The 57671-nt window shown below is 58.5% G+C and carries 53 protein-coding genes and 2 tRNA genes (1 of these 55 only partly in view); 25 read left to right on the top strand and 30 right to left on the bottom strand.

From position 1 onward, the window contains the following. From NOM06_RS01900 to NOM06_RS01885, 4 genes are all read right to left on the bottom strand, one after another. A protein-coding gene (locus NOM06_RS01900) for an endonuclease/exonuclease/phosphatase family protein (protein ID WP_255909420.1) crosses the window boundary here: on the bottom strand, positions 1-254 show its beginning. It extends 1108 nt beyond the left edge of the window; the window shows 254 of its 1362 coding nt (coding positions 1-254); it begins with the start codon at positions 252-254; the stop codon falls past the left edge of the window. Between the two features lie 230 nt (positions 255-484). Beyond that, positions 485-1297, bottom strand: coding sequence for a heme ABC transporter ATP-binding protein (locus NOM06_RS01895; RefSeq protein ID WP_088868605.1), 813 nt, complete (start codon positions 1295-1297; stop codon positions 485-487). Between the two features lie 11 nt (positions 1298-1308). Continuing rightward, positions 1309-2340: an iron ABC transporter permease gene (locus tag NOM06_RS01890; RefSeq protein ID WP_005335261.1), complete on the bottom strand. Its 1032-nt coding sequence runs from the start codon at positions 2338-2340 to the stop codon at positions 1309-1311. After that, a complete protein-coding gene (locus tag NOM06_RS01885) occupies positions 2337-3188 on the bottom strand; it encodes a hemin ABC transporter substrate-binding protein (protein ID WP_064339545.1) in 852 nt (283 codons plus the stop codon). Before NOM06_RS01885 ends, NOM06_RS01890 begins: the two co-directional genes overlap by 4 nt. Positions 3189-3358: 170 nt before the next feature. Here NOM06_RS01885 and hutX point away from each other — a divergent pair, with 170 nt between their 5' ends. Beyond that, entirely contained in the window at positions 3359-3871 is a 513-nt protein-coding gene (gene hutX / locus NOM06_RS01880; RefSeq protein ID WP_005362516.1) for a heme utilization cystosolic carrier protein HutX, read from the top strand. Continuing rightward, positions 3868-4425, top strand: coding sequence for a heme utilization protein HutZ (gene hutZ / locus NOM06_RS01875; protein WP_005335257.1), 558 nt, complete (start codon positions 3868-3870; stop codon positions 4423-4425). Before hutX ends, hutZ begins: the two co-directional genes overlap by 4 nt. A gap of 87 nt (positions 4426-4512) precedes the next feature. Here hutZ and NOM06_RS01870 read toward each other — a convergent pair whose 3' ends face one another. The 3 genes from NOM06_RS01870 to NOM06_RS01860 are packed head-to-tail and all read right to left on the bottom strand — an operon-like array spanning position 4513 to position 6485. Next, on the bottom strand, positions 4513-4896 hold the full coding sequence (locus NOM06_RS01870; RefSeq protein ID WP_005335256.1) for a hypothetical protein: 384 nt from the start codon (positions 4894-4896) through the stop codon (positions 4513-4515). A 37-nt stretch (positions 4897-4933) separates the two neighbouring features. Then, on the bottom strand, positions 4934-5488 hold the full coding sequence (locus tag NOM06_RS01865; RefSeq protein WP_255909418.1) for a cysteine hydrolase family protein: 555 nt from the start codon (positions 5486-5488) through the stop codon (positions 4934-4936). Positions 5489-5513: 25 nt separating this feature from the next. Then, positions 5514-6485 (bottom strand): ChaN family lipoprotein, encoded by a 972-nt coding sequence (locus tag NOM06_RS01860; protein ID WP_255909416.1) that lies wholly within the window; start codon positions 6483-6485, stop codon positions 5514-5516. A gap of 193 nt (positions 6486-6678) precedes the next feature. Here NOM06_RS01860 and NOM06_RS01855 point away from each other — a divergent pair, with 193 nt between their 5' ends. Further along, positions 6679-8784: a TonB-dependent hemoglobin/transferrin/lactoferrin family receptor gene (locus NOM06_RS01855; protein ID WP_064340770.1), complete on the top strand. Its 2106-nt coding sequence runs from the start codon at positions 6679-6681 to the stop codon at positions 8782-8784. Between the two features lie 346 nt (positions 8785-9130). Here the strand turns inward: NOM06_RS01855 and sppA are convergent, their stop codons facing one another. Then, positions 9131-10975, bottom strand: coding sequence for a signal peptide peptidase SppA (gene sppA, locus NOM06_RS01850; RefSeq protein WP_255909414.1), 1845 nt, complete (start codon positions 10973-10975; stop codon positions 9131-9133). 318 nt (positions 10976-11293) lie between these two features. On the opposite strand from sppA, the gene NOM06_RS01845 reads away from it, so the two are divergent. Further along, complete coding sequence (locus NOM06_RS01845) at positions 11294-13333, top strand: NADPH-dependent 2,4-dienoyl-CoA reductase (RefSeq protein ID WP_255909412.1); 2040 nt, start codon at positions 11294-11296, stop codon at positions 13331-13333. Between the two features lie 114 nt (positions 13334-13447). After that, positions 13448-13996: an NAD(P)H nitroreductase gene (locus NOM06_RS01840; RefSeq protein ID WP_005338924.1), complete on the top strand. Its 549-nt coding sequence runs from the start codon at positions 13448-13450 to the stop codon at positions 13994-13996. 382 nt (positions 13997-14378) lie between these two features. Here the strand turns inward: NOM06_RS01840 and NOM06_RS01835 are convergent, their stop codons facing one another. The 3 genes from NOM06_RS01835 to NOM06_RS01825 form a co-directional block, all read right to left on the bottom strand. Continuing rightward, on the bottom strand, positions 14379-14933 hold the full coding sequence (locus tag NOM06_RS01835; protein WP_255909409.1) for a sugar O-acetyltransferase: 555 nt from the start codon (positions 14931-14933) through the stop codon (positions 14379-14381). 164 nt (positions 14934-15097) lie between these two features. Further along, complete coding sequence (prmA, locus tag NOM06_RS01830; RefSeq protein WP_005338919.1) at positions 15098-15976, bottom strand: 50S ribosomal protein L11 methyltransferase; 879 nt, start codon at positions 15974-15976, stop codon at positions 15098-15100. Positions 15977-16513: 537 nt separating this feature from the next. Beyond that, positions 16514-17530: a zinc-binding alcohol dehydrogenase family protein gene (locus tag NOM06_RS01825; RefSeq protein WP_184234341.1), complete on the bottom strand. Its 1017-nt coding sequence runs from the start codon at positions 17528-17530 to the stop codon at positions 16514-16516. Positions 17531-17630: 100 nt separating this feature from the next. Between NOM06_RS01825 and NOM06_RS01820 the strand changes: the two genes are divergently transcribed. Beyond that, positions 17631-18503, top strand: a complete 873-nt coding sequence (locus NOM06_RS01820; RefSeq protein WP_184234344.1) for a LysR family transcriptional regulator — start codon at positions 17631-17633, stop codon at positions 18501-18503. A 1-nt stretch (position 18504) separates the two neighbouring features. Here the strand turns inward: NOM06_RS01820 and NOM06_RS01815 are convergent, their stop codons facing one another. The 6 genes from NOM06_RS01815 to xseB all read right to left on the bottom strand — a co-directional run bounded on the left by NOM06_RS01815 (position 18505) and on the right by xseB (position 25040). Further along, on the bottom strand, positions 18505-19932 hold the full coding sequence (locus NOM06_RS01815) for a PTS transporter subunit EIIC (RefSeq protein ID WP_255909407.1): 1428 nt from the start codon (positions 19930-19932) through the stop codon (positions 18505-18507). A gap of 89 nt (positions 19933-20021) precedes the next feature. After that, on the bottom strand, positions 20022-21479 hold the full coding sequence (gene panF, locus NOM06_RS01810; protein WP_255909404.1) for a sodium/pantothenate symporter: 1458 nt from the start codon (positions 21477-21479) through the stop codon (positions 20022-20024). After that, entirely contained in the window at positions 21469-21732 is a 264-nt protein-coding gene (locus tag NOM06_RS01805) for a DUF997 family protein (protein WP_255909402.1), read from the bottom strand. Before NOM06_RS01805 ends, panF begins: the two co-directional genes overlap by 11 nt. 275 nt (positions 21733-22007) lie before the next feature. Next, the gene (gene dxs / locus NOM06_RS01800) at positions 22008-23876 is read right to left on the bottom strand and encodes a 1-deoxy-D-xylulose-5-phosphate synthase (protein ID WP_255909400.1); all 1869 of its coding nucleotides are present in this window, start codon (positions 23874-23876) and stop codon (positions 22008-22010) included. A gap of 21 nt (positions 23877-23897) precedes the next feature. Next, a complete protein-coding gene (ispA, locus tag NOM06_RS01795) occupies positions 23898-24788 on the bottom strand; it encodes a (2E,6E)-farnesyl diphosphate synthase (RefSeq protein WP_255909398.1) in 891 nt (296 codons plus the stop codon). Beyond that, the gene (gene xseB, locus NOM06_RS01790; protein WP_005338838.1) at positions 24789-25040 is read right to left on the bottom strand and encodes an exodeoxyribonuclease VII small subunit; all 252 of its coding nucleotides are present in this window, start codon (positions 25038-25040) and stop codon (positions 24789-24791) included. It abuts the gene before it with no gap. Positions 25041-25251: 211 nt separating this feature from the next. On the opposite strand from xseB, the gene pomA reads away from it, so the two are divergent. The 3 genes from pomA to greA all read left to right on the top strand — a co-directional run bounded on the left by pomA (position 25252) and on the right by greA (position 27545). Beyond that, entirely contained in the window at positions 25252-26010 is a 759-nt protein-coding gene (gene pomA, locus NOM06_RS01785) for a flagellar motor protein PomA (RefSeq protein WP_005349525.1), read from the top strand. 8 nt (positions 26011-26018) lie between these two features. Continuing rightward, on the top strand, positions 26019-26912 hold the full coding sequence (locus tag NOM06_RS01780; protein ID WP_005349528.1) for a flagellar motor protein MotB: 894 nt from the start codon (positions 26019-26021) through the stop codon (positions 26910-26912). A gap of 156 nt (positions 26913-27068) precedes the next feature. Further along, positions 27069-27545: a transcription elongation factor GreA gene (greA, locus tag NOM06_RS01775; protein ID WP_005343528.1), complete on the top strand. Its 477-nt coding sequence runs from the start codon at positions 27069-27071 to the stop codon at positions 27543-27545. 76 nt (positions 27546-27621) lie between these two features. Here greA and NOM06_RS01770 read toward each other — a convergent pair whose 3' ends face one another. Both NOM06_RS01770 and yhbY read right to left on the bottom strand, forming a co-directional pair. Next, positions 27622-28203, bottom strand: a complete 582-nt coding sequence (locus NOM06_RS01770) for a PilZ domain-containing protein (protein ID WP_255909396.1) — start codon at positions 28201-28203, stop codon at positions 27622-27624. A 103-nt stretch (positions 28204-28306) separates the two neighbouring features. Continuing rightward, positions 28307-28603, bottom strand: a complete 297-nt coding sequence (gene yhbY / locus NOM06_RS01765; protein ID WP_005338829.1) for a ribosome assembly RNA-binding protein YhbY — start codon at positions 28601-28603, stop codon at positions 28307-28309. A gap of 97 nt (positions 28604-28700) precedes the next feature. On the opposite strand from yhbY, the gene rlmE reads away from it, so the two are divergent. The 15 genes from rlmE to pnp all read left to right on the top strand — a co-directional run bounded on the left by rlmE (position 28701) and on the right by pnp (position 44091). After that, positions 28701-29330 carry a 23S rRNA (uridine(2552)-2'-O)-methyltransferase RlmE gene (gene rlmE, locus NOM06_RS01760; RefSeq protein WP_005338828.1) on the top strand — a complete coding sequence of 210 codons (630 nt, stop codon included), beginning with the start codon at positions 28701-28703 and terminating at the stop codon, positions 29328-29330. Positions 29331-29375: 45 nt separating this feature from the next. After that, positions 29376-31322 carry an ATP-dependent zinc metalloprotease FtsH gene (gene ftsH, locus NOM06_RS01755; RefSeq protein ID WP_005343537.1) on the top strand — a complete coding sequence of 649 codons (1947 nt, stop codon included), beginning with the start codon at positions 29376-29378 and terminating at the stop codon, positions 31320-31322. Positions 31323-31381: 59 nt separating this feature from the next. Then, positions 31382-32227, top strand: a complete 846-nt coding sequence (folP, locus tag NOM06_RS01750; protein ID WP_255909394.1) for a dihydropteroate synthase — start codon at positions 31382-31384, stop codon at positions 32225-32227. A gap of 15 nt (positions 32228-32242) precedes the next feature. Beyond that, complete coding sequence (glmM, locus tag NOM06_RS01745; RefSeq protein ID WP_005338823.1) at positions 32243-33577, top strand: phosphoglucosamine mutase; 1335 nt, start codon at positions 32243-32245, stop codon at positions 33575-33577. A 131-nt stretch (positions 33578-33708) separates the two neighbouring features. After that, the gene (gene tpiA / locus NOM06_RS01740; protein WP_255909388.1) at positions 33709-34473 is read left to right on the top strand and encodes a triose-phosphate isomerase; all 765 of its coding nucleotides are present in this window, start codon (positions 33709-33711) and stop codon (positions 34471-34473) included. Beyond that, positions 34474-34800: a preprotein translocase subunit SecG gene (gene secG / locus NOM06_RS01735; protein WP_005338811.1), complete on the top strand. Its 327-nt coding sequence runs from the start codon at positions 34474-34476 to the stop codon at positions 34798-34800. A 7-nt stretch (positions 34801-34807) separates the two neighbouring features. Then, positions 34808-34892, top strand: a tRNA-Leu gene (locus tag NOM06_RS01730). 92 nt (positions 34893-34984) lie between these two features. Continuing rightward, positions 34985-35061 (top strand) — tRNA-Met (locus tag NOM06_RS01725). A 166-nt stretch (positions 35062-35227) separates the two neighbouring features. Next, positions 35228-35686, top strand: coding sequence for a ribosome maturation factor RimP (gene rimP, locus NOM06_RS01720; RefSeq protein ID WP_005338809.1), 459 nt, complete (start codon positions 35228-35230; stop codon positions 35684-35686). A 14-nt stretch (positions 35687-35700) separates the two neighbouring features. Beyond that, entirely contained in the window at positions 35701-37203 is a 1503-nt protein-coding gene (gene nusA / locus NOM06_RS01715) for a transcription termination factor NusA (RefSeq protein WP_005338808.1), read from the top strand. A gap of 20 nt (positions 37204-37223) precedes the next feature. After that, the gene (infB, locus tag NOM06_RS01710) at positions 37224-39917 is read left to right on the top strand and encodes a translation initiation factor IF-2 (protein ID WP_255909387.1); all 2694 of its coding nucleotides are present in this window, start codon (positions 37224-37226) and stop codon (positions 39915-39917) included. 55 nt (positions 39918-39972) lie between these two features. Further along, positions 39973-40410 (top strand): 30S ribosome-binding factor RbfA, encoded by a 438-nt coding sequence (gene rbfA / locus NOM06_RS01705; RefSeq protein ID WP_005338799.1) that lies wholly within the window; start codon positions 39973-39975, stop codon positions 40408-40410. Between the two features lies 1 nt (position 40411). Next, positions 40412-41362, top strand: a complete 951-nt coding sequence (gene truB / locus NOM06_RS01700; RefSeq protein ID WP_005338798.1) for a tRNA pseudouridine(55) synthase TruB — start codon at positions 40412-40414, stop codon at positions 41360-41362. Positions 41363-41506: 144 nt separating this feature from the next. Further along, the gene (gene rpsO, locus NOM06_RS01695) at positions 41507-41776 is read left to right on the top strand and encodes a 30S ribosomal protein S15 (RefSeq protein WP_005338797.1); all 270 of its coding nucleotides are present in this window, start codon (positions 41507-41509) and stop codon (positions 41774-41776) included. A gap of 167 nt (positions 41777-41943) precedes the next feature. After that, positions 41944-44091 carry a polyribonucleotide nucleotidyltransferase gene (pnp, locus tag NOM06_RS01690; protein ID WP_005338796.1) on the top strand — a complete coding sequence of 716 codons (2148 nt, stop codon included), beginning with the start codon at positions 41944-41946 and terminating at the stop codon, positions 44089-44091. A 98-nt stretch (positions 44092-44189) separates the two neighbouring features. Here pnp and NOM06_RS01685 read toward each other — a convergent pair whose 3' ends face one another. From NOM06_RS01685 to NOM06_RS01635, 11 genes are all read right to left on the bottom strand, one after another. Further along, positions 44190-45248, bottom strand: coding sequence for a chemotaxis response regulator protein-glutamate methylesterase (locus NOM06_RS01685; RefSeq protein WP_005338795.1), 1059 nt, complete (start codon positions 45246-45248; stop codon positions 44190-44192). Further along, positions 45245-45736 carry a chemoreceptor glutamine deamidase CheD gene (gene cheD / locus NOM06_RS01680; protein ID WP_005349556.1) on the bottom strand — a complete coding sequence of 164 codons (492 nt, stop codon included), beginning with the start codon at positions 45734-45736 and terminating at the stop codon, positions 45245-45247. The genes NOM06_RS01685 and cheD overlap by 4 nt, the downstream gene beginning before the upstream one ends. Before the next feature lie 3 nt (positions 45737-45739). Beyond that, a complete protein-coding gene (locus NOM06_RS01675; RefSeq protein ID WP_181223307.1) occupies positions 45740-46543 on the bottom strand; it encodes a protein-glutamate O-methyltransferase CheR in 804 nt (267 codons plus the stop codon). Positions 46544-46600: 57 nt separating this feature from the next. After that, a complete protein-coding gene (locus NOM06_RS01670; RefSeq protein WP_255909386.1) occupies positions 46601-48355 on the bottom strand; it encodes a methyl-accepting chemotaxis protein in 1755 nt (584 codons plus the stop codon). A 43-nt stretch (positions 48356-48398) separates the two neighbouring features. Then, complete coding sequence (locus tag NOM06_RS01665; protein ID WP_255909384.1) at positions 48399-48968, bottom strand: chemotaxis protein CheW; 570 nt, start codon at positions 48966-48968, stop codon at positions 48399-48401. A gap of 12 nt (positions 48969-48980) precedes the next feature. Continuing rightward, positions 48981-50906 carry a methyl-accepting chemotaxis protein gene (locus tag NOM06_RS01660; protein WP_255909383.1) on the bottom strand — a complete coding sequence of 642 codons (1926 nt, stop codon included), beginning with the start codon at positions 50904-50906 and terminating at the stop codon, positions 48981-48983. A 10-nt stretch (positions 50907-50916) separates the two neighbouring features. Beyond that, positions 50917-53127: a chemotaxis protein CheA gene (locus NOM06_RS01655; protein ID WP_255909382.1), complete on the bottom strand. Its 2211-nt coding sequence runs from the start codon at positions 53125-53127 to the stop codon at positions 50917-50919. Between the two features lie 22 nt (positions 53128-53149). Continuing rightward, complete coding sequence (locus NOM06_RS01650; protein ID WP_005349569.1) at positions 53150-53476, bottom strand: STAS domain-containing protein; 327 nt, start codon at positions 53474-53476, stop codon at positions 53150-53152. A gap of 13 nt (positions 53477-53489) precedes the next feature. Continuing rightward, positions 53490-53858 (bottom strand): response regulator, encoded by a 369-nt coding sequence (locus NOM06_RS01645; RefSeq protein WP_005338778.1) that lies wholly within the window; start codon positions 53856-53858, stop codon positions 53490-53492. 9 nt (positions 53859-53867) lie between these two features. Further along, the gene (locus NOM06_RS20910) at positions 53868-55082 is read right to left on the bottom strand and encodes a methyl-accepting chemotaxis protein (protein ID WP_370688886.1); all 1215 of its coding nucleotides are present in this window, start codon (positions 55080-55082) and stop codon (positions 53868-53870) included. Positions 55083-55335: 253 nt separating this feature from the next. Next, positions 55336-56424, bottom strand: coding sequence for a ketoacyl-ACP synthase III (locus tag NOM06_RS01635; protein WP_255909381.1), 1089 nt, complete (start codon positions 56422-56424; stop codon positions 55336-55338). A 227-nt stretch (positions 56425-56651) separates the two neighbouring features. Here NOM06_RS01635 and NOM06_RS01630 point away from each other — a divergent pair, with 227 nt between their 5' ends. Further along, on the top strand, positions 56652-57593 hold the full coding sequence (locus tag NOM06_RS01630) for a LysR family transcriptional regulator (RefSeq protein WP_255909379.1): 942 nt from the start codon (positions 56652-56654) through the stop codon (positions 57591-57593). Positions 57594-57671: the final 78 nt, after the last annotated feature.

Here is a 57671-nt window from a genome sequence, read left to right as displayed (position 1 = left end):
ACGTTCTTGGCTTTGGTTTCAGTGGCGCCGCTCAGGCTCCCTTCGGCGAGGCGGGCCAGCAGGGCATCCTGCTCGGTGCGGGTCAGCGCCAGCTCGCCAGTCAGCATACCGGCGGCAGTGCGGTCAAAAGAGAGGTTGAAGGTGGCAAAACGAACCATGGGATCAGCTGCCTTTGAGTCGTTGTCGCTGTTGCAGCCTGCCAGCATCCCGAGGGAAATGGCGGCAGCCAGTAGGGTCTTGTTGATATTCTTCATTGTAATTATTCCGTAGCATCAATGAGTTATGCCTTCTGTGAGGCGGCGCCATTATAAGTAGACGGAGATGCTGCGGGGATTTTGCCTGAGCAAAGTGTGAGGATATTCACACCACATATCTGGCGATGATGAATGTTAGCAGGGCGATATGGGGTGTGAAAAACCGGTTTATACGCTGCAGTTTCCGGGATGAATGGCGCGCTTCCAGCCGTTACCGCACTCTGAATTTGTCACACCACCATCGGCAGGCCGCTCTCGGGGTGGTGGATCACCTGTGCCGGATAGTCATAGAGACGGGCGATGAGCTCAGGGGTGAGCACTTCGGCAGGCGTGCCATCTGCCATCAGTTTGCCCCGCTCCAGCATCACCAGCCGATCGGCATAGCGCGCCGCCAGATTGAGGTCGTGCAGCACTACCAGCACAGCTGTATTGCGGCTGGCGAGGGCGCGCGCCATGGTGAGCAGCTGATGCTGGTATTTCAGATCCAGCGCCGAGGTGGGTTCGTCGAGCAGCAGCAGGCGGGGTTGCTCGGCTTGCTCGGTCGGGGAGGGGGCCTGCCAAATCTGCGCCAGCACCCGGGCAAACTGCACCCGCTGCCGCTCGCCGCCAGAGAGCCCCGGATAGAGCCGCTTGGCCAGATGCTCGACCCCGGCATGAGTCATGGCCGCCGCCACAATCTCGTCGCGCCGCGCCGCCGGTTCACTGTGGGGCAAGCGCCCCATGGCGACCACTTCCTCGCAGAGAAAGGGGAAGTTGAGGGAGGAGCTTTGCGGCAATACCCCGAGTCGGTGGGCCAGCTGGCTGCTGTCCCACTGCTGGCGATCTGCGCCAAACAGGGTGATGGAACCCTCATATTCCAGCTCGCCGGTCAGGCACTTGAGCAGCGAGCTCTTGCCCGCCCCGTTGGGGCCGAGCAGGGCGGTGAGGGTGCCGCTCTCGAGGTCGAGATTGAGCCCATCCAGGATCTGGCGCTGGCCACGGCGCAGGCTGAGTCGGGTGCAGCTCAACAGGGGGGAGGAGAGTGAGGATGAGAGTGGTTGCATAACAGTCCGTATCACAGGGCGCGGCGGCCTTTTACCAGCAGCCAGATGAAGAAGGGGGCGCCGAGCAGGGCGGTGATGATGCCCACCGGCAGCTCGGCCGGGGCCAGCAGGGTGCGTGCCAGCATGTCGGCCGCCAGCAGCAGGGCGGCGCCGAGCAGAGCCGAGAGCGGCAGCAACCTGACGTGGTTGGGGCCCGCCAGCAGGCGCACCAGATGGGGCACCACCAGCCCGACGAAGCCGATCATCCCCGATACCGCCACCGCCACGCCGACGCCCGCTGCGGTGAGCAGAATCAGGCGGCGCTTGAGGGATTGCACATTGACCCCAAGATGACGGGCCTCTCCTTCACCCAGCAGCAGGGCATTTAGGGGATTGGCATCGCGCATAAAGAGCCACAGCAGGGCCGCCAGGGTGAGCAGGGCCAGCGCCACATCGGCCGGTTTGCCTGCCGCCAGCGTTCCCATCTGCCACAGGCTCAGGTTGCGCAGCATCTGATCGTCCGCCAGATAGGTGAGCAGGCCGATCACCGCGCCGGAGAGCGCCGTGATGGCGACCCCGGCCAGTAGCATGACAGTGACCGAGGTGCCCCCCTCACGGGTGCCGAGCAGATAGACCAGGGTGGTGGTGAGCGCGCCGCCGAGAAAGGCGAGCAGCGGCAGCAGACCAACCCCTATGGTGGCTTGCAGCTGCTGGCCGAGGGGGGCCAGCAGCACGATGGCGAGCGCCGCGCCGAGCGCCGCACCGCCGGAGACACCTATGATGCCGGGGTCAGCCAAGGGGTTGCGAAACAGCCCCTGCATCACGGCGCCACAGAGCCCGAGAATCCCCCCTACTGCGATGCAGAGCAGGGTTCTCGGCAGGCGAATTTCCTGCACGATCAGCAGCTTGTGTGACTCAATCCCGCTCTCCTGCCCGGCAAACAGCGCCCGCAGACTCTCGCCCAGGGTGAGGGTCATGGGGCCGGTTGCCAGCGAACCGAGCAGCAACAGTGCCAGTGCGGCCGTGGTGAAGGCCAGCAGCCAGGAGAGGGGTAACCGCATCATGACCCCTGCTTGATCCACTGGGCGATCTGGTTCGCCTGTTGCAGGGAGTTGAGGCTCAGGCCCCCTTGCAGGGCGTGGCCGTCGATGGCGTGAATGGCGTTACGCTTGCCAGCTGGGGTGGCGGCCAGGGCGGGCACTTCTGCCAGCACCTTGGCCGGATCGGCATATTGCTGCCAGTCACGACCGCTGACCAGTACCAGATCGGGCTGCATTTCGATGAGTGATTCTGCGGATACCGGCTTGTAGTTGCGCAACTCGGCGACCGGATTGATGCCGCCCGCCAGCGAGATCAGCGCGCTGGCGGTGGTGTCCCCCCCGGCGATGCTGGTGGGTTGCCCCTTGTGCAGCAGCAGGAAGGCGACCTTGAGCGGTTTGTTCTGTTTGGCTTGCGCCGCCAGATGATCGGTCTGGGCCTGGATCTCTGCCTTCAGGCGATCGCCTGCGGCTTTATCGCCCAGCAGGCTGGAGAGGGTATCGATACGCTGGTTGAGGTTGGCGAGGGTCGGCGCGGTATCCAGCACCTCCACCTTGACCCCGGCACGGCGCAGCTGATCCAGGGTCGGGGCCGGCCCCATCTCGTCACTGCCCACCAGTCGGGTGGGGGAGAGGCTCAGGATCCCTTCGGCGGCCAGTGCCCGGTGATAACCCACCTTGGGCAACCCTTTTGGCAAGGGGCTGCTGACATCGGTGGCGATCAGGCTCGATTCACCGCCAAGGGCCAGAATGAGTTCTGTGGTGGCCGGGCCGATACTGACGATACGCTCTTTCTGTCCGTCAGCGGCAACGGCAGAGAAGGGGGACAGTGAACTGCAGAGCAGGGTGATGGCGAGGGCAAGACGACGGCCCATGCTAACCTCCGAAGGGGTGAATGAAACGGGTGTGCCGCCGAGAATATCAAGGCTTTGGAAAAAATGCACTGATAATGATAGCAATTATCAATTGCATTGATTCCGGTGCTTTATTAGAGTAGCCGCCATGATAAACAGCGGGACGACCTGGTCCCGCAGAGGGAGAAAACATGAGCATTGCACAACGCATTCACGCGCTGCTGGAGCAGGATCCCGGCGCTCATCCGTCCACCCTGGCGGCCCAGCTTGCCATCAGCGAATGGGAGGTGGTTCGCCATCTGCCCGCCGAGCTGGTGACCCTGCTGCCCGCCGATCGTGCGCAAGGTCTGCTGGAAGATCTGGCCGACTGGGGCCCGGTGACCACCATCGTCGAATCAGAAGGTTCCATCTTCGAGGTAAAAGCCCCCTTCCCGAAAGGCAAGGACGCACGCGGTTACTACAACCTGATGGGCCGCGACGGTGAGCTGCATGGTCACCTCAAGCTCGACAACGTGGCGGGGATTGCGCTGGTCAGCAAGCTGTTCATGGGCAAGGAGGGGCACTCCTTCCAGTTCTTCGGTCACTCCGGCCGCTGCATTTTCAAGGTCTATCTGGGTCGCGACGAGAAACGCCAGCTGCTGGCCGATCAGGTCACCCGTTTTATGGCGCTGCGCCACAACTCTCAAGAGGAAGTCAAAGCATGAGTGAACGCCAGGAGCGTCTGCAGAACCGCCTGCAACCGGAGATCCGCGAGTTTCGCGACAGCTGCCGCACCCTGCAGCTCGCCACCGTCGATGGCGAAGGCAATCCCAACGCCAGCTATGCCCCGTTCGTGCTGCAGGAAGATGGCTACTATGTGCTGATCTCCGAGATCGCCCGCCACGCCCGCAACCTGCAACAGGTGCCCCGGGTATCCCTGATGCTGATCGAGGACGAGAGCGGTGCCCGTGAGCTGTTTGCCCGCAAGCGCTTGACCTTCGATGCGGTGGCTGAAGTGGTGGCCCGTGACGACGCCCGCTGGAGCAAGGCGGTGGCGGCACTGGAAGGTCGTTTTGGCGAGATCATCAAGGGTCTCTCCAACCTCAAGGATTTCAAACTGTTCCGCCTCAAGCCGGAGCAGGGGCTGTTCGTCAAGGGCTTCGGCCAGGCGTTCGCGGTCTCCGGTGACGAGCTGGTGGATTTTGTCCATCTGGTGGAAGGGCACAAGCGCATCGACAACGGTGCCGAGCTCACCAGCCCGGCCGATGCGCCGGTCTGAGGATCCCTGTCGACCACGACAGCCGTCATAACAAAACGGGCAGCCACTGGGCTGCCCGTTTTTATTGCGTTATCTCATCCGGCCTGTTCAATCCTGCCAGGAGGCCTTGTTGGGAAAAGCGCGACGATCGGCGTCGGTGGCCGTTTCGTTGCACTCTCCCCGCACCTTCCAGGAGGTCTGGCTCAGCACTATGTAGCCCTGGCGGCAATACTGCTTGGTCGCCAGGGTCTCGGTCAGCAGGTTCTCCTGCAAGGCTTCCCGCTGTTCCAGCAGCCGCTGGCTCTGGGCCGCTGAGAGGCCGCGTGGCAAGGTGTCGTTGGGCGCGGCTTCAAAGGTGAAGCGTTTACTCCCCTCCTCGTTGATGTGGGTCAGAAACAGGGGTTCCGGCCCGTCATACTTCTGTCCCGGCAAGCTGGAGCAGGCCGACAGCAGGGGAACAATCAACAACAGGGTGGCAGACAACAGGCGCACGACAGACTCCAGTGAGAAACGAGGCGAGGCTCGCAGATTAGCACGGCTGCAGGGCGGGTGTTACTGCCAGCAGCTCGTCGGTGGTGAGCAAGGTCACACTGCGACCCTCCGGCAGGCTGAGGTGGCGCCACATCCAGTGATGGTGCTCGGTGATCTGGGCCGCGCTCAGGTGGGGGCGATCGGCGGTGGTGTGACCATCGCTCAACACCAGCACCTCGTACCCATGGGAGGCGGCACTGCGCACTGTGGTGTCGACGCAAAAATCGGTGGCACAGCCACAGAGAATCAGTCGATCGACCGGCTGCTCGGCCAGCAGGAAGGCAAGCTCGGTATCGAGAAAGCTGTCACAGGCTATCTTGCGCACCCGGCTCTCTCCCTTGGCCGGTTGCAGCGCACTGTGCAACTGCCAACCCGGGGTGCCCGGTTCCAATTCGGTACCGGGGGGTGAGTCATGCTGGATATAGATGACCCGTCCCTGTTGCTGCCTGACATGGGCCGCAGCCCGATTGATATTGGCCAGCACCTGCTCCTGGCGGTAACGGGGCTCGTTGAACAAGCCTTGCTGCACATCGATGATCAGTAACACATCCATATTTTACCCGCCGTTTCCTGGAAGATTAGGGTTGCAGCCACTGGCTGCAGTCACGACTGCGGGATTGATGCAGCGCGCCCATATCTTGCTTCATCTCGTCACTGTTTTGCCAGCGCTTAGGCAGCGGCATGATGGTTACCTGCACATCGGCTGCGGGATCTGCAACAGAGGTCTCATCTGTGCGGGGCACGACCAGCGCCACCTTGAGGGCAGGATTGCGGCTGGCGATGCGACTGGCGAGCCCAAGCCCCCCCTCGACGTGGAAATTGCCGGCGATATGCATGATCTGCTGGCCCGGGTGCTTGGCGAGATAATCCACCATGCTCTCGGCCATGGTGTCATCCCAGCTGGTCTGGGCGGCGAAGCGGCGGGCGTTGCTGTCGGCATCGCCGTGGTGCATGGAGGCCATAAATTTCTGGCGATAGGGATCATCCCCCAGCGTCAGCTGGCGGGCCAGCTGGCTGCGACGCGACGCGGGCAGTTTGTCGAGCCACTCAGCCCCCTCCTGACCGACACAGCTCACCAGCGGCTTGGGGGCGTTGGCGGCGATCACTGGCATCCGGTGAGCCTTGGCAAACTCTACCAGCGGGCGGTAGTCGCTCGGATAGTTGGGCCAGGCGTTGCCTTCGCGGATCAAGGCCGCTTCACCAATCTGGTTCGCCAGATAGGCATCCAGCGTCTTCTGATCGGCGCGGCTGAACTGTTCCATGGAGAGGGCCAATGGCCGACCGTGCTGCTGGCCAGCGGTGTAGAGCCCGCTCAGCAGGCGCGATTGCAACAGGTGCACGGCGGGATGGCTGTGCAGCTCACCCACCAGAATGATATCGGCGTCGGCAGTGCGCGCGATCGCCTGCTCCAGCGTCAGGTCTGCGTCTCCCTCGCTGCTTAGTCGGTAGTCATAGAGCGTCTGCAACTGTGATGACTGGGTCGGCTGGGTGGGGGTGGCACAGGCTGCCAGCAGCAGCGGCAGGGCGAGCAGGGGAAGTCGTCTAATCATGGGATCTCACGGCTGATATGCCCGGATGCCGGTGCATCTCGGGGGGCTAATAGAGAATAAGGGCAACACAGGGTGACAGTGTAAAACCAATTTGGTTCAAAACAAATGAGAATGATTTCGTTTCTTGTTGATCTTTGTCGAGAGCCGGGTAATATGCGGCCTGTTTGATAACAGTTCTCAATAAGGATTCGCTGTGACCCATCATAACGCACTCTCTCTGGTTGCCCTCGCCGTGGCTGCCGGTCTCTCCTCCCAGGTCTTTGCTGCCACCCAGAAGGCGGATGAAGTCGTGGTCGTCAGCGGCTCACGGATGGAGCAAAAACTGGAAGATGTCTCCGGCCCCATCTCGGTGATCACCGCCAAGCAGATTGAAGAGCAGGTCGTCACCAACGTCGCCGACCTGTTCCGCTACGAACCCGGTGTGACCGTGCTCGGCGGTCAGGGTGATGCGCAGACCTTCATCATCCGCGGCATGGGAGAAAACCGGGTCAAGGTGGTGCGCGACGGTGTGCGCCAGAACGATGCCTACAGCAAGGGCGGTGTTGGCCAGAGCTACTTCGATACCGACATGATCAAGCAGGTAGAAGTGGCAAAAGGGCCGGCGTCTGCCGCCTACGGCTCCGATGCGCTGGGTGGCGTGATTGCCATCACCACCAAGGATGCCAGCGACTTCCTCAAGGGCAAGGATAGTTATCTGGATGTGACCAGCGGTTACGCCTCCAGCAGCCACCAGAAGATGGCGGGCTTTACCGGCGCCTTGCGCACCGGCGAAGTGGAGAACCTGCTGCGCTACACCTGGCGCGATGGCGGTGTGACCCAGAATTTCGACTCCACCAAGAACGACTTCGATATCGGTACCCACGCCCTGCTGCTCAAGAGCAAGTGGAATCTCTCCGATGAACAGTTCCTCAAGCTGACCGTCGACTACCTGACCGATGGCGAGGAGCCGGATGCGGTCAAGCTCAACAAGGTCGGTACCGGCACTGCCCGTGTCTTTGATCAGCCCATTACCGACAAGCAGACCGACAACCTCTCTGTGGTGCTGGATCACGGCATCGCGCTGAACCAAGGCTGGGCCGATCGGATGGATAGCAAGGTCTACTTCGCCCGTACCAAGCAGACACTGGATCAGTACGCCTCATCCAAGTATCCGGTCAGCCCCGGCAACCCCTATGTGACCAAAAACTCGCTGGATCACAACGTGTTCGATCAGAAGAACATCGGCGCCCAGCTGCAGTTCCACAAGGCGGTCGCCAACCATCGTCTGGCCTGGGGGGCTGAATACGAGCACACCGACAACGAACGTACCCGTTACAAGGGGCCGACGACTCCCGGTGATTTTGTCGGCTACAACGAGCTGAGTTTCCCGGCTACCACCAGCGAGCGCAGCGCCCTGTGGGCCTTTGACGAGATCAAGTTTGGCGAGCGCTGGGTGCTGACCCCGGGTGCCCGTTATGACTACTACCGGATGACCCCGGACAACGATCCGGCCTACACAGGCGACAAGCTGCACAAGTTCTCGGAAGGGGAGTTGTCACCCAAGCTGGGTCTGGTGTTCAAGGCCCACGAGGCGGCTAACCTGTTCGCCCAGTACAGCCACGGTTTCAAGGCTCCCATGTATGACAGCGCCTTCTCCACCCTGAACCATCAGGCGTACGGCTATCGCATCGAGCCCAACCCGAACCTCAATCCGGAGAGCAGCGACGGCATCGATCTTGGCGTGCGTGGCAGCAGCAACGGCTTCAGCTATGAAGTAGCCAGTTTCTACAACAAGTTTGAAGACTTCATCGAGATGGTGGAAGTGGGCAAAGAGGGGCGCACCGCCGTCTACCAGTACCAGAACCTGAGCAAGGCGACCACCAAAGGGGTCGAAGCCAAGGCGGATTACTGGCTCAACGACATCGTCAATGTCTGGGGCAACCTCGCCTACATCGAAGGCAAGGATGGGGATGGCAACTACATCAACAGCCTGAGCCCGCTGAATGGCTCCGTCGGTGTGCGTCTGGAACAGTCCCAGTGGAACTTCAACACCGCGCTGCGCTTTGCTGACAACATGGACAAAGTCCGTAAAGACAGCAAAGGCAACGATTACGTGAAGAGCGCCGGTTGGGGTGTGGTTGATATGTACGCCCAGTTCAACCCGATGACCGACCTGCAGCTCAACGTCGGGGTCTTCAACCTGTTTGACAAGGAGTACACCAGCTACGAGCGCATCGCCGGTCGTGCCGAGGGCTCCGATAACAGCATGATGACCGAACCGGGCCGCAACCTGAGTGCACGGGTCAAATACGTATTCTAAAAAGACAACACACGCAGCCGGGCTGGAAGCATCTCGGCCTACCCAAGGCCCGCACCATATGGTGCGGGCTTTTTGTCATGTGGTATCTGGAAAAGTGCCGGGTATTGTTGGAGTCGATTTTTTTAATGTCTCTCTAGTTTTCATACTGGCCAATAACTCTTGCTGTATTAAGCACTTAACGCCGAGTTTTTTTGATAAATAGTCCGCAATATGGGCCCAGGAAAACAAAACCCCCGGTGCCGTGCACTGGGGGGTGAGTCGTTCAAATTAGTTGAAAAGATCTGAACCTGTCGTGGGCTCAGATTTTTCTGTTCAACCTTCTTACATTGTGATTTTCAGTTATCCGCTACAGCACGCAGACCGGGCAGAAGGCGTAGGTGCCTTGCGGATCGTTGAAGCGGGTGAGCGGGTCGAGACTGCGGTTCACTTCCACCAATGCCTTGCCAAATCCAGCCGGCAGCCAGCTTTGCAACTGGGGGGCCAGCACTTGGACACTGCTGTCAAACAGCTGGCGCAGGAACTTGTCCTTGGTGGACTCCTCCTGCTCGATGGGGGTCACCTGCCACTCTTTGAGGTTGGCCAGCTCGGCGGCGGCCTTGATGGCGTCATCCAGATTGCCGAACTCGTCCACCAGACCCAGGGCCTTGGCATCTTCGCCGGTCCAGACCCGTCCTTCGGCCGCTTTCTCGGCCTCTTCCGGGCTCAGGCCGCGGCCCTTGCTGACCAGACCGATGAAGCGCTGGTAGGTATCTTCCACGCTCAGCTGGATAGCCTGACCGACGTGATCCGGCAGGGCGCGGGTCGGGCCGACGCCAACATAATCTGTGGTGCCAACCCCGTCGGTATGTACCCCGAACTGGGCCAACGCCTTGTCGATGGTGGCGAACATGCCGAACACCCCGATGGATCCGGTGAGAGTAGTCGGGGAGGCGAAGATCTTGTCCGCATCGGCGGAGATCCAGTAGCCACCGGAGGCGGCATAGCTGCCCATGGAGACCACTACCGGCTTGCCAGCCTGTTTCAGGGCCAGCAGCTCGGCGCGGATCTGCTCGGCGGCGAAGGCGCTGCCGCCGGGGCTGTCGACCCGCAGGACCACGGCTTTAACCTTGTTATCGCGACGGGCATCGGCCAGCAGGTCGGAGAGGCTATCACCGCCTATGGTACCGGCAGGCTGTACGCCATCCATGATGGCGCCGCTGGCGACCACCAGACCCACCTCATCCTTGCCGCTCTGGGGATATTGTTCCGGAATGGCAGCCAGATACTCTTTCAGGCCGACCCCTTTCCAGCCGTGGTCGTCCGCTTCACCCACCTCTTTAATGACCGCCTGGGTCATCTCGTCGCGGGTGGCCAGCTGATCCACCAGCCCGTTGTCGAGGGCGTAGTTGGCGGCATTGCCACCGGCTTTGCGCAGCAGCTCGAGGAAGCGATCCTTGCCTGGCGCGACCGCCTCGGGTTCGATCTCCCGCTGCTCGGCTACGTCAGCCACATAGGATTGCCACAGCTGATCCAGCCAGCGCTGGTTTGCTTCTTTGCTCTCGGGGGACATCTCGTCGCGGGTATAGGGTTCGACGAAGGATTTGTAGGTACCGACCTTGAATACATGGGGGGTGATGTTGAGCTTCTCCAGCGCCGACTTGAAGTAGGTCTGGTAGACACCAAGCCCCTCGATCACCACGGCGCCGCTCTGGTTGAGCAGCACGTGATCGGCGTGGGCCGCCAGCAGGTACTGGCCTTGAGTGTAGAAGTCGGCCATGGCGATCACCGGTTTGCCGCTCTCTCGGAAGGAGTCGATGGCGCTCGCCACCTCCTGCAGTTTGGTGAAGTTGGCACCCTGCAGCCCTTGCGGCTTGATCACCAGCGCCTTGATGCGCTCGTCATCCTTGGCACTCTTGATGGCCCACAGCAGGTCGGAGAGAACGATCTCGCTCGGCTGCTCATCGCTGCTGTCCATCTGGCGCAGCAGTTGTACGGTGGGATCTGTCTGGGAGCGTTGCTCCACCAGCACGCCGTTGAGATTGAGGGTCAGCGCCCCTTCGATGGGCGCCTTGGGCGCCTCTTTCTGGCTGACGCTGAAGACGATGACCAGCACTACGATGAGAAACAGCAGATTGACCAGCATCAGCCGGGTGAAATTGAGCAGGCGCCACAGGCTGCGGAACAACCAACCCAGACCTTTGAAAATAGACATAGTCGCGTTATCGCCCTGTTAATGGGTAGAGAAGAGCCATTATTAACCAGTTGCGGGCGAAATTGCCATTTCCGACTGGCGGATCCCGTCTATCTTCGTTCAGGGCACGGCTGTTCGCTGAAAAATTGTCCAAACATTTGTTTGAAAAAGAATTTTCGATTCTTTACTCTAGCCTCAGTTTGATAACAAAAAATTAACTGGAGGCATCGTGAGCCGCTATCCGACCCTGCTGACCCCGCTCGATCTTGGTTTTACCCAGCTGCGCAACCGGGTGTTGGGCGTTGTTCCATGCACCCTGGCCTTAAAGAGGAAGGCATCATGAGTCGCTATCCCCATCTGCTGAAGCCCCTTGACCTTGGTTTTACCCAGCTGCGCAACCGTGTGTTGATGGGCTCCATGCACACCGGCCTCGAAGAGGAGAAGGGCGGTTTTGACAAGCTGGCCGCCTTTTACGCCGAGCGTGCCCGCGGTGGCGTCGGTCTTATCGTCACCGGCGGCATCGCCCCCAACCTGCGCGGGCGGCTGGTGCCTCACGGCTCCCAGCTGAGCTTTCCCTGGCAGGTGAGCAAGCACAAGAAGGTGACCAGCGCTGTGCATCAGGAGGGGGGCAAGATAGCGTTGCAGATACTCCATGCCGGTCGTTACGCCTACCATCCCTTCAGTCTGGCGCCGAGCGCCCTGAAAGCCCCCATCTCCCCGTTCAAGCCGCGCGCCATGAGCGAGCGGCAGATCCGCGGCACCATTCGCGACTTTGCTGCCACCGCTGCGTTGGCCAAGGCGGCCGGTTATGACGGTGTCGAGGTGATGGGCTCGGAAGGCTATCTCATCAACCAGTTCATCTGCGAGCGTACCAACAAACGCACCGATGGCTGGGGCGGCAGCAGCGAAAACCGGATGCGCTTCCCGGTGGAGATTGTCCGCGCCATCCGCGAGCGGGTCGGCACCGACTTCATCATTATCTTCCGCCTCTCCATGCTGGATCTGGTGGAGCAGGGCTCGACCCTGGAAGAGGTGATCGCCCTTGGCAAAGCGCTGGAAGCGGTGGGGGTGACCCTCATCAACACCGGCATCGGCTGGCATGAGGCGCGTATTCCCACCATTGCCACCAGCGTGCCGCGCGGCGCCTTCAGCTGGGTGACCGCCGAGCTGAAAAAACACCTCACCGTGCCACTTATTACCACCAACCGGATCAACACACCCGAGGTGGCCGAGCGGATTTTGGCGGGGGGCGAGGCGGATATGGTCTCCATGGCGCGCCCCTTCCTGGCTGATCCCGAATTTGTCATCAAGGCGGCCGAAAATCGGGCGGACGAGATCAACACCTGCATCGCCTGCAATCAAGCTTGCCTTGACCATGTGTTCAAGCAGAAGCGCGCCTCCTGTCTGGTCAATCCCCGCGCCTGTTTCGAGACCGAGCTGACCTTTGGCCGCGTGCCCCAGCCCAAGAAGCTGGCGGTAGTGGGGGCGGGCCCGGCCGGGCTGGCGTTCGCCTGTTACGCCGCCGAGCGCGGTCATCAGGTGAGCCTGTTCGATCAGGCCAGCGAAATCGGCGGCCAGTTCAACTTCGCCAAGCAGATCCCGGGCAAGGAGGAGTTTCACGAGACTCTGCGCTATTTCGCCAAACGGCTGGAGAAGTGTGGCGTCGAACTCTATCTGGGCCAGCGTCAGAGTGCCGAGAGCCTGCTCGGCGGTGGTTTTGACGAGGTGATCCTCGCCACCGGTATCCGCCCGCGCACCCCCAATATTCCAGGGATCGAGCATCCCAAGGTATTGAACTACCTCGATGTATTGCGGGATCACAAGCCGGTCGGTGAGAAGGTGGCGGTGATCGGCGCCGGCGGCATCGGCTTCGATGTGGCCGAATTCCTTGTGGAGAAAAGGGTCGAGAAGAAGGTGGAGACGGATGCCGATGGGCACCGTGATCACTGGCTCAAGGAGTGGGGCATCGACAAACAGCTTGGCGAGCGCGGTGGCCTCACGGTTCCTGAAATCGATGCCCCCGAGCGCCAGATCTGGCTGCTCCAGCGCAAGGAGAGCAAGGTAGGTGACGGCCTTGGCAAGACCACCGGCTGGATCCACCGTACCGTGCTCAAGAACCGCAAGGTGCAGATGCTCTCCGGAGTGCAATATCTGGGGATCGATGACGAGGGCTTGCACATTCAGGTGGGCGAGACCAAGCAGTGTCTGCCGGTGGATCAGGTGATCGTCTGCGCCGGGCAGGAGCCCCTCAAGGAGCTGCAGGCCGGGTTGCAAGCGGCAGGCAAGCCGGTGCACATCATCGGCGGAGCCGACGTGGCTGCCGAGCTGGATGCCAAGCGCGCCATCCGGCAAGGGGCCGAGCTGGCTGCGATCATCTAGCCAACTGTGCCCTCTTGTCCTTTATAGTGCGATAAACCCCTGAGCCTCAGGGGTTTTCTTCATTCGGTGCTGTGCTAAGGTAGCGCCATCATTGCCCCAGAGAAGGAATTGCCCATGGATGCCCTTACCCTGTTGCTCAATCGCCACTCTTGTGGCCGTCTCGCCGATCCCGCCCCGAGCGGTGAGGTGCTCGACAATATCCTCAAGGCGGGCCTGCGTGCGCCGGATCACGGCACCCTGACTCCCTGGCAGTTCATTCTGTTTGAAGGGGAGGGGCGCGAGCGGCTGGGCAAGTTGCTGGCCGAGGCGGCCCGTGCTCGTGGCGAAGATGAAGAGAGCATCAAGAAGTGCAGCGAAGCGCCGCTGCGGGCGCCCTTGGTCGTCGCCGTGGCAACCCGTTATCAGGATCACCCCAAGGTGCCGAAACTGGAGCAGGAGCTCTCTGCCGGTTGCGCCTTGATGGCGATGCAGATGGCGGCACAGGCGCAGGGTTTCAACGGCATCTGGCGCTCCGGCTGGTTTATCTTTGATGAGCAGATCAACAAGGGACTGGGACTGGCGGCAGAGGATCAGCTGGTGGGTTTCCTCTACCTCGGCACCCCCATGCTGGAAGCGCGTAAACTGCGCGAACTGCCGCTCGATGAGTTTGTCCGCCGTTTCTGACTTTTCGGCCATGTTGCGGTTGAGAGAAGCAAAGCCTCGAGAAATCGGGGCTTTTCTGTTTAACCGTGAATAGTAACCAGAGAAATTGGGGAAAATAAATGGCTCAAAGAGGCTTCGCGCGCCATAGCAGGTAATTATTTAAATAGTGCGATGTACCTCGCAATCCTGTGGTATTTCACTATGTAAAACGTTTGCGCATTCGCTAATATCTCCTTGCCAGTTTAGAAGGGCACTCCTTCTAATTTTTCTGCGATGAGAGTCGCAATTCCGTAGCACCTTTTAACAGCCCAACGTCTTCGTGACATTGGGCTTTATTTTTTTATGGGGTGTCGGGGCTGTTGTGAGTTGATGGCGGTATCGGCATACAACCCGGTTGGCTGCCTTATGCTCTGTTTTTGGCTGGCAGGATCCGGGCCGGATTGCCGACTACCCGAGTACCGGCCGGTACATCTTTGGTGACTACGGCACCTGCGCCGACGATCGCCTCCCGCCCTATGGTGACGCCGGGCAGCAAGATGGCGCCGCCACCAATCCAGACCTTGTCTTCAATGGTGACCGGCAGCGCCGTCTCTGTGCCCTGAATCCGTTCGTCGGCCTCCAGTGCATGGGCTGCGGTATAGATCTGCACGTTTGGCCCAATCATCACGTTGGCTCCGATGCGGATGGGGGCATTGTCCAGCAGGGTCGCTCCCATATTGATGTAGGAGTCCTTGCCCAGGTGGATGTGGCGGCCATAGGTACAGTAGAGGGGCGGGCAGATAAAGGCATTCTCAGCCAATTTGCCAATCAGCACCGCCAGTAGTGCCCGCTGCTCAGCCTCATCTTCCGTCTGATTGAAACGGCGATAGCTCCGTGCCGCTTCCCGGCGCAACAGGGCCAGCTCGGGTGCCATGCAGTTGTACGGTTGGCTGCTAATCATCTTCTGGTATTCGCTCATGGCAGGGCCTCAATGATGTGGAAGAACGATGTTAATCCCTCATTGGCCAGAGAAGCGTGAACCGTCCCCCAGAGTAGGAAAGGGGGGAGAAACAACAAGAGCACCCGTGGGTGCTCTTGTTTGATAAAGATGCTGACTTTCCGCCTTGAGAGCGGGAGCTATGTTTAGCCGTGCTTGCGGCCGGAGAGGCGGCACCACTCCTCCTTGACTGCGGTCGGGTCCATCTCGAACCACTGGCCGTAGATAGTTTCCAGCTCCGGGGCCTGGCTCTCCAGCACGCCGGAGAGGGCCATCAGGCTGCCCGCTTTGCCGTGACCGGCGATCAGCGGTGCCAGTTCGCGCAGCGGGCCGGCCAGGATGTTGGCGACCACCACGTCCGCTTCGACATCTTGCGGCTGGTCGGCCGGCAGATAGAGCTCAATCTGGTCGGCAACGCCGTTGCGCGCGGCGTTGTCACGGCTGGCCTGAATGGCCTGCGGGTCGATGTCGATGCCGATGACGCGGGCGGCACCCAGTTTCAGGGCGGCGATGCCGAGAATGCCGGAGCCGCAACCAAAATCGACCACGGTTTTACCGGTCAGATCCAGCCCGTCCAGCCACTGCAGGCAGAGGGCGGTGGTGGGGTGGGTACCGGTACCGAAGGCCAGACCCGGATCCAGCATGACGTTGACCGCATCGGGGTTCGGCACATCGCGCCAGCTCGGGCAGATCCAGAGGCGCTCGCCAAACTGCATGGGGTGGAAGTGATCCATCCACTCTCGCACCCAGTCCTTGTCTTCCAGCTGCTCGACCTTGTAGCCGACATTTTCGCCGAAGATCTGCTGGAAGAAGGCGATAGTGGGGGCCGGATCGGTTTCGGCATCGAACAGCCCCATCACTTCGGTCTCACCCCAGAGCGGAGTTTCACCGGGCATGGGTTCGTAGACGGGCACATCCTTGGCATCCATAAAGGTCACCGCCTGGGCTCCACGCCCCAGCAGCATGTTGCTCACCTTGTCTGCGGTCTTGGCAGTGGCGTTGATTCGAATTTGTATCCAGGGCATGGCGTCGACTCTTCATAAATGTGAAACCGCGAGATTCTACCATCATGGGGCAGTGCTGTCGTGGTTTGCCCATGACGTGGAGGGATTCGGGGGCTTTTGCCGGATTGGCACGGTTCCTGTATTGCTCTATGCAGGCGAAGACGACCGGTTTTCGCTGAACGCTTTGCTCAAGTTCCGTCATCTTTCACTGCCACCCTCGGGTGGCATTTTTTTATCTGCTCTTGTTTGCCTGGTAAACAGTCTGCCAGATAAAAAAAGAGCAAGGTCGGCACCTTGCTCAAGGACGGGCTGACGCCGTTTTGGCGCATTCATGCTGCTGTTGGCACGCCAGATGCAGAGACTAATATGTCCTGCATAAGGATATGTGTGTGATTGTTACCCCAATGTTCAGGTATTCAGGCCATTTCTCGCGAAATGGCCTCTTTTTTGGCTGATTGTCGGATGTTGGCCTGCCACAGGTAGTCATGAGTGTCGCTGGTTGTGCCCGTTTGGGGCATCTCCTTGGTGAACTTATCCCATCATGGTGCGTTTGAGGGCTTAGTTGGCAAAGCCGCTCATGTCGATCACCAGCTTGCCTACCATGCGGCCCGCCTCCACCTCGGCATGGGCCTGAGCCAGCGTGACCGGGGTCAGCGAAGGGATGGTTCTGGTCAGGGTGGTCTGCAGTACCCCGTCATCGACCAGTGCCGCCACCCGGCCGAGCAGGCGGTGCTGCTCGATCATGTCCGGCGTCTGGAACAGGGAGCGGGTGAACATGAACTCCTGGCTGAAGGTGACACTCTTGCTCTTGAGCAGGGAGAGATCCCACGGCTCGCTCGATTCGGCGATGGTGCAGATATGGCCAAACGGGCGGATCAGCCCTGCCATGGTGGCCCAGTGCTCGGCGGTGGCGTTGGTGCAGAAGATGGCATCGACCTGAGTAATGCCAAGAGCGGTCAGCTCCTCCTGCAACTTGTGGTGGTTCACAACCTGATGGGCGCCCATCTCGAGGCACCACTCGCGGCTCTCGGGGCGGGAGGCGGTAGCAATCACCTCCATGCCGGTGAGCTGGCGGGCCAGCTGGATGGCGATGGAGCCCACGCCACCGGCGCCGCCGATGATCAGCAGTTTGCCACGGCTCTCGCGGGTGAGGGCGAAGCGCTCGAACAGGGTCTCCCAGGCGGTGATGGCGGTGAGCGGCAGGGCGGCGGCCTCCACATCGCTCAAGGTGGTGGGGGCGATAGCGGCGATGCGCTCATCCACCAGTTGCAGGGCGCTGTTGCTGCCCGGACGGCTGATGTCGCCGGCATACCAGACCCGGTCGCCCGCCTTGAACAGGGTCACTTCGCTGCCGGTGGCAATCACTTCCCCCACCGCATCCCAGCCCAGTACCCTGGGCGAGCTTTCAATTTTGGCCTTGGGGGAGCGCACCTTGGTATCTACCGGATTGACGGAGGTGGCGGTGACCCGCACCAGCAGATCCCGCGGGCCCGGAACCGGATCGGGCAGGTTGGCGGCGATGAAGCAGTCGGGGTGGTCGCTTGGCAGATAGTGAGTCAGGGCAATGGCTTTCATGGTTTTTCCTTTCAAATCGCTGTGTTCGGGATTGCCACTCACTCTAGTCTGGTTGATTATCAAGATTAAGATGGGTAATCGGTAAAGACTGTTTGAATATATGAACAATGTCGATCTGGAGTTGATGGGACTGTTTGCCACCGTGGTGGAGCAGGGAAGCTTTACCCGGGCCGCCGAGCTGCTCGGTATGCCCAAGTCATCGGTGAGTCAGAAGATCTCGCGGCTCGAATCCCAGCTCGGGGTGCGGCTGTTGCAGCGCACCACCCGCAGGTTGAGCCTGACCCCGCAGGGGGAACTCTATGTGGAGCACTGTCAGGGGCTGCTGGCACTGGCCCGCAGTGCCAATCTGGCGATGGCACGGCTGCGCTCGGCCCCGGCGGGGCGGGTGCGGATCACCGCCCCCGAGGCGACCGGCACCCTGCTGCTTGGCAGGATCCTCGCCGAGTTTCGCGCTCTCTATCCCGAAGTGGTTCTGGAGTTGACCCTGAGTGACGAACAGCTCGATCTGGTGGGGGAGGGTTACGATCTGGCGCTGCGGGCGGCGCCGCTGAAAGACTCCAGCCTTATCTGCCGGCGTATCGGTCAGGTGGCGCGCCATCTGGTGGCGGCGCCCGCCTATCTGGCGGCCCACGGCATGCCGCAACAGCTGAGCGAGCTGGGTCGTTATGCCTGTCTGGTGCACTCGGCCATGCCGGTGTGGCCATTGCAGGACGGTGGCTGGCGGCCGCAGGGGGCCTGTGTCAGCAACAGCTTGCTGGCGCTGCGGGAGATGGCGCTTCATGACGGGGGGATTGCCCTGTTGCCACACCATGTCTGTGAAGGGGATTTGGCGGCGGGGCGGCTGCAGAAGGTGTTGCCGGATCAGCCCATTCCGGCCAACCCGTTTTACCTTATCTATCCGAGTCGGGAGCATCTGGCTCCCGCCCTGCGCACCCTGATGGATTTCGTGGCCGAGCGGTTGCCGTTTGCCTGAGTTACCAGCTGCTCTGACTGGCCGACTCCTGATTGGGTTTGAGGCCGAGGGGGACCGACTGGCGCTCCGCCAGCATGCGGATCTGCCCTTCAATCAGGCTGGCGCTGGGGCCCAGCACCAGCACCAGCTGGTGGTCGTTGAGCTGGATCCAGGAGAGGCAGCCCAGGCCCAGCAGGCGGGATTCATCCACCAGTGAAATATCGCGCACCCGCAGGCTGAGGCGGGTGATACAGACACTCATCGCCACCAGATTGTCCATCCCGCCCAGCACCTTGAGGTACTGGATCGCCAGCATCTGCGGGTCGGAGGGGGCAACGCTGGCAAGGCGCGGATGCTCCACCGCGATGGGCTTGCTCGGCATGCTGAGGGGGGCACGCTCCAGCAGTTGGTAAAAGAGCAGGGTGTAGGCGACGAAGAACAGGATACCGACCGGAATGAGCCAGAAGCTGTGCTCCCCAGCCTGATAGCTCAGCACCAGATCCAGCAGACCGGCGGAGAAGTAACTGCCCACCTTGATCCCCAGCCCGCTACAGACCGCCAGCGACAGTCCGGTCAGCAGGGCGTGGGCGAGAAACAGCCAGGGGGCGGTAAAGGCGAACAGAAACTCGATAGGCTCTGTGATCCCCACCAGTGCCGAGGTGAGCGCCAAGGTGAGCAGCAGCCCGCCTTGTGGCAGCCGCTGCATCCGCTGGCGGTACAGCCAGATGGCAAAACAGGCGCCCGGCAGGCCGAACATGATGATGGGGTAGAGGCCAGCCACATACCCTTCATGAAGGGGCTGGGCGGTGGCCAGCGCCTGCAGGTTGCTCTCGCCAAGGCCGATGACGCTGCCCAATACCTGATGGAGCCCAAGCGGGATCAGCAAGCGGTTGAGGGTGCCGTAGCAGAAGGCGCCAAACGGCGTGGTAAGCAGCTCGGAGGTGAGCAGGGTCAGCCCGCGCTCCAGTGGCGGCCACAGCAGCGAGAGGGGGATGGCGATCAGCAGGCAGGCCAAGGCCGACACCAGCAGGCTGGGAAACTCTCCCCTGGCGATTTGCAGCCAGCGGGGCAGTGTTTGCTGGTGAACCCAGGGGTAGATGATGGCAGTGGTGAGCCCCGCCAGCAGGCCGCAGATCATGTCGGCGTGCAGGTTGGGAGCCAGCGTATTGAAGGCGGTGCTGAGCAGCAGGAAGTTGACCGCACCCGCCAGCGTCTGTCCGCCCAGCTCCTGCCGACTCAGGCCAAAGGCGATCGCCACCGCATAGATAAGCGGCATCTGGCTGAAGATCGCCTGACCGGTGAGGGAGAGCACTGCCAAATCGAGCACGTCGGGTTGACCAAGCCGGTAGATCAACGCCGCCATCGGCAGGATGGAGACGGGCAGCAGCAGGGCATAACCGAGCCGCTGCAGGGCTTGAGTAACGACTTGTCGAGTGGCTTTAACGGGCATACAGCGGCTACGTTCTGTGACTTGGCGCACAGTTTAACCGGAAAACACCTATTTGGGGATAGTTTTGGAACCCCTAATTTATATTTTTATTATTTCTGCCCGAAAAGCTCGCGCACTTCCCGCGATGGCGGTGCCGTCAGCAGGCTGACCGTGACAAAGACCACCAGCGCCAGCGTGAGGCTTGGCACGATGGCGTGCAGGCCAGCCAGCTTGATCCCCCACTGACTGAGTACCCCATAGCTGACGATGCCGCTGACCATGCTGGCCAGCGCGCCCAGGCCGTTGGCCCGCGACCAGTAGAGGCCGAGCACCAGCGGCCAGAGGAACACCGCCTGCAGACCGCCAAAGGCGAGCAGGTTGAGCCAGATGATCATCTCGGGGGGCTGCAACGCCGCCAGCAGCACCAGAGTGCCGAGGATCAGGGTGCAGAGCAGGGAGAGGCGGGGGATGCGCACCTCCAGCTTCTCCTGCTTTGGACTCAGATAGTTGAGGTAGAGATCTTTCACCAGAGTGGCGGAAGCCTGGATCAGCTGGGAGTCGATGGTGGACATGATGGCCGCCATCGGCGCCGCCAGAAAGACCCCGGCCAGCCAGGGGGGCAGCACTTCCATCATCAGGGAGGGCATGATCTTGTCCGGGCTGTCCATGCCCGGCAGGATGGCGCGGCCGAGGGCGCCCGCCAGATGCATGCCAAACATCAGCAGGGCGCTGACCACGGTGCCGATCAGAATGCCGCGATGGAGCGCTTTGCTGTCGCGATAGCCAAAGCAGCGCAGCGCCGAGTGGGGCAGTCCCACCACCCCGACACAGACCAGGATCCAGAAGCTCAGCATAAAGGGCTGGGTCAGCATGTCGCCGGCCCCCTGCGGGCTCACCAGTTTGGGATCGATCTCCCTGAGCTGGTGGATAAGGTTCGGCAGCCCGTCACCGGCAATCAGAATTCCCGCAAGCAAGGCGCCGGTGCCGATCAGCATGATGATCCCCTGCAGGGCATCGGTCATCACCACGGCGCGGAAGCCGCCGATGATGGTGTAGAGCAGTACGCAGCTGGCAAACAGCATCAAGCCCTGCTGGTAGGAGAGGCCGGTGGCGGTCTCCAGCAGGCGGGCGCCGCCGATAAACTGCACCACCATAGTCGCGATAAAGGCGAGGATGATAGTAACGGAGCCGAGGATCACCACCGCCTTGCTCTGGTAGCGGGCCCACAGCATGTCGTTGATGGTCACCGCATTGACCCGGCGGGCGATGATGGCGAACTTCTTGCCAAGCACCCCCAGAGTGAGCCAGACGGTGGGCAGCTGGATCATCGCCAGCAACACCCAGCCCAGACCGATCTTGTAGGCCGCGCCCGGTCCGCCGATAAAGGAGGAGGCCGAGGTGTAGGTAGCCACTAGCGTCATCGCCAGCACCAGCCCGCCCATGCTGCGGTTGCCGATGAAGTACTCCTGCACGAAGTTGCCTTCTGCGCGATGGCGGCTGGCCCAGAAACCCACCCCCAGCACCAGCACCAGATAGATGACGAGCGGCAGCATCAACTCAAGATTCATGGGATGACTCCTTGCTGGAAGGGGAGTGGGTATCGAGGGGGATCTCCACAAACAGCCGGTTCACCATCAGGGCGCAGAGCAGAATGAACAGCAGCGGCATCACCATGCAGCTGAGCAGGAACCACAACGGCAGCCCCCACAACTCCAGCTGGAGCGGGATAAAATAGGCGGTGCCATACCAGGCAAAGAAGTAGAGCAGGGTCAGCAGCAGGCAGAAAGCTGCTTCCCGGCGGGCGAGAGCAAAACGGTTCACCTTGGCCTCCGACAAATTTGAGGGGCGCAAGGATAACAAAAAAGGGCCATGTCGCCATTAATGTTGAGCCCTTAGGAGGTCATGAACTGATTTATCTGATGTGAAAAAATCTGAAACCAATAGATTGCTTTCAGATTTTAATATTTTTCACAGGGGCGTTAAATGTGGCTCAGGTTGAGTCATCAGGGCAATTACATTGCAGTCACCCATTGTTCTGTTCAGCAAAGAAAAGGGGGCTCGGCCCCCCCCCCCAGTTAGATGCGATGGCGATCTACTCAGGTTTGCAGCCAGCTTTCGATACTGCGCTGGATGCCTGCATCGTCCAGACCGAGCAGGGCATAGATCTCCTGCTGGGTGCCCTGTTCAACGAAGCGATCCGGCAGGCCGAGGTTGAGCACCGGCTTGCACTGTTTGCTGCGCATCAGCAGCTCGTTCACCGCCGAACCGGCACCGCCCATGATGGCGTTGTCTTCCAGAGTGACAAACTGATCGTGGCTGGCTGCCAGCGACAGCACCAGTGCCTCATCCATCGGTTTGACGAAGCGCATGTCCACCAGGGTGGAATCCAGAGCTTCGGCGGCCGCTTTGGCGTGGTGCAGAAGGGTGCCAAACGCCAGAATAGCGGTGCCTTTGCCTTCTCGCAGGATACGCCCCTTGCCAAGCTCCAGCGCCTGCATCTCTGACGAGACGGGGGCATCGCTCAGGCTGCTGCCGCGTGGGTAACGCACTGCGGCAGGGCCCTGATGGAGATAGCCGGTAAAGAGCATCTGGCGGCACTCGTTCTCGTCAGATGGCGTCATCACCACCATGTTGGGCACGGTACGCAGGAAGCTGATGTCGAACGCCCCTTGATGTGTCGGGCCATCGGCGCCCACCAGACCGGCCCGGTCGATGGCGAACAGCACCGGCAGATCTTGCAGCGCCACGTCGTGGATCACCTGATCGTAGGCGCGCTGCAGGAAGCTCGAATAGATGGCCACCACCGGCTTCTTGTCGGCGATGGCGAGACCCGCAGCGAACGTGACTGCATGTTGCTCGGCAATGGCCACATCGAAGTAGCGATCCGGATATTGCTGGCTGAATTTCACCAGACCGGAGCCTTCGCGCATGGCAGGGGTGATGCCGACCAGCTTCTCGTCTTTGGCAGCCATGTCGCACAGCCACTGGCCGAAGATGGCGGAGAAAGTAGGTTTGGCACCGCTTGCCTTGGGCAGGGAGCATTCGTCCGGATTGAACTTAGGCACGGCGTGATAACCGATAGGGTCTTTCTCCGCCGGCTCGTAACCCTTGCCCTTCTTGGTTTTGACGTGCAGCAGTTGCGGGCCCTTGAGGTTGCGCATGTTGCGCAGGGTCTCGACCAGTGCCTCGATATCGTGACCGTCGATGGGGCCTATATAGTTGAAGCCGAACTCCTCGAACAGGGTGCCGGGCACCACCATCCCCTTGAGGTGCTCTTCGGCCCGCTTGGCCAGCTCCTTGACCGGTGGCAGGCCCGCCAGCACCTTCTTGCCACCTTCGCGGATGGTGGTGTAGAGCTTGCCGGACATGACCCGGGCCAGATGGTTGTTGAGCGCCCCGACATTCTCGGAGATGGACATCTCGTTGTCGTTGAGGATCACCAGCATGTCTTTATGGACATCGCCGGCGTGGTTGAGCGCTTCAAAGGCCATCCCTGCGGTAATGGCACCGTCCCCGATCACCGCAACGACCTTGCGATCCAGCCCTTCACTCTCGGCGGCAACCGCCATACCGAGTGCAGCACCGATGGAGGTGCTGGAGTGGCCGACGGAGAGCACGTCGTACTCGCTCTCACCACGCCAGGGGAAGGGGTGCAGACCGTCTTTCTGACGGATGGTGTGGATCTGATCACGGCGCCCGGTCAGGATCTTGTGGGGATAGGCCTGATGGCCCACATCCCAGATCAGCCGATCGAACGGGGTGTTGTAGACGTAGTGCAGGGCCACGGTCAGTTCGACCGTGCCGAGACCGGAGGCAAAGTGTCCGCTGGAGCGGCTGACAGAGCGCAGCAGATATTCGCGCAGCTCGTTGCACAGCACCGGCAGCCGATCTTTGGGCAAGGAACGCAGCTCGACCGGAGTGTCCGCGAGGGCCAGGTTGGGGAAATTGCTAATATCAACGCTCATATTGTTACTGTTATCCAGCGTTTAGTGGGTTCGCTCGATGATGTAATCGGCAAACGCTTCCAGAATGTCGGTATTGTAGGGCAAGGATTGCAGGGCTGTTAAGGCTTTCCCATGCAGTTCGCGAGCCAGCTCACGGGCATTTTCGAGTCCGAGCAGGGCTGGATAGGTACTTTTCTCCAGCGCCAGGTCAGAACCTTGCGGCTTGCCCAAGGTGGCGGTATCACCTGTGATGTCAAGGATGTCATCCTGCACCTGAAAGGCGAGGCCAATCGCGGCGGCATAGGTTTGCAGGGCAGCCAGCGTGGCGTCATCGACATCGGCTTTGCACAGGGCGCCGAGCGCCACGGCGCATTCAATAAGCGCACCGGTCTTGTGGCGGTGTACCTGCTCCAGTTCGGTAAGCGTGATCTGGCGCCCTTCGGCCTGCAGATCCAGCGCCTGACCACCACACATACCCAGATAGCCGGAGGCGCGGGCGAGGGTACTCAGCATTCGCACCCGGTTGGCCATCAAGGTATCGGGCATGGGGTGATCGGCCAGAATGGAGAACGCCAGGGTCTGCAGCGCATCACCGGCCAGAATGGCGGTGCCTTCGTCAAACGCCTTGTGAACGGTTGGCTGACCACGACGCAGGTCGTCGTTATCCATGGCGGGCAGGTCATCGTGCAGCAGGGAGTAAGCGTGGATGCACTCCACGGCAGCCGCGGGGCCATCCAGCAGTTCGCTCTTGACGCCCAGCATCTCGCCGACCGCGTAGACCAGAAACGGGCGAACCCGCTTGCCGCCCAGCAGCAGGCCATAACTCATGGCATCGCGCAGGCGTGGCGCCATGGCGGGCAAGGATTCAAGTTGTGCTGACAGACAGTCGTCAATACGCTGACGATGCAGACGGGAAAAATGGTCCAGCGCCACTCACTCCTCTCCTTGTTCTGGCTGGAAGGGGGCGAGCTGGTCACTGCCATCGGCTTGACTGAGCAGGATCTGGATCTTCTGTTCGGCCAGTTCCAGTTTCTGCTGACCGGCCCGAACCAGATGAACGCCCTGCTCGAACTGCTTGAGTGCCTCTTCCAGGGGTAGGGAACCTTGTTCCAGCTGATGAACGATGGTTTCCAGCTCTTCCAGAGTGGCATCAAAACTCAGACGGTCGATTTTTTTACTGGCCATGTCCATCCTCGGGGATTAAAAAAAACGGCTTATATTAACATCGACCGTCCACAGGGGGGAGGCAGAAAAGCATTGCCCCCTCAAACTCTCGCTAAACTGGCCGATAATGAGCCATCATTCTCAGTGGATGCATGCTTGCCGCATGGGTCGCAATAGCAGAAAATTCAACAGACTATAAATAGACATAAGAACCGGTGACAGGAGTAGGGACGTGGATCTAGGCAGTCTGATAGGGATAGTGCTGGGTTTCGGGGTGGTGGTGTACGGCATGCTGCTGGGTGGCCCCATGAGCATGTATGTGGATATGCCATCGGTCTACATCACTGTATTGGGCTCAATCTTCATCGCCATGATGAAGTTCAACCTTGGCCAGTTCCTGATGGCATTCAAGGTGGCGGGCAAAGCCTTTATGTACAAGGGCGACAAGCTTGAAGACCTGATTACCAAAGCCGTCGAGCTGGCTGACGCGGCTCGCAAAGGGGGCTTTTTGGCGCTGGAGGCCGCAGAGATCCCCAATGCATTTATGAAAAAAGGGATCGACATGCTGGTGGATGGTCACGATGCCGAAGTGGTGCGTGCCGTGATGGAAAAGGATATCGACCTGACAGCCGAGCGCCATGTCATTGCCATCAAGGTCTTCCGTACCCTTGGGGATCTGGGCCCAGCCATGGGGATGATAGGTACGTTGGTGGGCCTGGTGGCCATGTTGGCAAACATGAGTGACCCCAAGTCGATCGGGCCGGCGATGGCGGTGGCCTTGCTTACCACCCTGTACGGTGCGATAGAGGCCAATATGTTGGCTATCCCGATTGCCGACAAGCTGGAGCTGCGCAGCGGAGAGGAGAAGCTCAGTCGTACCCTGATCCTTGATGCCATTATGGGGATTCAGGATGGCCAGAACCCGCGGGTGATCCAGTCCATGCTGCAAAACTATCTGAACCAGTCCAAACGTAATACTGGCACCGAATAGGGGGCGCTATGTCTGATTGCAAGTGCCCGCCACCAGGGCTCCCTGGTTACATGGGAACCTTTGCCGACCTGATGTCGTTGCTGATGTGCTTCTTCGTGCTGTTGCTCTCCTTTGCCGAGATGGATGTGCAGAAGTTCAAGCAGATAGCCGGTTCCATGGACAAGGCATTCGGGGTACAGAACATCCTTGAGGTGAAAGATATTCCCAAGGGGACCTCGGTGATTGCCCAAGAGTTCAGGCCCGGTCGCCCGGAACCCACGCCAATTGATACCGTGATGCAGCAGACCATCGATCTGACCCAGACCGAACTGGAGTTTCTGCCCGGCGAGTCGGATCAGGCCGGTGGTCAGGACAAGAGTGATGGCAAACAGACAGGGGGCGATACCGCGCAGGATGCAAAGAAGGCGCAAGAACAGTCCAATACCCTGGCCAAAGCCCTCGCCGAGCAGATGAAAGATCAGATCCAGGATGGCGCCATCGAAATTGAGGCGCTGGGCCAGCAGATCATCATCCGGATCAGGGAAAAAGCGTCTTTCCCGGCCGGTTCGGCATTTCTGCAGCCACAGTTCTGGCCGGTCATTCGCAAGGTCGCGACCCTGCTCAAGGATGTGCCGGGTGAAATCACCATCTCCGGTCACACCGACAACGTGGCGACCGAAGATGAGCTGTTCCAGTCCAACTGGGAGCTGTCGTCGCAACGGGCGGTGGCGGTGGCGCACCAGATGCTGAAGGTCCCCGGTTTTGATCAGGGGCGACTGGTGGTGCAGGGGATGGCGGACTCCCAACCATTGGTGCCCAATACGACCCCGGAAAATCGTCGGATGAACCGGCGGGTGGAGATCGCCATCATGCAGGGCAAACCGACCGTTTCGGCCCCCATTTCCGTACCGGAAGGGAAGTAAGCGAAGGGAATGCCGATGACGCAAGTGGGATCTGCATCAGGGGGCTGACGTGGATTTTGTGTTGGCTTCATATTAAGATGCCTCATCCGAACCGATTGCTGCGGCCTCCTTGCAGATGGCCGCAGTTTCTATTTTCAAGCAACCCAGGTTTCGACTATGAATCATACTCCGATGACTGTTCGCGGCGCTGAGAAGCTGCGCGAAGAGCTCGATTATCTCAAGACCGAGCTTCGTCCCCAGATTATCGAAGCGATTGCCGATGCCCGTGAGCACGGCGATCTGAAGGAAAACGCCGAATACCATGCCGCTCGCGAGCAGCAGGGGTTCTGTGAAGGTCGCATTCAGGAGATTGAAGCCAAGCTCTCCAATGCCCAGGTGATCGATGTCACCAAGATGACCAACAACGGCCGCGTTATTTTTGGCGCGACGGTGACTCTGCTCAAGAGCGAGACAGAGGAAGAGGTGGTTTACCGCATCGTGGGTGACGATGAGGCTGATATCAAACAGAACCTCATCTCTGTCAACTCCCCCATTGCCCGCGCCCTGATTGGCAAGGAAGTGGACGATGTCGCAATCGTCAAGACCCCTGCTGGCGATGTGGAATACGAAGTACTGGAAGTCGCTTATATCTAAGCGAATGCTACAGACGATGAAACAGGGGGGCTGGCGCTCCCCTGTTTGTCTTTATCTATATGATTATTGATAAAAATCAGGACAGATACGCCTTGGTAAAGGCGTCCTGATGACGCTGAAACAACCAGTGGCGCAGCCGTTCTATGTTGCTCTCGCTCATTTGAAAGCTCAGCGCCCAGGTGGCATGGTCGGCATTGGCTTTGATGCGCCTTACCAGTCGTCCCTGCAGTGGAAGAGGGGCCTCTTGCTCGATGCAGAGCTCGCCGTTGATGGGGGTATCGGCGACCATGTCGGTCGGCAAATTTTCCACGATGAGGCCGTTGAGGGAGAGGCTGAGCACCTGAAACAGGCCCAGGTCGCTGCAAAGCTTGGCTTTTTGTGTGAGACGCCAGGCACGCGGTTGCGCAAATCCCAGCTCCCTGATGACCGGTGCAGATAAGCGGGGCTCGACGAAGCCATCTTCCCCTTGGGTAAAGGTCAGAGGAAAACGCAGCTGATGGCCTGCGAAGCGGGCTTCGAGTACAAGGTGTTCGGCTTTTTGCAGCAAGCCAAGCATGGGGGCATCGAGGTGACCATTCAGAACATGGGTGTCCTGATTGCTCCCCAAGTCCCGCAGCATGGCCAGCTCATCGTCGGTCAGAATAGGATGGTGAGCCATAATGCGTGTCCGGAAGTATTCATCGCAGGTTAAGGGCTTTGCGACTACTTTGGCAAGCGACTCGGGAAGAAGTGGAATAAGGAAAGAGCGATGCTCTTTCCTTTTACTTGCGGGGCAGCTGGATTTTGGGTTCGTTGGCTTGACGATAAATGGTCAGCACATGACCCATGCTTTGCACCTTGATTGAACCGGTTTCACGGACGATAGCATCCATAACCAGTTGTTTCATTTCGCGATCTTCAGAGGCAACCTTAACCTTGATCAGCTCGTGATGGTTCAGTGCCAGATCGATCTCGGCCAGTACACCTTCGGTCAGACCATGCTGACCCAGCAGGACGACGGGCTTGAGGCTATGGGCAAGGCCCTTGAGGTACTGTTTCTGTTTATTGTTGAGAATCATCGCAATTTCTTCATAAGTCAGGGTTGAAAGGGGCGTATTCTACCCCCACTTAGCCCTTAATACTAATAACCCTTGTGGTTTTTTAAAGTCGATTATCATGACCCAGAAAAAACGTTCCCCCAGTTCAACTCGCTGGTTAAAAGAACATTTCGACGATCAATACGTCAAAAAAGCCCAGAAAATGGGCCTGCGTTCTCGTGCTGTTTTCAAGATTGACGAGATCCAGGGCAAGGATCGCTTGCTGAAACATGGCATGACCGTAGTGGATTTGGGTGCAGCCCCCGGTGGTTGGTCCCAGTTCGCGGTTGAACAGGTTGGTGATTCGGGTCGCGTCATCGCATGTGACATTTTGCCGATGGATCCCATTGCCGGTGTCGATTTCCTGCAAGGGGACTTTCGAGAGGAAACTGTACTCGGCGCTTTGCTGGAACGAGTGGGTCCCGACAAGGTCGATGTCGTGATGTCTGATATGGCGCCCAACATGAGCGGTACCCAGCAGGTGGATCAGGCTCGCGCCATGTATCTGGTCGAGCTGGCTCTGGACATGTGCAATCAGGTATTGCGTAGTGACGGCAGTTTCGTAGTGAAGGTGTTTCAGGGAGAGGGTTTTGATGCCTATCTCAATGAAATTCGTAAACTTTTCTCCGCTGTCAAAATTCGTAAACCAGACTCATCCCGCGCCAGATCACGGGAAGTCTACATTGTGGCTACCGGTTTTAAACTGTAGTACCCTAACCTTCATCGTTAACTGTCAGTCTGCGAGGTTACTGATTTGAGTGACATGGCGAAAAACTTAATCCTGTGGCTGGTCATCGCCGTCGTTTTGATGTCGGTGTTCAATAGCTTCAGCCCCAGCGATACCACCAGTCGCCAGCTGGACTATTCCAGCTTCGTTAAAGAGGTGACCCAAGAGCAGATCCGTGAAGTGCGGATGGACGGTAAGGTCATTAATGGCGTCAAGCGTACTGGTGAACGATTCACCACCATCATCCCGGCGCCGGATCCCCAGCTGCTCAACGACATGCTCAATCACAATGTCAAAGTGATGGGCGAGAAGCCGGAAGAGCCGTCTCTGTTGACCTCTATCTTCATCTCCTGGTTCCCGATGCTGCTGCTGATCGGTGTCTGGGTCTTCTTCATGCGTCAGATGCAGGGCGGCGGTGGCAAAGGTGCCATGTCGTTCGGCAAGAGCAAGGCTCGCCTGATGAGCGAAGATCAGATCAAGACTACCTTTGCTGACGTTGCAGGTTGTGATGAAGCCAAGGAAGAGGTGAAGGAGCTGGTCGACTATCTGCGCGACCCGAGCAAATTCCAGAAACTGGGTGGCAAGATCCCGACCGGTGTGCTGCTGGTCGGTCCTCCTGGTACCGGTAAGACCTTGCTGGCCAAGGCTATTGCGGGCGAGGCCAAGGTGCCGTTCTTCACCATCTCAGGTTCTGATTTCGTGGAGATGTTCGTCGGTGTTGGTGCCTCCCGTGTGCGTGACATGTTCGAACAGGCCAAGAAATCTTCTCCCTGCATCATCTTCATCGATGAAATTGATGCGGTCGGTCGCCAGCGTGGCGCCGGTCTGGGTGGTGGTCACGATGAACGTGAGCAGACTCTTAACCAGATGCTGGTCGAGATGGATGGTTTTGAAGGCAATGAAGGCATCATCGTCATCGCAGCCACCAACCGTCCTGACGTACTGGATCCGGCACTGCTGCGTCCGGGCCGTTTCGACCGTCAGGTGGTGGTCGGTCTGCCGGATGTCCGTGGTCGCGAGCAGATCCTGAAAGTGCACATGCGCAAAGTTCCGCTGGCGGATGACGTCAATCCGGCACTGATTGCCCGTGGTACCCCCGGTTTCTCCGGTGCGGATTTGGCCAACCTGGTCAACGAAGCTGCCCTCTTCTCTGCCCGTGAGAGCCGCCGAGTGGTCTCTATGGCCGAGTTCGAGAAGGCGAAGGACAAGATCATGATGGGCGCAGAACGCCGCTCCATGGTGATGAAAGAGTCCGAGAAAGAGATGACTGCATATCATGAAGCCGGCCACGCCATCATTGGTCGTCTCGTTCCTGACCATGACCCGGTTTACAAGGTCTCCATCATTCCGCGTGGTCGTGCGCTGGGTGTGACCATGTATCTGCCGGAGCAGGATCGCTGGAGCCACTCCAAGCAGCATCTGGAGTCGATGATCTCCAGCCTGTATGGCGGTCGTCTGGCAGAAGAGCTGATTTACGGTGCCGAGAAGGTATCGACTGGTGCATCCAACGATATCGAGCGTGCCACCGACATCGCCCGCAAGATGGTGACCCAGTGGGGTATGTCCGAGCGTCTCGGCCCGATGCTCTACGCGGAAGAAGATGGCGAGGTGTTCCTCGGTCGCAGCATGGCCAAGGCCAAGCACATGTCCGACGATACCGCTCGCGTTATCGATGCCGAGGTCAAGCAGGTCATCGACCGCAACTACGCCCGTTCCAAGCAGATCCTGCTGGATAACATGGACGTGTTGCACAGCATGAAAGATGCGCTGATGAAGTACGAGACCATCGACGCCAAACAGATCGATGATCTGATGGCGCGTCGCGAGGTACGTGCTCCGAGCAACTGGCATGACGAGCACGGTGATACCCCGCAAGGCGGTTCCACTGTGGCTGCCGAGGCCAAGCCTGCCGATGAGGCTGCACCGGTGGCGGATGTCACTATCGACAAAGCCAACGATGCTCCGGCCAAATAATTGTGACTCTCCAAACCCCGGGCTTGCCCGGGGTTTTTCTTTATCAGATGGACGTGAAAATGCAGTTAACCAGCAAGGGGCTCAGCCTCTCCCTCGATCGTCCCCATGTGATGGGGATCCTCAATGTGACGCCCGACTCCTTCTCCGATGGCGGTAATTTCAACCAATTTGAACGGGCAATGGGCCATGCGCGCCAGATGGTCTCTGACGGTGCGACCCTCATCGACATCGGTGGCGAGTCTACCCGCCCTGGCGCACCCGATGTGAGCGAGCAGGAGGAGCTGGACAGGGTCATTCCTGTCGTGGAACAGATGGTCCGTGAGCTGGATGTGATGATCTCCCTCGATACCTCCAAAGCGGTGGTGATGCGGGAGGGTTGCAAGGCGGGTGCCCATCTGATCAACGATGTGCGGGCACTGCAAGAGCCTGGATCGCTGCAGGCCGCGGCCGAAGCGCGGGTTCCGGTCTGTCTGATGCATATGCAGGGGCAGCCGAGAACCATGCAAGTCGAGCCGCACTATGACGACCTGATCGGGGAGGTACGCGCCTTCTTTGATGAGCGTATTGCGGCTTGTCTGGCGGTCGGGATCCGTCGTGAAGAGCTGTTGCTGGATCCGGGATATGGCTTTGGCAAAACCCTTGCACACAACTATCAGCTGTTGGCGGCTCAAAAGGAACTGCTTGATTATGGCTTGCCGCTATTGGTGGGGATGTCGCGAAAGTCTATGATAGGCAACCTGCTGGGCCGTCCGGTGGATGATCGTCTGGCGGGCAGTCTGGCATGCGCCCTTATCGGCATGCAGCATGGGGCCCGCATCATCAGGGTACACGATGTTAGGGAGACCATGGACGCATTGCGCGTCGGTTGGCTGGCAATGACGGGACAAGATTTTATTTCCAGATAATAAAGAGAACAGACAATGGCAAGAAAGTATTTCGGTACCGATGGTGTGCGCGGCAAGGTTGGCGAATACCCGATCACCCCTGATTTTGTAATGAAATTAGGTTGGGCTGCCGGCAAGGTGCTCTCCAAAAAGGGCACCAAAAAGGTGCTGATTGGCAAAGATACCCGCATCTCCGGTTACATGCTGGAATCCGCGCTGGAAGCGGGGCTCTCTGCGGCAGGCCTCAAGGCCATTCTGATGGGACCGATGCCCACGCCGGCGGTTGCCTACCTGACTCGCACTTTCCGTGCCGAAGCTGGCATCGTCATCAGCGCTTCCCACAATCCCTTCTACGACAACGGCATCAAGTTCTTCTCCGCCGACGGCACCAAGCTGCCCGATGATGTCGAGCTGGCTATCGAAGCCGAGCTGGATCACGAGCTCAAGTGTGTCGAGTCGGCCGAACTTGGCAAAGCGGTGCGCATTGATGATGCCGCCGGTCGCTATATCGAATTCTGCAAGAGCACCTTCCCCTCCCACATGAATCTGGATGGGGTGAAAATGGTGGTCGACTGTGGCCACGGCGCCACTTACCACATTGCGCCGTCGGTTTTCCGCGAACTGGGTGCCGAAGTGATCACCATGGGCTGTGCCCCGGATGGTCTCAACATCAACGATGGTGTCGGTTCGACTGCACCTGACGCTCTGGTGGCCAAGGTGCTGGAGTGCAAGGCCGATCTGGGGGTTGCCTTTGATGGTGATGGTGATCGTCTGATCATGGTTGACCATACCGGCTATCTCATCGACGGTGATGAAGTGCTCTATATCATCGCGCGCGATGCCCTGCGCAATGGTCGCCTCAAAGGCGGTGTCGTCGGCACCCTGATGGCCAACATGGGTCTGGAGCTGGCGCTGCAAACCCTGGGCATTCCGTTTGCCCGTGCCAAGGTGGGTGACCGCTATGTGCTGGAGATGATGGAAGAGAAGGGCTGGCGCATCGGTGGCGAGAACTCCGGCCACATTATCTGTCTGGATCAGACCACTACGGGTGATGGCATCGTAGCCGCCTTGCAGGTGCTTACCGCCATGCGCAGTGCCGAGATGCCGCTGGCCAAGCTGCGCTCCGGCATGAGCAAGTTCCCGCAGGTGCTGGTGAATGTTCGTTTTGCCGAAGGCAAGGATCCGCTGGCCGCGGATGCTGTCATGGCTGAGGTTGCCAAGGTGGAACAGGAGCTGGCTGGTCGTGGTCGCGTACTGTTGCGTAAATCAGGTACCGAACCGCTGATCCGGGTCATGGTCGAAGGGGAGCATGAACAGCAGGTGCGTGACATGGCTCAGCGCATCGCCAAGCAGGTTGAATCGGCGTTTTAATGAACAGTCAGGGCGGCTTTTTAGCCGTCCTGGTTGTATCTTGTTCAAACGATTCAAAAATTTAAAAATAGCACTTGTCAGCTGAGCATCCTCTGGATATTATCAGCCCCGCTTTCGCAAGGGAGTTGCCGATGGGACATCGCAAGCCGTTTGTAGCAGCCAACTGGAAGTTGCACGGTAGTAGGTCGCAGTTAGAGCAGTTTACGGGTCAGTGTCTAAACGGCGTTGACGGAAAAGTAGATGTGGTTCTATGTCCTTCCCATGTGCATCTCGATTTTAGCGCTTCACTGCTCAATGAGCAGAAGGTAATAAAGTTGGGGGCTCAGAATGTGAGTCAGCACGCTGCTGGCGCTTACACTGGAGAAATCTCGTGTCAGATGCTGGTTGAGGCAGGGTGTCGTTACGTATTGGTAGGGCACTCCGAGCGCAGGCGTCTCTTTGGTGAGACCAGTTTTATCGTCGCAGAGAAGTTTGCGGCAGCCAGAGCGGCAGGCTTGATTCCCATCCTCTGTTTAGGTGAATCAGGTGCGGCGAGGCAGGCGAGAAGAGCCTTCGAGGTGATCGCTGAAGAGCTGGATATCGTCATAGAGAAAAATGGCGCGATGGCTTTCGATAATGCTATCATCGCCTACGAGCCGATTTGGGCTGTAGGTACAGGTAAATGCGCCACACCCGAGCAGGCACAAGAGGTTCATTCCTTTATACGTGGTCGCTTGGCGGAGGATACTCCGGTAATAGGTGAGAAGGTTAGAATCATCTATGGTGGGAGCGTAACGCCGAGCAACGCGAGAGATTTGTTTGCACAGCCCGACATTGATGGCGGACTGATTGGCGGAGCAAGCCTCGATAGCGATGCGTTTTTAGGAATTGTTGAAGCGGCAAAGGGTGCAAGTTAAATGTACGAGATTCTTTTAGTCGTTTATCTGCTGGTTTCACTGGCTCTGATTGGTCTGGTGATGATTCAGCAAGGTAAAGGGGCTGATATGGGCGCCTCCTTCGGCGCAGGGGCATCGAACACAGTATTCGGCTCCGGTGGTTCAGGCAGTTTCCTGACCCGAACAACAGCAATTTTGGCTACTCTGTTTTTCGTTATCAGCCTGGTGCTCGGATCTATGTCAAGCAACAAGGTCAAGCAGGGTAGTGAATGGGAAAATCTGCAACAAACCCAACAGGTTGAGCAGACCAAAGCGCCAGTGAAGAAAGATACTGACGTTCCCGAGTAAGAGTTTTGCCGTGGTGGTGGAATTGGTAGACACGCTATCTTGAGGGGGTAGTGCTCTAGGGTGTGCGGGTTCGAGTCCCGCCCACGGCACCAATTAAGCAGTGAGCTCGGGAAGCCGAGTGTATTATAGCCAGTCAGTCTTGTATCGAGAGAGTGAAGTGGCTATAATCTCGCACGATTTCGGACGCGGGGTGGAGCAGCATGGTAGCTCGTCGGGCTCATAACCCGAAGGTCGTCGGTTCAAATCCGGCCCCCGCAACCAAATTTCACGCATTTCCTACGCTCAGGAAGGCGGTCGCTGCGAGGCGACAATCAGGGTAAAGCGCCAAGCCCCGATTTGACATCGGGGCTTTTTGTTATGTGCAATTTACTCTGAATCGATATCTATCTGGGCTTTATGCCCTTTTTTTGTTTTTCGGAGGGTGACTTTGGCTACGTTGGAACAACGTTTGACCGATCTGCTCGAGGCTCCGGTCGTTGCCTTGGGTTTTGAACTTTGGGGTATTGAGTTTATCCGTGCGGGTAAACACTCCACCTTGCGTGTCTATATCGACGGCGAGCAGGGTGTGACTGTCGAGAACTGTGCTGAGGTCAGCCATCAGGTTGGCGCCATTATGGACGTCGAAGATCCCATCACCGAGGAGTATTACCTCGAGGTATCCTCCCCCGGCCTGGATCGTCCCCTGTTCAAGGTTGCCCATTTCGAAAAATACGTTGGCCAAGAGGCGGCGGTAACGCTTCGGATGGCAACAAACAACCGCCGCAAGTTCAAAGGCGTAATCAAAGCTGTGCAAGGCGACATGATCACCCTGACAGTAGATGGTAAGGACGACGTGTTGGCTTTCACCAATATCCAAAAAGCGAACATAGTGCCGAACTTTGGTTAACGAGGCTATCGGATATGAATAAAGAGATTTTGCTGGTCGTTGACGCAGTATCCAACGAGAAAGCGGTACCCCGCGAGAAGATCTTCCAGGCTCTGGAAACCGCGCTGGCGACTGCAACCAAGAAGAAATATGAAGGCGAGATTGAAGTTCGGGTCGAAATCGATCGCAAGACCGGTGACTACGACACTTATCGCCGCTGGGTAGTCATTGCGGATCAAGCCGCGATGGAGAACCCCTATGCTGAAATCACCCTGGAAGCGGCACAAATTGATCAGCCGGAAATCCAGATCGGTGAGTATGTTGAAGACCAGATCGACTCTGTGACCTTCGACCGTATCACTACCCAGACCGCCAAGCAGGTTATCGTGCAAAAAGTGCGCGAAGCCGAGCGTTCACAAGTAGTTGATCAGTTTAAAGATAAAGAAGGCACCATCATCAGTGGTGTGGTCAAGAAGAGCAACCGCGACAACGTCATCCTGGATCTGGGCAGCAATGCTGAAGCCGTGATCTTCCGTGATGACATGCTGCCGCGTGAAACCTTCCGCCCGGGCGACCGTGTCCGTGGCCTGCTCTACGCAGTACGCCCGGAAGCCCGTGGTTCCCAGCTGTTTGTCAGCCGTTCCAGCCCGGACTTCCTGAAAGAGCTGTTCCGTATCGAAGTACCGGAGATCGGTGAAGAGATGATCGAAATCATGGGCGCTGCCCGTGATCCGGGTTCCCGCGCCAAGATCGCGGTGAAGACCAACGATCGTCGTATCGACCCGATCGGTGCCTGTATCGGTATGCGTGGTGCCCGTGTGCAAGCTGTCTCCGCCGAGCTGAGCGGTGAGCGTGCCGACATCGTGCTGTACGATGACAACCCGGCCCAGTACGTGATCAATGCCATGGCACCTGCCGATGTGGCCTCCATCATCGTTGATGAAGACAACCACACCATGGATATCGCCGTGGAAGCTGCCAACCTGGCTCAGGCCATCGGTCGCAATGGTCAGAACGTGCGTCTGGCCTCCCAGCTGACCGGTTGGGAGCTGAACGTGATGACCGTTGAGGACATGCGTGCCAAGCACCAGGCCGAAAACGACCGCATCATGAACCTGTTCACCAGCACTCTGGATATCGACGACGATTTCGCCGGTCTGCTGATGGAAGAGGGCTTCTCTACCCTGGAAGAGATCGCCTTTGTACCGGTCAACGAGCTGCTGGCTATCGACGGTCTGGATGAAGACATGGTCGAAGAGCTGCGCAAGCGCGCCAAAGATGCCCTGACTACCAAGGCACTGGCCAAAGAAGAGTCTTTCGATGGCGTTGAGCCGTCCGAAGAGCTGCTCAATCTGAACGGTCTGAGCCGCGAACTGGCTTACGCTCTGGCGGGCCGTGGCGTGGGCACCCTGGAAGATTTGGCTGAGCAAGGTATCGATGACCTTGCTGATATTGAAGGGCTGACTGCCGAGAAGGCAGGTGAGCTCATTATGGCTGCTCGCAATATCTGTTGGTTCGGAGAAGAGCAGTCCGAGTAAGATCAAACGGAGGAAAATGAATGGCAGAAGTATCAGTCAAACAACTTGCCACTGACATCGACACACCGGTTGATCGTCTTCTCCAGCAGTTTGTCGATGCCGGTATCAGCAAGAGCAAGGCCGACGACATGGTCAGCGAGTCTGAGAAACAGGCTCTGCTGGCACACCTGAAGAAACAGCATGGAGGTGACGAGGTCGCCGCTCCTGCCCGCATGACCTTGCAGCGCAAGACCAAGAGCACCATCAGTGTTCAGGGGACTGGCGGCAAGAATAAGGAAGTGCAGGTAGAAGTGCGCAAGTCTCGCACCTATGTAAGACGCTCGGCGCTGGAAGATGAACAGCGTCAGGCGGAAGCCGAGGAAACAGCGCGTTTGGAAGCAGAAGAAAAAGCTCGTTGCGAGGCCGAAGAGAAGGCTCGCCTCGAAGCTGAAGAGAAGGCTCGCCGTGAGGCTGAGCAAGCTCGTCGTGAAGCTGAGGAAAAGGCGCGGATCGAGGCACAATCAAAGGCTCGACAGGCTTCACAGCCCGCCAAAGCAGCCAGTAGCACAGCTCAGCAAGAGGCAGAAAAGATGGCCAAGCGCGAAGCAGAAGAACTGAAGCGCCAACAGGAACAAACAGCTTTGAAAAAAGCTGAAGAACTCGCCGCGAAGAAAGCCGAAGAGGCTCGTCTCATGGCGGAACAGAACGCAGCCCGCTGGGCTGAAGAAGAGGCCGCTCGCGCCAAAGAGAGCAGCGACTACCATCTGACCACCAACAAGCATGCGCAAGCCGCAGAAGACGAGTTGGATCGGAAAGAAGAGACCAGCCGCCGCACTGCCGCAGCTGCCAAGGCGCCGAAGAAAGCCGGTCGTCGTGAAGATGATCGCGACTCTCGCAACCCGCGTGCCCGCAAAGGCAAGCGCGGCAAGGTCGCCATGCCAAACGCCATGAAGCACGGCTTCAACAAGCCGGCTGCCGTGGTTAACCGCGACGTCGTCATCGGCGAGACCATCACTGTGGCCGAGCTGGCCAACAAGATGGCCGTCAAGGGCGTTGAAGTCATCAAGGTGATGATGAAGATGGGTGCCATGGCCACCATCAACCAGGTGATCGACCAGGAGACCGCTCAGCTGGTCGCCGAGGAGATGGGTCACAAGGTTGTGCTGCGTCGTGAGAACGAGCTGGAAGAGGCGGTACTGTCCGATCGTGACGAGACCTCCGAAGCCAAGCCGCGCGCACCGGTCGTGACCATCATGGGTCACGTTGACCATGGTAAGACCTCGCTGCTCGACTACATTCGTAAAGCCAAGGTTGCTGCTGGCGAAGCCGGTGGTATTACCCAGCATATCGGTGCTTACCACGTCCAGACCGACAGTGGCATGATCACCTTCCTGGATACCCCGGGTCACGCGGCGTTTACCTCCATGCGTGCTCGTGGTGCCAAGGCGACCGATATCGTTGTTCTGGTTGTTGCAGCTGACGACGGCGTGATGCCGCAAACCATCGAAGCTATCCAGCACGCCAAGGCTGCTGGTGTACCGCTGGTTGTTGCGGTCAACAAGATCGACAAGCCTGAAGCGGATCCGGATCGCGTCAAGACCGAACTGGCCCGTTACAACGTCATGTCCGAAGATTGGGGTGGAGACTGCCAGTTCGTGCACGTATCCGCCAAGTCTGGCGAAGGCATCGACGACCTGCTGGAAGCCATCCTCATCCAGGCCGAAGTACTGGAGCTGAAAGCGGTGGTTGACGGCATGGCCAACGGCGTCGTGATCGAATCCTTCCTGGATAAAGGTCGTGGTCCGGTTGCTACCGTACTGGTACAAGAAGGTACTCTGCGTCAGGGCGACATCGTTCTGTGTGGTCTCGAGTACGGCCGTGTTCGCGCCATGCGTGACGAACTGGGTCGCGAGATCAAGGAAGCGGGTCCGTCCCTGCCGGTAGAGATTCTGGGTCTGTCCGGCGTACCCTCTGCCGGTGACGAAGCCACCGTTGTCCGTGACGAGAAGAAAGCCCGTGAAGTGGCGCTCTATCGTCAGGGCAAGTTCCGCGAAGTCAAGCTGGCTCGCCAGCAGAAGGCCAAGCTGGAAAACATGTTCGCCAACATGACCGAGGGCGAAGTGTCCGAAGTGAACGTGGTGATCAAGGCCGACGTACAAGGTTCTGTGGAAGCGATCTGCGATGCGCTGGTCAAACTCTCCACCGACGAAGTGAAGGTGAAGATCGTGGGTTCCGGCGTAGGTGGTATCACCGAAACCGACGCGACCCTGGCTGCTGCTTCCAGCGCCATTCTGGTTGGTTTCAACGTCCGTGCCGACGCATCTGCGCGCAAGGTCATCGAATCCGAGAGCCTGGATCTGCGTTACTACTCCGTCATCTATGACCTGATCGACGAAGTGAAGCAGGCCATGAGCGGTAAGCTGGCCCCTGAGTATCGTCAGGAAATCATCGGTCTGGCCGAAGTGCGTAGCGTCTTCAAGTCTCCGAAGTTCGGCGCAGTTGCCGGCTGTATGGTTACCGAAGGTGTGGTCAAGCGCTCCAACCGTATCCGTGTTCTGCGTGACAACGTGGTTATCTATGAAGGCGAGCTGGAATCCCTGCGCCGCTTCAAGGATGACGTCAACGAAGTTCGCAACGGCTACGAGTGTGGTATCGCGGTCAAGAACTACAACGACGTGCGCGAAGGCGACCAGATCGAAGTTTACGAGACTGTTGAAATCCAACGGACTCTGTAAGCCGAGAGTTAGACAAAATAGGGGGCCGCGGCCCCCTTTTATCGCAGGATAGAATATGGCCAGAGAATTCAGCCGGACCCGTCGGGTCGGACAGCAGATCCAGCGTGAAATTGCGCTGATCCTGCAGCGCGAGGTGAAAGACCCGCGCATCGGCATGGTGACCGTTTCCGATGTGGAAGTGTCCCGTGACCTCAACTATGCCAAGATTTACGTCACCTTCTTGCAGCTGGAAAATGATGCCGAGCGCATCAAGGAAGGCTTGCAGGGTCTGACCGAAGCAGCCGGATATATCCGTAGTCTGCTGGGCAGTGCCATGCGTCTGCGCGTGGTGCCCGAGCTGCGTTTCTACTACGACCAGACCCTGGTCGAGGGGATGCGTCTCTCCAACCTGGTGACCAACACTGTGCGTGAAGACAAGCGTCGCATGGCCGAATCCGGCCGTGACGAAGAAGCTGAATCCGCACCGGATGACACGACTGAGGATAAAGCCTGAGATGACCCGAAGACGTCGTTTCAAGGGCCGTGATGTGCACGGCATTCTGCTGCTGGACAAGCCGACCGGCCTGACCTCCAACGATGTGTTGCAGAAGGTCAAGCGCATCTACAACGCCGCCAAGGCCGGTCACACCGGCGCACTGGATCCGTTGGCGACCGGCATGCTGCCGATCTGCCTCGGTGAGGCCACCAAGTTCTCCCAGTATCTGCTGGAAGCAGACAAGCGCTATGAGGTGACCGCCAAACTGGGCGAGCGCACCAACACCAGCGACTCCGACGGTGAGGTGGTCTCCACCCGTCCGGTGAACGTGGCTGTGGGGACCCTGATCGAGGCGCTGGACCAGTTCCGCGGCCCCATCATGCAGGTGCCCTCCATGTACTCCGCGCTCAAGCACAACGGCCGTCCGCTCTACGAGTATGCCCGCGAAGGCATCGAGATCGAGCGAGAAGCCCGTCCCATCACCGTATTCGAGCTCAAACTGCTGAGCTTCGAAGGTGATGAAGTGCGCCTTGAAGTGCACTGCAGCAAAGGCACCTACATCCGCTCTCTGGTGGATGATCTGGGTGAAGTGCTGGGCTGTGGCGCCCACGTGACTCAGTTGCGCCGTACCCAGGTGGCCAGCTATCCGTACGAGCGGATGCTGACGCTGGAGCAACTCGAGTGCATCTTCGAGCAGGCCAAGGCCGAGAGCATCCCGCCGCGCGAGCAGCTGGATCCTTTGTTGCTGCCGATGGACACCGCCGTAGCAAGCTTGCCCGAGGTGAACATGCTGGCGGTTGTGGCTGCCTATGTGAATCAGGGCCAGGCCGTGCAGGTGGCGGGTGCGCCGCAAAGCGGTCAGGTTCGCATGACGGTCGGCCCGGAGCGCGAGTTCATCGGGGTTGGCGAGATTGATGATGATGGCCGCGTCGCTCCCAAGCGACTGGTGCGTTATCACGACGAGGAGTGATCCTCAGGCGGTATCAGGGCGTCTTTCCCGTTTCGCCTCTTTATCGTTGCGAAAAGGGGCGGGGACGATTATGATACCGCCCTCATTTCACGGCTGAATTAGAGATTGGCTGTGAACCTTTAAACACTCTACTGGAGTATTACCATGTCTCTAAATGCTGAGATCAAAGCTCAAATCGTTGCTGACAACGCTCGTTGCGCCAACGACACCGGTTCCCCCGAAGTGCAAGTTGCCCTGCTGACTGCCCAGATCAACCATCTGCAAGGTCACTTCAAAGAGCACTCCAAGGACCACCACGGTCGTCGCGGTCTGCTGCGCATGGTTTCCCAGCGTCGTAAGCTGCTGGACTACCTGAAGCGTAAAGATTCCGAGCGTTATGCTGCTCTGATCGCCAAGCTGGGTCTGCGTCGTTAATCGACCATCAGATTTCGCGAAAAAGGGGAACCGTCAGGTTCCCCTTTTTTATTGCTCTTCAAGCCGTTGCCTGCCTCACAGAATTCGCGTCGCCGCTTACCTTTTGCATCGAATCAAGTATACTTGTGCGCGAATTTAAAGAGCCAAATTGTAAAAAGGAAATTCACGTGAATCCTATTGTAAAGTCATTCCAGTACGGTCAACACACCGTCACTCTGGAAACCGGTGTGATGGCCCGTCAAGCCACTGCGGCCGTTATGGTCAGCATGGACGATACCTGCGTATTTGTGACCGTAGTCGGCAAGAAAGAGGCCGATCATGGCCGTGATTTCTTCCCGCTGACCGTCAACTACCAGGAGCGTACCTATGCTGCTGGTCGTATCCCGGGTGGTTTCTTCCGTCGTGAAGGCCGTCCGAGCGAAGGCGAGACCCTCATCTCCCGTCTGATCGACCGTCCTATTCGTCCGCTGTTCCCGGAAGGCTTCCTCAATGAGGTTCAGGTCGTTGCGACCGTAATGTCCGTGAATCCGGCCGTATCCCCCGACATCGTTGCCATGATTGGTGCCTCTGCTGCACTGGCCATCTCCGGTATCCCGTTTGGCGGCCCGATCGGTGCTGCTCGCGTGGGTTACATGAACGGTCAGTATGTGCTGAACCCGACCACCACCGAACTGCCGCAGAGCGATCTGGATCTGGTGGTTGCCGGTACTGCCAATGCCGTGCTGATGGTTGAGTCCGAAGCGGCCATCCTCTCCGAAGAGGTGATGCTGGGCGCCGTGGTATACGGTCACGAGCAGATGCAGACCGTGATCAATGCGATCAACGAGTTTGCCGCTGCCGTTGGCACCAAGCCGTGGGATTGGACTCCGCCTGCCGTCAACGAAGCGCTGAAAGCCAAGGTTGCCGAGCTGGCGAGCGCCGAACTGGGTGAAGCCTATCGCATCACCGAGAAGGCTGTTCGTTACGAAACCATCGCGGCCATCAAGGGTCGTGTGGTTGAGCAAGTTATCGCTTCCGGTGTGGAAGAAGATGCCAAGAAGATCGGCGAAGAGTTCCACAGCCTGGAAAGCCGCATCGTTCGTGGTCGCGTAGTACGTGGTGAGCCGCGTATCGATGGTCGCGATCCGGAAATGATCCGCGCCCTGAGTGTAGGTACCGGTATTCTGCCCCGTGCTCACGGTTCTGCCCTGTTCACCCGTGGTGAAACTCAGGCCATCGTGGTCGCCACTCTGGGTACCGAGCGTGACGCCCAGAACATCGACGAGCTGACCGGCAACCGTGCCGATCGCTTCATGCTGCACTACAACTTCCCGCCATACTGTGTCGGTGAGACCGGCATGATGGGTAGCCCGAAGCGTCGTGAAATCGGTCACGGCCGTCTGGCCAAGCGCGGCGTTGCTGCCGTGATGCCGAGCGCCGCCGAGTTCCCGTACGTGGTGCGCGTGGTCTCTGAAATCACCGAATCCAACGGCTCCTCCTCCATGGCGTCTGTCTGTGGTTCCTCTCTGGCGCTGATGGATGCCGGTGTGCCGATCAAGGCCTCCGTTGCCGGTATCGCCATGGGTCTGGTGAAGGAAGAAGAAGGTTTCGTCGTGCTGTCCGACATTCTGGGTGACGAAGATCACCTGGGCGACATGGACTTCAAAGTAGCCGGTACCACCGAAGGTGTGACCGCGCTGCAGATGGACATCAAGATCGAAGGCATCACCAAAGAGATCATGGAGATTGCTCTGAAGCAAGCTCGTGGCGCTCGTCTGCACATCCTGAAAGTGATGGACGAAGCTATCCAGGCTCCGCGTGCCCAGATCTCCGATTTTGCACCGCGTATCCACACCATCAAGATCAATCCTGAGAAGATCAAGGACGTGATCGGTAAGGGTGGTTCCGTGATCCGAGCGCTGACCGAAGAGACCGGCACCAACATCGAGCTGGATGATGACGGCACTGTACGTATCTCCGCCGTGGCCAACGAAGCCGCCATGGAAGCGATCCGTCGCATCGAGGCCATCACCGCCGAGATCGAAGTGAACCGCATCTATGAAGGTAAAGTTGTTCGTCTGGCCGATTTCGGTGCATTCGTCAACATTCTGCCGGGCAAAGATGGTCTGGTACACATCTCCCAGATCACCGACGCTCGCGTGCAGAACGTGGCTGACCACCTGACCATCGGTGACGTGGTCAAGGTGAAGGTACTGGAAGTGGACCGTCAGGGCCGCGTACGTCTCTCCATCAAGGAAGCGAACGCCCCGACCGAAGCAGCTGCACCTGCTGCTGACGCAGCTCCGGCCGCTGAAGAAGCGCCTGCTGCAGAGTAATCTGCTCGCCTGATACCGGATTGGTTCCGGTTGATGTAAAAAGTCCGGCTCCCCTTGGGGTGCCGGACTTTTTTATGGTCAAAACGCGCGATAAGGGATTACTTACCGAGGATGGCGTATTGCATCTCTTGTAAGGGGAGCACATGGCGGGCAGCTCCCAGCTTGATCGCCTCCTTGGGCATGCCGAAGACCACGCAGGAGGCCTCATCCTGGGCATAGGTGTTGGCACCCGCATCCAGCATCTCGCGCAATCCCCGGGCACCATCATCCCCCATGCCGGTCATGATGATGCCGGTGGCATTCTTGCCGGCATATTTGGCGACGGAGCGAAACAGTACATCCACCGAGGGGCGATGGCGGTTGATAAGCGGCCCGTCGACTACCTCGACGTGATAGTAGGCACCGCTGCGTTTGAGCAGCATATGCTTGCCGCCGGGGGCAATCAGCGCCAGCCCCGGGATCACCCGGTCATTGTTCCTCGCCTCCCGTACTTCTATCTGGCAGACCCCGTTCAGGCGTTCGGCAAACATGGCGGTAAATTTTTCCGGCATGTGCTGCACGATGACAATGCCGGGGCTGACCCGGGGCAAGGCAGTCAGCACGGCTTCCAGTGCCTGGGTGCCGCCGGTTGAGGTGCCGATGGCGATGAGTCGCTCTGTGGTTTGTGCCATGGCGTGCTGGTTGGGCGCCAGCATGGCATCCGCGTTGAGTTTTGTGCTGACCGGCACAGAGGAGGGCTTGCCCACGCGCTTGAGGTTGGCCTGGGCCGCAGCACGTACCGCCATCGCCAGGTCGTGGGCAGATTCTTGCAGAAAGCTTTTTATCCCCATGGTCGGCTTGGTGATGATGTCCACCGCGCCGGCAGCCATTGCCTGCAGGGTGGTCTCGGCCCCCTTTTCGGTGAGGGAGGAGCAGATCACCACCGGGGTGGGATGCTCCGCCATGATCTTGGTGAGAAAGGTTATGCCGTCCATACGGGGCATCTCCACATCAAGCACTATGACGTCAGGCCACTCTTTCTTCAGTTTTTCCTGGGCAAACAGGGGGTCTGATGCCGTGGCGATCACCCGGATATCAGGCTCCTGCTCCAGCACCGCTTGCAATACCTGTCTGACCACGGCGGAATCATCCACCAGCATGACCCGGATCTGCTTCATTCTCGCGACTCCCGTTGATGTGGCAGACGATGATGGCGGAGCCAGACACTGCCGTTGCTGAGCTCAAAGAGCAAGCTTCGGTGGCCGCTATGGCCAAGATGATGAGCCTTGATATCAAGGCCAAGGTGTCGGGTCAGCTGCCAGGCTGCCTGAATATTTTTGGCGGCGACATTGTTGTCGCTCTGTGCGTATTGAGGCTCGGTAAACATGTTGCCCCCCCCGAACAACTTGGCCTCATATTCATGGATAGGGGCGGGATAGTGACTGGCCGCTTGCAGCAGCAAGGCGAGGGCTTCATCGGCATAGCGCCCATCCAGCTTGGTAGAGGGATTGCGCCGACTTGGCAGCATGTAGTGACACATTCCTCCCTGTTTCTGCTCCGGATGCCACAAGGTGATGGCAATACAGGAGCCCAGTACGGTTCTGACCACCACATCCTCCTTGCCAAAAAAGAGCTCTCCCGGTTGCAGGATCACCTCCCGAGTCATGACTTATCTCTTCTGATAGATGGAAGGCGAGACAAGCTGCAGGCCGTGGTGCAGGCCATGCAGGCTCTCGGCGTGGCTCACCAGCAGGTAGCCACCGGGTTTGAGTCTGGGTACCAGCCGCTGCAATACTTGCCCTTTGGTCTCCTTGTTGAAGTAGATCATCACGTTTCTGATGAAGATGACGTCAAACATTCCGATGTCCGGCAGATCCTGATTGAGGTTGATCTGCATGAACTGCACCTTGTCCCGCAACTTGCGATCGATGATGAAGATGCCCTCCTGTAGGCCCACACCCTTGAGGCAATACTTCATCAAAAAGGGCAGTGGAATATTTTGCGCCCGCTCGATGGGGTAGCGCCCGCTCATCGCCTGTTCCAGCACCCGGGACGAGATATCGGAGGCCAGGATCTCCCAGTTGAAGGCGCTGCGTTTTTCCGCGAGGGTCATGGCCAGACTGTAGGGCTCCTCGCCGGATGAGCTGGCAGCGCTCCAGACCCGCAGTGGTTGCTCGGGCGGGTGTGCTGAGACTATCTCCCGCGTCAGAAACTCGAAGTGTTTGGGCTCCCTAAAAAAGTAGGTTTCGTTGGTGGTAAGGAGATCAAGCGCCAGCTGCAGTTCGCTGCTGCGATCGTTCATGATGAGCTGGAAGTAGTCGTCATAACTATCCAGCTCATAGTGGCAGAGCCGTTTCGCCAGGCGGCTGGCTACCAGCGCCTTCTTGGCTGGAGACAGCTCTATCCCCGCCGTTTGATGAAGCCAGCGTTGGAAACGGGAGAACTCATCATCATGCAGCTGGGTTTGATACAAAAAGCTGTCCCTCTACCTGTGTTGTCGGAGATGGGAGAGGCAACGCCTCTCCCGTGACTAGAACCGGACAAAATCGCCATCGCCGATGGGGCGTTGGGCTGTGGCGGCTCGTTCCCGACTGTTGGCATTGCTCTCGTTCATGAAGCGACCTCGGGTATTGGGGTGAAGATGCGAGGTGGCTGCTTTACCTTCTTTGGCGTGGGCCTCCAGAGTAAAGAACTCCATGGCCAGCTGCAGCTGTTCAGCCTGGCTGCTCATCTCTTCTGCTGTGGCAGCCAGCTCTTCGCTGCAAGAGGCGTTCTGCTGGGTAACCTGACTCAGCTGGCTCATCGCAAGGTTGATCTGGCTAACGCCGGTAGACTGCTCATTAGATGCGGCACTGATCTCCTGCACCAGATCCGAGGTCTTGTTGATGGAAGGAACCATCTGATCCAGCAAACGACCGGCTTTTTCCGCCATCTCGACACTGCTGGAGGCCAGCTCACCAATCTCCTGTGCTGCCACCTGGCTGCGTTCGGCCAGTTTGCGCACCTCCGCCGCCACTACGGCAAAGCCCTTACCGTGATCGCCAGCCCGCGCAGCTTCGATAGCTGCGTTGAGTGCCAGCAGATTGGTCTGGTAGGCGATGTCATCGATGATGCCAATCCGTCTGGCGATCTGCTTCATGGCATCCACAGTCAGTTTGACCGCTTCTCCTCCCTCTACGGCCTCTTTGGCTGCCTTGCTGGCCATGCCATCGGTGACCTGGGCATTGTCGGTATTCTGGTTGATGCTGGCGCTCATCTGCTCGATGGAGGCGCTGGTCTCCTCCATGCTGGAGGCTTGTTCACTGCTGGATTGGCTGATCGACTGGGCGGTCGCGCTTACCTGCTCGGCGGCACTTGAAAGGTTGTCAGAGGCGCCGCGCACTTCGGTGACGATGTTGGTGAGCGAAGCGATGGTCTTGTTGAGCGCATCCTTGGTGGTGCCAAACACGCCGGGATAGTCCGCCTCAATCTGCTGGGTCAGATCCCCTTTTGCCAGACATTGCACGATCCGGATGACATCGTTGAGGGTACTGTCGATCACGTCGGCAATTTGATTGATCCCTTCTCCCATCGCCTGAAAGAAGCCGCTCTTGCCAGCAAGTTCCATCCTGCGGTGCAGCTCGCCATTGATCACGGCCTGCACAATGTCGGACATCTCTTTCTCTATCATCACCTCCTTGGTTCTGTCGGCCCATTCGACCACGGACCCCAACCGTTCACCGGTATCGTTGAAGACCGGATTGGCGATCAGGGAGAAGGTGCGCCCCCCCAGCTGTATCTGGGTGCGGTAGGTGCTGTTGAGTTTGGCCAGCATGGCGCGCTGATGGCCGGGATTTTTATGAAAGCTGTCGATGTTGGCGCCCATCAGCTGATTGGCGTTGAAGCTGTAGAGCTCTTTCTTGATGTCGGTCTCAGCCTGATTGAGCATGCCGGTCACAGCCTCGTTCATATAGATAATGTCGAGGTTGGTATCGGCAATCATCACGTTGGTGCTGGCGCAGTCGAGGGCTTTGCGAACCAGCTGGTTCTCATGGAGCAACATCTGGTTCTTTTTAATGTCGTTGCGGCTCTGTTCCAGCTTGTCACTGAGCAAGGTGACCACCTCGTTGATGGCATGTCCTACTTCACGCAAGGGGCTATCCATACCGGAAAGATCGAGTGGTGCTGGAACCTGCTCTGCCAGAACTGCGTGTTGCAGCTGGCCGATTGCGTCGAGTAACTGGGTCCGCTGCCTCACTTCGGTGGCATTGTCTCCGAAGAGTTTTCCTAAGAGTGATTGGCTCATGAGCGTTTCCTTATGCTGCATGTCGTGGTGTATGGAGGCCTGTTCAGGAGGGTTGCAGGTTGCCTTGTGGCAACCTTGCCTGTGGCTGGGCCAGTTCGTTGAGTTGAGCCATCTCATCGAGTGACAACACTTTCCCGGTATCGATGAGGATGACGAATTTGCCGTTGACCTTGCCCATGCCGCTGATGAAATCGGCCCGGATGCGGGCACCAAAACTGGGGGGGGGCTCGATATCTGCTTGTGGGATACCCAGTACTTCCGATACGGAATCCACAACAACGCCAATATCCTGACCTACAGGTTCATCGCCCTGCGGGGCCATTCCCTCAATAATGACAATGCAACTGCGGCGAGTGATGACCGAAGGTGGATTGCCAAAGCGGGCATTCAGGTCGACGACCGACACTACCGCCCCTCTGAGGTTGATTACGCCACGAATAAAACCCGGCATCATCGGAACCGGAGTGATATTGCCGTATTCGATGATCTCTTTGACCCCCAGAATATTGATGGCGAACATCTCGTTGTTGATCAGAAATGTCAGGTACTGGGCATCGCCACTGCTCTCGTCAGCGGCCGCTGATGGCACCGTGATGTCGGTGGATGTATGCATGGTCGCCTCCGGTTAAAAGCGGACAAAATCCGCGTCATCAATGGAATGGGATGATGGTTGATTGGGCTGGTTGGCCCGTTGTGGGGGGGCGATGAAACTGCCTCTGGGAGGCATGCCCTTGTGGCCGATTTCATGGGGCTTGGTGTTGAGCTGGGCACTTTTTTCCAGAGCAAAAAAGGCCATGGTTTGCTGCAGTTCGCTGGCTTGCGAGCTCATCTCTTCGGCCGTGGCTGCCAACTCCTCGCTGCTGGCCGCATTCTGTTGTGTCACCTGATTAAGCTGGCTCATGGCCAGACTGATCTGGTTGGCTGCGCTGGCCTGTTCACCTGAGGCGGCATTGATCTCTTGTACCAAGTCAGAGGTTTTTCGTATGGAAGGGACGATCCTCTCCAGCAGGTTGCCAGCCCGCTCTGCCTTGCTGACGCTGTCGGAGGAGAGCTCGCCAATCTCTTGCGCCGCGATTTGGCTTCTCTCTGCCAGTTTCCTCACCTCGGCGGCAACCACCGCGAAGCCTTTGCCATGCTCTCCGGCGCGAGCCGCCTCTATGGCGGCGTTGAGGGCAAGCAGGTTGGTCTGGTAGGCAATGTCGTCGATGATGCTGACTTTCTTGGCGATTTGCTGCATGGCGGTCACCGTCTGTTGAACGGATTGCCCCCCATCTGTGGCCTCCAGCACCGAGTTGCTGGCCATGCTGTCGGTGATCTTGGCGTTCTCGGTGTTCTGATTGATGCTTGCGCTCATCTGCTCGATAGAGGCACTGGTCTCTTCAACGCTGGCTGCTTGCTCGCTGGTAGCCTGACTCAATGCCTGCGCTGTATTGCTCACTTGATTGGAGGCATTGGTCAGGTTGTCGGCGGCGTTGCGTACCTCTTCGATGATATTAGTCAGCGCTGTGATGGTCTGGTTGAGGCCATCTTTGGTCTGGCCAAAAATACCGGGGTAGGGTTCATCGATCCGCTGGGTCAGATCCCCCTTGGAGAGTGCGGTGGCGATGCGCATCACATCTTCCAGGCTGGTATCTGTCACATGGGAGAGGCGATTCAGCAGCTCGGATACCCGCTTGATATATCCCTGACGATCCTCCAGTGCAATCTTGTGGCTGAAGTCGCCCTGCTCGACGGCGGCAGTGACCAGCGTCTCGATATCCGTGATCAAGGCCCCCAGTTTCTTGACCATGTTATCCATCGCCATCAAGAGCTGACCCGCTTCATCGTTGGACTCTATCTGGATCGATACATCCAGATTGCCATCGGCCAGACTATTGGCCACGCGCAGAGCTTGTTCGATGGGGGTGATGATGCTTTTGATCAGCAGGGTGCCAAACCAGGCTGCGAGTGCAATGCCGACCGCGATAACTACCGCCATGGTTATCAGCATCACGTCATACCAGGATTGCGCTGCGGTATATTCCGACTTGGCCACATTGAGCTGCAGGTTCACCAGCTCGGTGATTTTGTTGCCTATCGGGTCGATGGAGCCATAGAGAGAACCATCAAAATTGTTCAGCATGCCAGTAATCATGCCGTGCTGGGTGGCGAGGTATTTCTCCAGCTTGCCAATATCGGTATCGGCCGCGTTGAACAGGGTTGTCGCCTCGGCTGACAAACGCTGTTCATCCGCAGTGAGAGTGGTGGACTGGTAGTGATGCCACTCGTTTTTGATTGTCTGCTGGGCCTGTTGTATCTGCTTCAAAGCCTCTTCTGCCGGGATCAGCCCCGCATTGGCCTTGTTGAGGTTGTCGATGATCGAGACGGCATAGCTGTCGGAGATGGTCTTCAGCTGCTTGAGGGGAACCACCCTGTCGTTGTAAACGCGCTGCAACCCTGTATTGCTGCTCTGCATGTTGTATAACCCGAGGCTGCCAACGGCCAGCAGCAGCAGGCAGAGCATGCAGAGCAGTACGATAAGACGCAATTTGATGGTGGAATTCTTTAACATGATGGTCCCCTCAGTTGATGCTGGATTGAGGCAGGTTGCGCGACACTGTCAACCTGTTGAGCTGACAGGATTCCTGAGTGATTGCGTGCTGGATCAGCGAAGGAATGTCGAGGATCAGGGCTACCTCTCCCCCCCCCAGAATGGTTGAGCCACTGATGCCCTGCAGGCGCTGGAACAATTTTCCCAACGGTTTGATGACGGTCTGGAATTCTCCCAGCAGCTCATCCACCACCAGTCCGGATTTTTTGCCTGCGTGGCTGACCACGACAATGTTCTCGCGCCGCCCCTTGCTGCCATTGGTATCGAAGTAGTGTTGCAGGCGGATAAAGGGCAGCACCTCGCCACGCAAATTGATGTAATTGCGACCCTGGGTGTCGGACAGTGCACTCTGGGTCAATTCAACGCACTCGATCACCATATCGAGGGGAATGACGTAGTGGGTGTCGCAGACTCGCACCAGGAAGCCGTCGATGATGGCAAGGGTGAGCGGCAGGCGGATCTGCACACGGGTTCCTTTTCCCGGGATGCTGTCCAGATCGACCGTGCCGCGCAGGGCAGTGATGTTGCGTTTGACGACATCCATGCCAACCCCGCGACCGGAGAGGTTGGTTATCGCCTCGGCGGTAGAGAACCCCGGCTCGAAGATCAGGTTGTATATCTCCTGATCCGTCAGCGTGGTGGTTGGGCTGATCAGGCCGCGCTCGATGGCTTTTTGCTGGATCCTGGCTTTGTTGAGACCTGCGCCATCATCCCGAATTTCGATGACGATACTGTTGGAGTCGTGATAGGCATTGAGATTCAGGGTGCCACGGGGGGGTTTGCCTGCCAGCAGCCGTTGCTCTGCCGATTCGATGCCATGATCCATCGAGTTTCTGACCAGATGCATCAGCGGATCGCCGATCTTCTCTACCACCGACTTGTCCAGTTCGGTCTCGGCTCCGGAGATCACCAGAGTGATATCCTTGTTCAGTTCCTGACTGACATCGCGCACCACCCGCTGGAAGCGGTTGAAGGTATCGCCGATAGGCACCATGCGCAGGCGCAGTGCACTGTCGCGGATCTCTTCCACCAGCATGGCAATGACCGAGGTGGCTTCCTGCAGCTGGCTTTCGCGGGTGCGTTGGGCCAGCAGATTGGCCCCTGAACTGGCGACTACCAACTCCCCGACCAGATTGATCAGATCGTCCAGCTTGTCGGCATGCACCCTGACGTAACGGCCTTCTTTGCTCTTGCTCTCTTTGGTCTGATTCTGTTTTTTCAGGGCTGCATCGACAACGGCTTCGTTGACGGCACCCTGCGCAATCAGGATTTCTCCGAGTCTGGGCGCTTGTTCTGCAGGGGTCGCTTGTTGTGTCTGTAGACCGCTTGCTAACTCCTCTGCAGTCAGGGCGCCGGTGTTGACCAGCAACTGCCCCAGCATGGCGCTATCTTCAGGCAGCGACTCGATCAGGTTGATGTACTCGGCGATCTTGCTGTGGGGTGGCAAGATGGCGATCTGGCAGTCATCTCTGACAAATTCAAAGACATCGCTGATGGCCGTCTTGTCTGCCTGCGAGTCGAAGTCTATCTCGTAGCCTAGGTAGCAATTCTCCGGATCGAACTGTTCCCAATCCGGTAACGCCTGATGGATGGTCTCCACCGAGCATATGGTTCCCAGTGTGCCGAGATAGCGCAGAAATGCGGCCGGATCCATGCCATTGCGCAGCACATCGGGACCAAAACGCAGGGATATATGCCACAAGGAGGCGGAGCTGGTAATTCCTCCCTCTTTTTCGATCTTGGGTTCCGGCGTATGCACAGTATCTGGCAGCGTGGCATGGGGGACGCACTGATGACGAGTGAGGGTGAGCCTCAGCCGTTCATCTTGGTTGGCATCGCCCTCGCTTAACGTGCTGCCCTGTTCTGCAACGACACTGATGAGCGTCTGGATATGGTCACAGCTCTCCAGCAGATCCTTAATCAGAGTAGAGGTGACTGTGAGCTGCTGATTGCGGATCTGGTCTAGCAGATCCTCGACAATATGGGTAAACCCGACGATGGGTTGCAGACCAAAGAGGCCAGCCGACCCCTTGATGGTATGAGCAGCACGAAAGATGGCACCAATCAGCTCGCTATTGTCAGGGTCAGATTCCAGTGATAGAAGGGCTGACTCCATCTCTTCAAGCAACTCGCGTGCCTCGGCGATATAGGTTTGTAAAGCCTGATCAAGATCGATGCTCACGGTGACTCCTTGTCATGGTGGCTCAGGGCCGTTCGCCATGGGTGATGAGGGTGGGGTCGCCAAAAAAGGCCGAGAGCTGGCAGAGCTCCAGCAGTTCAAGCACAACATGGCTGTGCCAGACCAGCGCCAGGGAGGTGCCCTGCTGCAGAGCGGTCTTCTTCGCTGCCAGCAGCAGTTGCAGCCCGGCGCTGTCTATCTCGGATACCGCCGCCAGATTCAGCTCCAGTTCGTTCCCCTGATGCAATAAGGGCGAGAGAGCATCTTTCAGCTCGCTGACTGTATAAATGGTGATCTCGTCCGGCATGGTCACCACTACCTTGTTGTCGAGTAGCTCACTCTGTAGTTGCATGATGTGCTCCGGATCACGGCATGATGAGCTTGGCGACTGCGGCCAACATCTGTTCGGGCTGGAAGGGTTTGACCACCCAGGCTTTGGCTCCTGCGGCTTGTCCCTCCTGCTTCTTGCTGTCCTGAGACTCGGTGGTCAGCATGATGACAGGGGTAAATTTGTAGTTGGCCAGCTTTTTGGCCTCTTTGACGAAGGTGATGCCATCCATGTTCGGCATGTTGACGTCACTGATGATCAGGTTGATCTTCTTGCCATCAAGTTTGTTGAGCGCATCTTTGCCGTCAGAGGCTTCCATGACCTCATAACCGGCGCCCTTGAGGGTCATGCCCACGACTTGGCGAATAGTTGCCGAGTCATCCACGATCAGGATCGTTTTGCCCATATCTCTCTCCTAGAAAAATGTGATGTCGGCGCTGCTTGGTTGCGCGTTGACAGAACGGGTGGTGCGACCATGGTGAATATTGCGCTGTTCGTCGGTGGCGTATGAGAGTTCCATCTCTGCCAGCCAGCGATTGGCATCGATCTGGATTGGCCCTGTCGCATTGCTGCTCTGCTCGGAAGCCACCAAGTGGCTGGAGAGGCTCTCCATGTTTTGTCTGACGTGGCTGAGGATCTGGCTGACCCTGTCTTGAAATTGCAGCGAGACAATGACGCTGGAGATTTCGCGATGGATATCGGTGCTCTCGTTTTGCAGCAAGGAGGCGGATTCCGCCAGGCTATCTGTGGCATGGCGAAAACGGGCCAGTACCTGTTCGATTGTCTGCTCCGAATTGAGCGCCGAGGCGTGATCCCGTGCGGCAGCATTTTCGGCAATCTGGAAGGCGCGGCCGATAGCAGTATTGATGGTGTCTACCTTGTCGGTCATCTTCTGGGCGGTTTCGCTGGAGAGGCGGGAGAGGTTGCGCACTTCATCAGCGACCACAGCAAAGCCACGGCCTGCTTCCCCTGCACGAGCCGCTTCAATGGCTGCGTTGAGGGCCAGCAGGTTGGTCTGGGAGGCGATTTTGGCCACATCCATGGCCATGGTGTTGAGCTCTATGGTGTAGGTGGTCAGGCCTTTTATCTCACCCAGCATGGCGTCCCGATTGGCCTGGGCGGAGTGCAGGATGGCCACTACCTCATTGAGTTGCTGCTGGCTCTCGCTCAAGACTCCTGCCATGCCACGGGAATTGGCATCACCCAATTCTCCGGCTGCCAGATGAGAAGCATTGACTGCTTCTTCCAGCTTGTTGGCCAAGCCGCTGAAGCGTTGAGTCAGGTCAATCATCGCGGCTTCGGTTTGTTGACGAGAGCTTTCAATTTGCTGGGACCAGATGGGGAGTGCCTTCTCGCACACCTGTTCGAGCCCGATGATGGAGTGGGCGAGAGGATCGGTTGCGACGGTTTGTTCCTCTCCGGCACGATGTCGGAGTGTGTGCTGGTGGAAGTGACTCGATGTCCAGAGCGCGGCGGCAATACCAACCAGCACATTGAGCAGCAGGTAGAGAGGTGACAGCGCATCGGCGAGCTGCAGCAACAGGCAGCTCAGCAGAGCAAGCCCGATGCAGCAAATCCAGCAAACCGGTTCCCAAAGCGGTGTGTTCACGCCACTTTTGTGTTGTGCCATACGTAGCTTATCCCTGTGCAATTATTTGGTAAGAGGTAAAGGCGCGGGACCGAAACAGTCATGGTGCCCCTTGACGCTCTTTTCTTTATTTATAGTTGGCACAATAAGGTTAGCGGAAAAAAATTAATTGGCTGCAAATCGGAGTTGTTTGTATCAGCGATTGCCGTATCAAGTGGCTTGCGAAGTGGGGGGAAGAGCCAGGTGGGGATGAAAAGGAGAGAAGGAGCCTGAGGATTCAGGCTCCTGATGAGGATCAAGCCTCGTTGGCGTGAGCCTTCTGGCAACCTTCTACGGCGTGGGCAATCAGTTCCAGCGCGCTCTGGTCGCACGGTGGCAGTTCAGCCTCGCACTTACTGATAGGGGTAACACGATCGCCCCACTTGATGATGGCGGCTCCCCATGTCAGACCGGCACCGAAGGCAGCGGTCAGCAGATAGGAGTTCGGCTTGACGCGGCCCTGCTCCAGCGCTTCGCACAGGGCGATGGGCACAGTGGCTGCGGAGGTGTTGCCATAGTTTTCGATGTTGACCATCACCTTCTCCATCGGCGCATTCATCCGCTTGGCGAGGGTCTCGATGATGCGGATATTGGCCTGGTGCGGCACGATCAGGTCGACCTGCTCCGGCGCAATACCGGCCTGCGCCAGCACAGTGCTGGTGGCTTCACCCATGCCGCGTACGGCGCGTTTGAAGATCTCCGGACCTTCGAAGTTGAAGGTGAACAGCCCATCGATATCGGCAAAACGCACCCGATCGGTACCGAAGTTCGGAACGTGCAGGATCTCCCGCGCTTCGCTGTCGCAGCCGAGCTTGTTGGCAATCAGGCCACACTCTTGTTCGCTTGCCTCGATCACCACTGCACCGGCACCATCGCCAAACAGTACCGCGGTATCGCGACGGGCCCAGTCCAGCAGATAGGTAAGGCGCTCGGCGCCAATCACCAGAACCTTCTTCATCATGCCGGTCTGTACCAGCGAGGTAGCGACCGAGAGGGAGTAGACGAAACCGGTGCAGGCAGCGTTGAGGTCGAACACGGCGGCGTTGACGGCGCCGAGCTTCTTCTGCACCGCAGATGCAGCGCTTGGCAGCAGGTTGTCCGGAGTGGCGGTAGCCAGGATGATGCCATCGAGGTCGCTCGCTTCGAGACCTGCACAGGCCAGCGCGCGACGGCCAGCCAGGGTGGCCAGGTCAGAGGTACTGACATGGGAGACCCGACGCTGCTTGATGCCGGTACGGGGATAGATCCACTCATCTGACGTATCCATGATGGTGCTGAGGTCGTCGTTGGTCAGCACGGAGGGGGGCAGGCATTTGCCCCAGCCTGTGATATTGGCGTATTTCATCTTGTTACCGCTTCTCAAAGTGGAGCGCCCCGCGGGCGGAAAATCGTGCAATTATGCCGCACGAGACAACCACTGTCATCTTGTGGTCATAGTTATGTGTTGGGCAAGTGGCTGCGCCATCTGGCTGGAAAAGGTCGCAACGTGCTGAACATGGCTGGAAATTTTTCTTAAAACACGGGACTCGTCTGCCCTAAGATAGGCGTTTCTCCACCGATGAGGGTATCTCCTTGCTCAGAGCCAATCTCAACCTGCTGCCCACCCTCAAGGTGCTGCTGGAGACCCGCAATATCAGCCGCGCCGCCGAGCTGTTGCACCTGAGTCAGCCCTCCATCAGCAAGCAGCTTACCCAGTTGCGCAGCGAGTTTGACGACGAGTTGCTGGTGCGGGAGGGGCAACGCTGGCTGCTGACGCCACGGGCCGAAGCGCTGGCAGCCCAGCTGGCGGATTCTCTCGGGGCGCTGGAGCGGCTCTACGAGGCGCCAGGGTTTGACCCGAGCCGCTGCGAGCGGGTATTTCGGCTCGCCTCCTCCGATTATGTGGCCCAGCATATCCTGCCCGATATCTGCGCCGCGCTTGCCAAAGAGGCGCCGTTGGCGGCGCTGGAGTACAGCCTGTGGGACAAACGTCAGCTGCCGCAACTGTGGCAGTCCGAGCTCGATCTGGTCTCCACCATCACCGAACAGGTGCCGGATCAGATCCGCGGTCTGCATCAGGGGGAAGATCGGCTGGCGGTGTTGATGGGACGTCACCACCCGCTGGCGGGCAAGGCGCTGAGTCTCGATGACTATCTCGCCTGGCCTCACCTGCAGGTGAGCGGGGGAGGCGACAAGGACAGCCCGGTGGAGCAGGTATTGGCGCCGCAGGGACTGAGTCGGCGCTGGTTTGCCAGAGTTCCCTTCTTTCAGGCGGCAGTGGAGGTGTTGCTGCGCACAGATTGCCTGATGACCACCCCGGCCCATATCGCCTGGCAGCTCTCCTGCGGCCATGAGCTTACCTTTGTCGATCTGCCCTTTGCTACCCGCGACCAGCAGTATCATCTGCTGTGGCATCAGCGCCACCATCAGGATCCGGCCCACCGCTGGTTTCGCGAGCTGGCCTACCCATTCCTGCGGGATCACCTGCAACGCACCGTCGGCGAGAGTCGCAAGCTGCTCGATCTCGGCGGTTAGCCGCAGTCAGTTATGTGGTGCCATAGCCATTGGTTATGGAATCTATTCATAACTTTCACTACTGGCATAATGGCTCAG

It is taken from the genome of Aeromonas sp. JL9 (assembly GCF_024436075.1).
Taxonomy (GTDB): domain Bacteria; phylum Pseudomonadota; class Gammaproteobacteria; order Enterobacterales; family Aeromonadaceae; genus Aeromonas; species Aeromonas veronii.
The sequence above is the reverse complement of the archived record's forward strand: the minus strand, read 5'-3'. Positions and strand labels throughout refer to the sequence as shown.

Bases quoted from the DNA above. Each gene is read 5' to 3' on its own strand.
- NOM06_RS01895 (WP_088868605.1), bottom strand. From the start codon at position 1,297: ATGCAACCACTCTCATCCTCACTCTCCTCCCCCCTGTTGAGCTGCACC.
- NOM06_RS01890 (WP_005335261.1), bottom strand. From the start codon at position 2,340: ATGATGCGGTTACCCCTCTCCTGGCTGCTGGCCTTCACCACGGCCGCA.
- NOM06_RS01885 (WP_064339545.1), bottom strand. From the start codon at position 3,188: ATGGGCCGTCGTCTTGCCCTCGCCATCACCCTGCTCTGCAGTTCACTG.
- hutX (WP_005362516.1), top strand. From the start codon at position 3,359: ATGAGCATTGCACAACGCATTCACGCGCTGCTGGAGCAGGATCCCGGC.
- hutZ (WP_005335257.1), top strand. From the start codon at position 3,868: ATGAGTGAACGCCAGGAGCGTCTGCAGAACCGCCTGCAACCGGAGATC.
- NOM06_RS01865 (WP_255909418.1), bottom strand. From the start codon at position 5,488: ATGGATGTGTTACTGATCATCGATGTGCAGCAAGGCTTGTTCAACGAG.
- NOM06_RS01860 (WP_255909416.1), bottom strand. From the start codon at position 6,485: ATGATTAGACGACTTCCCCTGCTCGCCCTGCCGCTGCTGCTGGCAGCC.
- sppA (WP_255909414.1), bottom strand. From the start codon at position 10,975: ATGTCTATTTTCAAAGGTCTGGGTTGGTTGTTCCGCAGCCTGTGGCGC.
- NOM06_RS01845 (WP_255909412.1), top strand. From the start codon at position 11,294: ATGAGTCGCTATCCCCATCTGCTGAAGCCCCTTGACCTTGGTTTTACC.
- NOM06_RS01840 (WP_005338924.1), top strand. From the start codon at position 13,448: ATGGATGCCCTTACCCTGTTGCTCAATCGCCACTCTTGTGGCCGTCTC.
- NOM06_RS01835 (WP_255909409.1), bottom strand. From the start codon at position 14,933: ATGAGCGAATACCAGAAGATGATTAGCAGCCAACCGTACAACTGCATG.
- prmA (WP_005338919.1), bottom strand. From the start codon at position 15,976: ATGCCCTGGATACAAATTCGAATCAACGCCACTGCCAAGACCGCAGAC.
- NOM06_RS01825 (WP_184234341.1), bottom strand. From the start codon at position 17,530: ATGAAAGCCATTGCCCTGACTCACTATCTGCCAAGCGACCACCCCGAC.
- NOM06_RS01820 (WP_184234344.1), top strand. From the start codon at position 17,631: ATGAACAATGTCGATCTGGAGTTGATGGGACTGTTTGCCACCGTGGTG.
- NOM06_RS01815 (WP_255909407.1), bottom strand. From the start codon at position 19,932: ATGCCCGTTAAAGCCACTCGACAAGTCGTTACTCAAGCCCTGCAGCGG.
- panF (WP_255909404.1), bottom strand. From the start codon at position 21,479: ATGAATCTTGAGTTGATGCTGCCGCTCGTCATCTATCTGGTGCTGGTG.
- dxs (WP_255909400.1), bottom strand. From the start codon at position 23,876: ATGAGCGTTGATATTAGCAATTTCCCCAACCTGGCCCTCGCGGACACT.
- xseB (WP_005338838.1), bottom strand. From the start codon at position 25,040: ATGGCCAGTAAAAAAATCGACCGTCTGAGTTTTGATGCCACTCTGGAA.
- NOM06_RS01780 (WP_005349528.1), top strand. From the start codon at position 26,019: ATGTCTGATTGCAAGTGCCCGCCACCAGGGCTCCCTGGTTACATGGGA.
- greA (WP_005343528.1), top strand. From the start codon at position 27,069: ATGAATCATACTCCGATGACTGTTCGCGGCGCTGAGAAGCTGCGCGAA.
- NOM06_RS01770 (WP_255909396.1), bottom strand. From the start codon at position 28,203: ATGGCTCACCATCCTATTCTGACCGACGATGAGCTGGCCATGCTGCGG.
- yhbY (WP_005338829.1), bottom strand. From the start codon at position 28,603: ATGATTCTCAACAATAAACAGAAACAGTACCTCAAGGGCCTTGCCCAT.
- rlmE (WP_005338828.1), top strand. From the start codon at position 28,701: ATGACCCAGAAAAAACGTTCCCCCAGTTCAACTCGCTGGTTAAAAGAA.
- folP (WP_255909394.1), top strand. From the start codon at position 31,382: ATGCAGTTAACCAGCAAGGGGCTCAGCCTCTCCCTCGATCGTCCCCAT.
- glmM (WP_005338823.1), top strand. From the start codon at position 32,243: ATGGCAAGAAAGTATTTCGGTACCGATGGTGTGCGCGGCAAGGTTGGC.
- tpiA (WP_255909388.1), top strand. From the start codon at position 33,709: ATGGGACATCGCAAGCCGTTTGTAGCAGCCAACTGGAAGTTGCACGGT.
- secG (WP_005338811.1), top strand. From the start codon at position 34,474: ATGTACGAGATTCTTTTAGTCGTTTATCTGCTGGTTTCACTGGCTCTG.
- nusA (WP_005338808.1), top strand. From the start codon at position 35,701: ATGAATAAAGAGATTTTGCTGGTCGTTGACGCAGTATCCAACGAGAAA.
- infB (WP_255909387.1), top strand. From the start codon at position 37,224: ATGGCAGAAGTATCAGTCAAACAACTTGCCACTGACATCGACACACCG.
- rbfA (WP_005338799.1), top strand. From the start codon at position 39,973: ATGGCCAGAGAATTCAGCCGGACCCGTCGGGTCGGACAGCAGATCCAG.
- truB (WP_005338798.1), top strand. From the start codon at position 40,412: ATGACCCGAAGACGTCGTTTCAAGGGCCGTGATGTGCACGGCATTCTG.
- rpsO (WP_005338797.1), top strand. From the start codon at position 41,507: ATGTCTCTAAATGCTGAGATCAAAGCTCAAATCGTTGCTGACAACGCT.
- NOM06_RS01685 (WP_005338795.1), bottom strand. From the start codon at position 45,248: ATGAAGCAGATCCGGGTCATGCTGGTGGATGATTCCGCCGTGGTCAGA.
- cheD (WP_005349556.1), bottom strand. From the start codon at position 45,736: ATGACTCGGGAGGTGATCCTGCAACCGGGAGAGCTCTTTTTTGGCAAG.
- NOM06_RS01670 (WP_255909386.1), bottom strand. From the start codon at position 48,355: ATGAGCCAATCACTCTTAGGAAAACTCTTCGGAGACAATGCCACCGAA.
- NOM06_RS01665 (WP_255909384.1), bottom strand. From the start codon at position 48,968: ATGCATACATCCACCGACATCACGGTGCCATCAGCGGCCGCTGACGAG.
- NOM06_RS01660 (WP_255909383.1), bottom strand. From the start codon at position 50,906: ATGTTAAAGAATTCCACCATCAAATTGCGTCTTATCGTACTGCTCTGC.
- NOM06_RS01650 (WP_005349569.1), bottom strand. From the start codon at position 53,476: ATGCAACTACAGAGTGAGCTACTCGACAACAAGGTAGTGGTGACCATG.
- NOM06_RS01645 (WP_005338778.1), bottom strand. From the start codon at position 53,858: ATGGGCAAAACGATCCTGATCGTGGATGACTCGGCAACTATTCGCCAA.
- NOM06_RS20910 (WP_370688886.1), bottom strand. From the start codon at position 55,082: ATGGCACAACACAAAAGTGGCGTGAACACACCGCTTTGGGAACCGGTT.
- NOM06_RS01635 (WP_255909381.1), bottom strand. From the start codon at position 56,424: ATGAAATACGCCAATATCACAGGCTGGGGCAAATGCCTGCCCCCCTCC.